At 50.6% G+C, this 57,671-nt stretch carries 52 protein-coding genes, 1 tRNA gene, 1 other RNA gene and 1 pseudogene (1 of these 55 running past the window's edge); 30 read left to right on the forward strand and 25 right to left on the reverse strand.

Annotation, left to right across the window (positions count from 1 at the left end):
• On the reverse strand, positions 1 to 1,940 hold a 1,940-nt coding region (locus P8H26_RS05415; RefSeq protein ID WP_289631867.1), incomplete at its 3' end, for an SIR2 family protein.
• A 186-nt stretch (positions 1,941 to 2,126) separates the two neighbouring features.
• Here P8H26_RS05415 and P8H26_RS05420 point away from each other — a divergent pair.
• On the forward strand, positions 2,127 to 3,071 hold the full coding sequence (locus P8H26_RS05420; protein ID WP_289631868.1) for a metallophosphoesterase: 945 nt from the start codon (positions 2,127 to 2,129) through the stop codon (positions 3,069 to 3,071).
• Positions 3,072 to 3,297: 226 nt separating this feature from the next.
• Here P8H26_RS05420 and P8H26_RS05425 read toward each other — a convergent pair whose 3' ends face one another.
• Positions 3,298 to 3,930 (reverse strand): hypothetical protein, encoded by a 633-nt coding sequence (locus tag P8H26_RS05425; RefSeq protein ID WP_289631869.1) that lies wholly within the window; start codon positions 3,928 to 3,930, stop codon positions 3,298 to 3,300.
• A gap of 119 nt (positions 3,931 to 4,049) precedes the next feature.
• Between P8H26_RS05425 and P8H26_RS05430 the strand changes: the two genes are divergently transcribed.
• Genes P8H26_RS05430 through P8H26_RS05440 form a run of 3 tightly spaced genes read left to right on the forward strand, consistent with a single transcriptional unit; the run spans position 4,050 to position 7,448 of the window.
• Positions 4,050 to 5,624, forward strand: a complete 1,575-nt coding sequence (locus P8H26_RS05430) for a recombinase family protein (RefSeq protein ID WP_374708234.1) — start codon at positions 4,050 to 4,052, stop codon at positions 5,622 to 5,624.
• Positions 5,621 to 6,520 carry a plasmid partitioning protein RepB C-terminal domain-containing protein gene (locus P8H26_RS05435; protein ID WP_289631870.1) on the forward strand — a complete coding sequence of 300 codons (900 nt, stop codon included), beginning with the start codon at positions 5,621 to 5,623 and terminating at the stop codon, positions 6,518 to 6,520. The genes P8H26_RS05430 and P8H26_RS05435 overlap by 4 nt, the downstream gene beginning before the upstream one ends.
• The gene (locus P8H26_RS05440) at positions 6,513 to 7,448 is read left to right on the forward strand and encodes a plasmid partitioning protein RepB C-terminal domain-containing protein (RefSeq protein ID WP_289631872.1); all 936 of its coding nucleotides are present in this window, start codon (positions 6,513 to 6,515) and stop codon (positions 7,446 to 7,448) included. The genes P8H26_RS05435 and P8H26_RS05440 overlap by 8 nt, the downstream gene beginning before the upstream one ends.
• A 200-nt stretch (positions 7,449 to 7,648) precedes the next feature.
• Here P8H26_RS05440 and P8H26_RS05445 read toward each other — a convergent pair.
• Both P8H26_RS05445 and P8H26_RS05450 read right to left on the reverse strand, forming a co-directional pair.
• Positions 7,649 to 7,724, reverse strand: a tRNA-Ala gene (locus P8H26_RS05445).
• A gap of 263 nt (positions 7,725 to 7,987) precedes the next feature.
• Positions 7,988 to 8,383: a TIGR02300 family protein gene (locus P8H26_RS05450; RefSeq protein ID WP_289631874.1), complete on the reverse strand. Its 396-nt coding sequence runs from the start codon at positions 8,381 to 8,383 to the stop codon at positions 7,988 to 7,990.
• Between the two features lie 403 nt (positions 8,384 to 8,786).
• Here P8H26_RS05450 and aroA point away from each other — a divergent pair, with 403 nt between their 5' ends.
• The 4 genes from aroA to P8H26_RS05470 all read left to right on the forward strand — a co-directional run bounded on the left by aroA (position 8,787) and on the right by P8H26_RS05470 (position 13,723).
• On the forward strand, positions 8,787 to 10,139 hold the full coding sequence (gene aroA, locus P8H26_RS05455; RefSeq protein WP_289631875.1) for a 3-phosphoshikimate 1-carboxyvinyltransferase: 1,353 nt from the start codon (positions 8,787 to 8,789) through the stop codon (positions 10,137 to 10,139).
• Positions 10,140 to 10,144: 5 nt separating this feature from the next.
• Positions 10,145 to 10,786 carry a (d)CMP kinase gene (cmk, locus tag P8H26_RS05460; protein ID WP_289632180.1) on the forward strand — a complete coding sequence of 214 codons (642 nt, stop codon included), beginning with the start codon at positions 10,145 to 10,147 and terminating at the stop codon, positions 10,784 to 10,786.
• A gap of 197 nt (positions 10,787 to 10,983) precedes the next feature.
• Positions 10,984 to 12,684: a 30S ribosomal protein S1 gene (rpsA, locus tag P8H26_RS05465; RefSeq protein WP_289631876.1), complete on the forward strand. Its 1,701-nt coding sequence runs from the start codon at positions 10,984 to 10,986 to the stop codon at positions 12,682 to 12,684.
• Between the two features lie 271 nt (positions 12,685 to 12,955).
• Positions 12,956 to 13,723 (forward strand): glycoside hydrolase family 108 protein, encoded by a 768-nt coding sequence (locus P8H26_RS05470; protein ID WP_289631877.1) that lies wholly within the window; start codon positions 12,956 to 12,958, stop codon positions 13,721 to 13,723.
• Between the two features lie 7 nt (positions 13,724 to 13,730).
• On the opposite strand, the gene P8H26_RS05475 is transcribed toward P8H26_RS05470, so the two are convergent.
• Positions 13,731 to 14,747 carry a YeiH family protein gene (locus P8H26_RS05475; protein ID WP_289631878.1) on the reverse strand — a complete coding sequence of 339 codons (1,017 nt, stop codon included), beginning with the start codon at positions 14,745 to 14,747 and terminating at the stop codon, positions 13,731 to 13,733.
• A gap of 105 nt (positions 14,748 to 14,852) precedes the next feature.
• On the opposite strand from P8H26_RS05475, the gene P8H26_RS05480 reads away from it, so the two are divergent.
• Positions 14,853 to 15,737 carry a LysR substrate-binding domain-containing protein gene (locus P8H26_RS05480; RefSeq protein ID WP_289631879.1) on the forward strand — a complete coding sequence of 295 codons (885 nt, stop codon included), beginning with the start codon at positions 14,853 to 14,855 and terminating at the stop codon, positions 15,735 to 15,737.
• A 3-nt stretch (positions 15,738 to 15,740) separates the two neighbouring features.
• On the opposite strand, the gene P8H26_RS05485 is transcribed toward P8H26_RS05480, so the two are convergent.
• The 5 genes from P8H26_RS05485 to ffs form a co-directional block, all read right to left on the reverse strand.
• Positions 15,741 to 17,018 carry a lytic murein transglycosylase gene (locus P8H26_RS05485; RefSeq protein WP_289631880.1) on the reverse strand — a complete coding sequence of 426 codons (1,278 nt, stop codon included), beginning with the start codon at positions 17,016 to 17,018 and terminating at the stop codon, positions 15,741 to 15,743.
• Positions 17,019 to 17,079: 61 nt separating this feature from the next.
• Positions 17,080 to 17,685 (reverse strand): recombination mediator RecR, encoded by a 606-nt coding sequence (recR, locus tag P8H26_RS05490; RefSeq protein ID WP_289631881.1) that lies wholly within the window; start codon positions 17,683 to 17,685, stop codon positions 17,080 to 17,082.
• An 80-nt stretch (positions 17,686 to 17,765) separates the two neighbouring features.
• Complete coding sequence (locus P8H26_RS05495) at positions 17,766 to 18,089, reverse strand: YbaB/EbfC family nucleoid-associated protein (RefSeq protein WP_289631882.1); 324 nt, start codon at positions 18,087 to 18,089, stop codon at positions 17,766 to 17,768.
• A 73-nt stretch (positions 18,090 to 18,162) separates the two neighbouring features.
• A complete protein-coding gene (locus tag P8H26_RS05500; RefSeq protein ID WP_289631883.1) occupies positions 18,163 to 20,028 on the reverse strand; it encodes a DNA polymerase III subunit gamma/tau in 1,866 nt (621 codons plus the stop codon).
• Positions 20,029 to 20,133: 105 nt separating this feature from the next.
• An RNA gene (ffs, locus tag P8H26_RS05505) (signal recognition particle sRNA small type) lies at positions 20,134 to 20,230 on the reverse strand.
• 169 nt (positions 20,231 to 20,399) lie between these two features.
• Here ffs and P8H26_RS05510 point away from each other — a divergent pair.
• Both P8H26_RS05510 and nudC read left to right on the forward strand, forming a co-directional pair.
• Positions 20,400 to 20,810, forward strand: coding sequence for an HIT domain-containing protein (locus P8H26_RS05510; protein ID WP_289631884.1), 411 nt, complete (start codon positions 20,400 to 20,402; stop codon positions 20,808 to 20,810).
• A 13-nt stretch (positions 20,811 to 20,823) separates the two neighbouring features.
• On the forward strand, positions 20,824 to 21,798 hold the full coding sequence (nudC, locus tag P8H26_RS05515; RefSeq protein WP_289631885.1) for an NAD(+) diphosphatase: 975 nt from the start codon (positions 20,824 to 20,826) through the stop codon (positions 21,796 to 21,798).
• A gap of 47 nt (positions 21,799 to 21,845) precedes the next feature.
• On the opposite strand, the gene P8H26_RS05520 is transcribed toward nudC, so the two are convergent.
• Entirely contained in the window at positions 21,846 to 22,712 is an 867-nt protein-coding gene (locus P8H26_RS05520) for a prephenate dehydratase (RefSeq protein ID WP_289631886.1), read from the reverse strand.
• Positions 22,713 to 22,763: 51 nt separating this feature from the next.
• Positions 22,764 to 23,507, reverse strand: coding sequence for a 3-deoxy-manno-octulosonate cytidylyltransferase (locus P8H26_RS05525; RefSeq protein WP_289631887.1), 744 nt, complete (start codon positions 23,505 to 23,507; stop codon positions 22,764 to 22,766).
• Between the two features lie 181 nt (positions 23,508 to 23,688).
• Here P8H26_RS05525 and P8H26_RS05530 point away from each other — a divergent pair, with 181 nt between their 5' ends.
• The 8 genes from P8H26_RS05530 (at position 23,689) to P8H26_RS05565 (ending at position 33,551) form a co-directional block, all read left to right on the forward strand.
• Positions 23,689 to 24,369, forward strand: a complete 681-nt coding sequence (locus P8H26_RS05530) for a cytochrome c family protein (protein WP_289631888.1) — start codon at positions 23,689 to 23,691, stop codon at positions 24,367 to 24,369.
• Between the two features lie 69 nt (positions 24,370 to 24,438).
• Complete coding sequence (locus tag P8H26_RS05535; protein ID WP_289631889.1) at positions 24,439 to 24,663, forward strand: alkylphosphonate utilization protein; 225 nt, start codon at positions 24,439 to 24,441, stop codon at positions 24,661 to 24,663.
• Positions 24,664 to 24,808: 145 nt separating this feature from the next.
• Complete coding sequence (locus tag P8H26_RS05540; protein WP_289632181.1) at positions 24,809 to 26,638, forward strand: extracellular solute-binding protein; 1,830 nt, start codon at positions 24,809 to 24,811, stop codon at positions 26,636 to 26,638.
• 91 nt (positions 26,639 to 26,729) lie between these two features.
• Entirely contained in the window at positions 26,730 to 28,643 is a 1,914-nt protein-coding gene (locus P8H26_RS05545; protein WP_289631890.1) for an extracellular solute-binding protein, read from the forward strand.
• Between the two features lie 60 nt (positions 28,644 to 28,703).
• Positions 28,704 to 29,798 carry a microcin C ABC transporter permease YejB gene (locus P8H26_RS05550; protein ID WP_289631891.1) on the forward strand — a complete coding sequence of 365 codons (1,095 nt, stop codon included), beginning with the start codon at positions 28,704 to 28,706 and terminating at the stop codon, positions 29,796 to 29,798.
• Positions 29,798 to 30,934, forward strand: a complete 1,137-nt coding sequence (locus tag P8H26_RS05555) for an ABC transporter permease (RefSeq protein ID WP_289631892.1) — start codon at positions 29,798 to 29,800, stop codon at positions 30,932 to 30,934. The genes P8H26_RS05550 and P8H26_RS05555 overlap by 1 nt, the downstream gene beginning before the upstream one ends.
• A complete protein-coding gene (locus P8H26_RS05560; RefSeq protein WP_289631893.1) occupies positions 30,931 to 32,574 on the forward strand; it encodes an ABC transporter ATP-binding protein in 1,644 nt (547 codons plus the stop codon). Before P8H26_RS05555 ends, P8H26_RS05560 begins: the two co-directional genes overlap by 4 nt.
• Positions 32,571 to 33,551 (forward strand): 2-hydroxyacid dehydrogenase, encoded by a 981-nt coding sequence (locus P8H26_RS05565; RefSeq protein ID WP_374708235.1) that lies wholly within the window; start codon positions 32,571 to 32,573, stop codon positions 33,549 to 33,551. Before P8H26_RS05560 ends, P8H26_RS05565 begins: the two co-directional genes overlap by 4 nt.
• 160 nt (positions 33,552 to 33,711) lie before the next feature.
• Here the strand turns inward: P8H26_RS05565 and P8H26_RS05570 are convergent, their stop codons facing one another.
• The 12 genes and pseudogenes from P8H26_RS05570 to P8H26_RS05625 all read right to left on the reverse strand — a co-directional run bounded on the left by P8H26_RS05570 (position 33,712) and on the right by P8H26_RS05625 (position 45,406).
• Positions 33,712 to 34,203 carry an N-acetyltransferase gene (locus tag P8H26_RS05570; protein ID WP_289631894.1) on the reverse strand — a complete coding sequence of 164 codons (492 nt, stop codon included), beginning with the start codon at positions 34,201 to 34,203 and terminating at the stop codon, positions 33,712 to 33,714.
• A complete protein-coding gene (locus P8H26_RS05575; protein WP_289631895.1) occupies positions 34,200 to 34,994 on the reverse strand; it encodes a molybdopterin-synthase adenylyltransferase MoeB in 795 nt (264 codons plus the stop codon). Before P8H26_RS05575 ends, P8H26_RS05570 begins: the two co-directional genes overlap by 4 nt.
• Before the next feature lie 31 nt (positions 34,995 to 35,025).
• On the reverse strand, positions 35,026 to 36,183 hold the full coding sequence (gene recF / locus P8H26_RS05580; RefSeq protein ID WP_289632184.1) for a DNA replication/repair protein RecF: 1,158 nt from the start codon (positions 36,181 to 36,183) through the stop codon (positions 35,026 to 35,028).
• Positions 36,184 to 36,209: 26 nt separating this feature from the next.
• A complete protein-coding gene (gene dnaN, locus P8H26_RS05585) occupies positions 36,210 to 37,328 on the reverse strand; it encodes a DNA polymerase III subunit beta (RefSeq protein ID WP_289631896.1) in 1,119 nt (372 codons plus the stop codon).
• Between the two features lie 249 nt (positions 37,329 to 37,577).
• Positions 37,578 to 39,038, reverse strand: a pseudogene (dnaA, locus tag P8H26_RS05590) (chromosomal replication initiator protein DnaA); the annotation flags it as partial.
• Between the two features lie 1,148 nt (positions 39,039 to 40,186).
• The gene (gene rpsT, locus P8H26_RS05595) at positions 40,187 to 40,453 is read right to left on the reverse strand and encodes a 30S ribosomal protein S20 (RefSeq protein WP_289631897.1); all 267 of its coding nucleotides are present in this window, start codon (positions 40,451 to 40,453) and stop codon (positions 40,187 to 40,189) included.
• Between the two features lie 262 nt (positions 40,454 to 40,715).
• Complete coding sequence (locus tag P8H26_RS05600; RefSeq protein WP_289631899.1) at positions 40,716 to 41,489, reverse strand: enoyl-CoA hydratase; 774 nt, start codon at positions 41,487 to 41,489, stop codon at positions 40,716 to 40,718.
• Between the two features lie 47 nt (positions 41,490 to 41,536).
• Positions 41,537 to 42,424 (reverse strand): bifunctional DNA-formamidopyrimidine glycosylase/DNA-(apurinic or apyrimidinic site) lyase, encoded by an 888-nt coding sequence (mutM, locus tag P8H26_RS05605; protein WP_289631900.1) that lies wholly within the window; start codon positions 42,422 to 42,424, stop codon positions 41,537 to 41,539.
• Positions 42,417 to 43,658 (reverse strand): phosphopentomutase, encoded by a 1,242-nt coding sequence (locus tag P8H26_RS05610; protein ID WP_289631901.1) that lies wholly within the window; start codon positions 43,656 to 43,658, stop codon positions 42,417 to 42,419. Before P8H26_RS05610 ends, mutM begins: the two co-directional genes overlap by 8 nt.
• A 99-nt stretch (positions 43,659 to 43,757) precedes the next feature.
• Positions 43,758 to 44,381 carry a TadE/TadG family type IV pilus assembly protein gene (locus P8H26_RS05615; RefSeq protein ID WP_289631902.1) on the reverse strand — a complete coding sequence of 208 codons (624 nt, stop codon included), beginning with the start codon at positions 44,379 to 44,381 and terminating at the stop codon, positions 43,758 to 43,760.
• Positions 44,381 to 44,953, reverse strand: coding sequence for a TadE/TadG family type IV pilus assembly protein (locus P8H26_RS05620; RefSeq protein WP_289631903.1), 573 nt, complete (start codon positions 44,951 to 44,953; stop codon positions 44,381 to 44,383). Before P8H26_RS05620 ends, P8H26_RS05615 begins: the two co-directional genes overlap by 1 nt.
• Positions 44,954 to 45,013: 60 nt before the next feature.
• Positions 45,014 to 45,406, reverse strand: a complete 393-nt coding sequence (locus P8H26_RS05625; RefSeq protein WP_289631904.1) for a pilus assembly protein N-terminal domain-containing protein — start codon at positions 45,404 to 45,406, stop codon at positions 45,014 to 45,016.
• Positions 45,407 to 45,551: 145 nt separating this feature from the next.
• Here P8H26_RS05625 and P8H26_RS05630 point away from each other — a divergent pair, with 145 nt between their 5' ends.
• The 8 genes from P8H26_RS05630 (at position 45,552) to P8H26_RS05665 (ending at position 54,185) form a co-directional block, all read left to right on the forward strand.
• Positions 45,552 to 46,046 carry a prepilin peptidase gene (locus tag P8H26_RS05630; RefSeq protein ID WP_289631905.1) on the forward strand — a complete coding sequence of 165 codons (495 nt, stop codon included), beginning with the start codon at positions 45,552 to 45,554 and terminating at the stop codon, positions 46,044 to 46,046.
• A 149-nt stretch (positions 46,047 to 46,195) separates the two neighbouring features.
• Positions 46,196 to 47,005, forward strand: a complete 810-nt coding sequence (cpaB, locus tag P8H26_RS05635; protein WP_289631906.1) for a Flp pilus assembly protein CpaB — start codon at positions 46,196 to 46,198, stop codon at positions 47,003 to 47,005.
• A complete protein-coding gene (locus tag P8H26_RS05640; protein WP_289631908.1) occupies positions 47,005 to 48,519 on the forward strand; it encodes a type II and III secretion system protein family protein in 1,515 nt (504 codons plus the stop codon). The genes cpaB and P8H26_RS05640 overlap by 1 nt, the downstream gene beginning before the upstream one ends.
• Positions 48,520 to 48,535: 16 nt before the next feature.
• Entirely contained in the window at positions 48,536 to 49,252 is a 717-nt protein-coding gene (locus tag P8H26_RS05645) for a CpaD family pilus assembly protein (protein ID WP_289631909.1), read from the forward strand.
• 100 nt (positions 49,253 to 49,352) lie between these two features.
• Positions 49,353 to 50,630, forward strand: coding sequence for an AAA family ATPase (locus tag P8H26_RS05650; protein ID WP_289631910.1), 1,278 nt, complete (start codon positions 49,353 to 49,355; stop codon positions 50,628 to 50,630).
• A gap of 23 nt (positions 50,631 to 50,653) precedes the next feature.
• Positions 50,654 to 52,114, forward strand: a complete 1,461-nt coding sequence (locus tag P8H26_RS05655; RefSeq protein ID WP_289631911.1) for a CpaF family protein — start codon at positions 50,654 to 50,656, stop codon at positions 52,112 to 52,114.
• 55 nt (positions 52,115 to 52,169) lie between these two features.
• Positions 52,170 to 53,174, forward strand: a complete 1,005-nt coding sequence (locus tag P8H26_RS05660; protein WP_289631912.1) for a type II secretion system F family protein — start codon at positions 52,170 to 52,172, stop codon at positions 53,172 to 53,174.
• A gap of 72 nt (positions 53,175 to 53,246) precedes the next feature.
• Positions 53,247 to 54,185: a type II secretion system F family protein gene (locus P8H26_RS05665; protein WP_289631913.1), complete on the forward strand. Its 939-nt coding sequence runs from the start codon at positions 53,247 to 53,249 to the stop codon at positions 54,183 to 54,185.
• A gap of 62 nt (positions 54,186 to 54,247) precedes the next feature.
• On the opposite strand, the gene P8H26_RS05670 is transcribed toward P8H26_RS05665, so the two are convergent.
• Positions 54,248 to 54,988 (reverse strand): tetratricopeptide repeat protein, encoded by a 741-nt coding sequence (locus P8H26_RS05670; RefSeq protein ID WP_289632187.1) that lies wholly within the window; start codon positions 54,986 to 54,988, stop codon positions 54,248 to 54,250.
• 275 nt (positions 54,989 to 55,263) lie between these two features.
• Between P8H26_RS05670 and P8H26_RS05675 the strand changes: the two genes are divergently transcribed.
• The 3 genes from P8H26_RS05675 to P8H26_RS05685 form a co-directional block, all read left to right on the forward strand.
• Entirely contained in the window at positions 55,264 to 56,682 is a 1,419-nt protein-coding gene (locus P8H26_RS05675; RefSeq protein WP_289631914.1) for a M17 family metallopeptidase, read from the forward strand.
• A gap of 93 nt (positions 56,683 to 56,775) precedes the next feature.
• Positions 56,776 to 57,126 carry a MarR family transcriptional regulator gene (locus tag P8H26_RS05680; protein ID WP_075653991.1) on the forward strand — a complete coding sequence of 117 codons (351 nt, stop codon included), beginning with the start codon at positions 56,776 to 56,778 and terminating at the stop codon, positions 57,124 to 57,126.
• A protein-coding gene (locus P8H26_RS05685; protein ID WP_289631915.1) for an NlpC/P60 family protein crosses the window boundary here: on the forward strand, positions 57,123 to 57,671 show its 5' portion. It continues 312 nt past the right edge of the window; 549 of the gene's 861 nt are visible here — the first part of the coding sequence; the start codon lies at positions 57,123 to 57,125; its stop codon lies off the right edge, out of view. The genes P8H26_RS05680 and P8H26_RS05685 overlap by 4 nt, the downstream gene beginning before the upstream one ends.

The raw sequence follows: 57,671 nt of genomic DNA on the forward strand, positions 1-57,671 counted from the left end.
ACTAATTGAGAAAAAAGTTCAGAAAATTGAATAACCATAGCGGAAAGGCCATGCGTTCGAAGATATTCCGCTCCCTCAATTTGATCCTGAACTATAGGGCTAATATTATAAAGACCATATCCACCAATTTCACGCTCTAGTGCAACCGCATGCTCAAGATTCCATCGCAAAATATTTACTACAGCTGCACACCACTCATCAGGAACGATAATTACCTCATGACTTTCAGGATATTTGACATCCATACGTAGCAATCGGTTGACATCCACTTTGTCAGCCTCCGGGTCAGGCGGCTTGGGTCCAGCCCATAAATTCGGCTCTGCAGAAAAGCGAGGGCGCAGCACTTCCCCAAGCCGTCGAACGACAGCGCTACTCCACCCATCCGCTTCAATGACAGCCTGCAAAGCATACCAATCCATATGAAAATCTTCAGCATAATTCCATGACTCAAAAAGCAATCTCCAAGCATTACGAATATTCTGATCGATTGGTCGATTACTATGCCCCAACTCTCGTGCAATATGTGCTTGAATACTCTGATGAAGTGAAAACTGATGAGCAGCCCACCAGACAGCGGCAGGTTGATCGCAGACCTTTGCCAACCACATTCCCAACTGACCTATACGCGGAACAAGACGTGGCGAATGGTTAGCCCAATACCCACGAAGTGCCGGAAGATTATCATCGCGAATTGGTGATCGATCAAGGCGATTAAGTTCGAAGGCATCCCACGCATTGGGTGGTACCTCGCGCTTAGCATAATGATCTTCCGGATCAGCTTTATTAGGCAAGGTATCGGAATCGAGACCATATAGATCGAACGGGTCAATATAGGGTCCTTTATGGCCAATTAAACCTGAGCGGCCCGGCTTCGCAAATCGGCGGTTCTTATCGAACACGCAAAGCCATTCAGCAGATGGAAGAACCTCACCGACGCAAAATTTCTTCACGCCTTCATAAGTTGAAACAACATGTGCAACCTGCCCCCTCTCATGGGGCTGAATAACTGCCGGTCCATTCTTGGATAAATTAATAACTTTTGCATACCAGGCATCAGGATCGCATGCACGCTCTGCCCAAGCTCCAAGAGATTGCCATAATGCGGCGTGTTCATTGTCGGGACTATATGGGATAGCCTCAACACCCTTGTACCGCCATCGTGCAGCAGCGTCGTCATGGTTCCCAGATTGAAATGCGTAAGCGTTTTCGAGCTTCCCCGATGCCCTGCGCAGAGCTTCAAGAAGATACTGAACAGGTGGATCATCGGCAGTATAACCAACAAATACGACAACATACTTGCCAAGTATTTCTCGAATGAATGCTGTTGCCCAACCGCCAGATAAATACGCCCGTCCAAATTCAGAGCTTGAAAGAACAAATCCGTCTCCTTCAGCGCCACTATAAGTCGACGTTGATCGGCCATGTAGATACACGACACCATTAATTTCGTTTGGCCGCATAGGGTCGGGCAACCTCGGTGGTTGCCATGCTTTTAGATTACGCCCACAATCCTCGAACAATCTGTCAAAATTTGTCGTGACTAGTTGAACAGCCCCTTGAGGAGTGGTTGATAAATCGAGCAGAATTTTATGTGCACTGAGATCGCACTGCGAGGGTGGCTTCAACGCCGTGGCCACAGCCTCTTCAATGTCACGCGAGGTAAACTCCCTCTCCAAAAGTCCAAATACTCGGTCCGCCGATATAACTCCTGGAATGCCAACTCGTCGGTCAATTTCTTGCGCTTCTTGGATAAGCTTATATGCTGGGCTGTTCTTATCAACCCCAAGTCTAGAAACAACCTGACGAGCCAGCCCAAAGAAATCCGGGAGCTTCGCGCGCGCTCTTGATACCCCTGCCCCGCAGAAGAAAATTACGCGCCCCTGATCTCTGGCCCAGAGAAGTTCATCAGGAATTGATGGGCCATCCGCTAAGAATCGCAATACTCACCTCCACTCCATTTTAATAATATTTTCAAAATATACATCCGAATATACTAAAATGAGGACAATTTAAATCAACCACCACAGAATAAATTATTTAAAAAACTACAAAACCATATATTACCTATGCACATTATGATTAATTACATGATATCGATATGCATTACTAAAATAAGAAAGAAATAAATGCCAATCATAGGGTTCGATATAATTGGAGACATCCATGGAAACAGCGAAAAGCTTCATAAGCTATTAAATAAATTAGGGTATACAAAAAACAACAATTCCAATGGATACACCCATTCCGAAAGAAAGGTGATTTTCCTTGGTGATTTCATTGATCGTGGACCTCAGCAACTTGATACTGTCCTGACAGCCAAAGCTATGATTGAGAGCGGCTCTGCATTAGCTGTAATGGGTAATCACGAATACAACGCCATTTGCTATGCCACTCCAAATCCACATCAACCCAACGACTATTTACGCACCCATTTGGGGGACACTGGTAAAAAGAACTTTCAGCAACATGCTGCATTTCTAAATGGGGTCCAGCACGATGCTGTGCTGTATGATGAACTTATCTCGTTCTTCAAAACACTCCCTCTCTGGCTTGAAATTGAAGATATCCGTATCGTTCACGCCTGCTGGAACGTGCAGAAACAAAAGCAACTGAGGCCATATTTAACCAACGACAACTGTTTGACAGAGACAGGGATCGTTGAGAGCGCCAAAAAAGGTAGTACAGCTTTTGAAGCGACTGAACTGCTGTTAAAAGGACTGGAACTCACTCTTCCAAAGGGCGTTAAATTTCAAGATGCAGATGGTCATGAACGCCAATCCGTACGCGTGAAATGGTGGGACAGCACAGCCAATGATTATGCATCCCTTGCGTTGTTGCCAGAAGCTATAACCCAAACCCTGCCAAAGGATACAATCCCAAACCTTGATGCGTATCGCTACAATGAAGACACCCTACTTTTCATTGGTCATTACTGGTTAACGGGTAAGCCGAGACCATTATCATCCAATGTCATTTGCGTCGATTACAGTGCAGGCAAAGGCGGTGATCTTGTTGCTTATCGTCATGATATTGGACAACCATTCTATAACCACATGTACGTATCAACTTAATCATGATGCACAACAATATTTTGGTACAAAATTTGGCACAAAAACACAATTCATCATTTCATTTAGTACGTAAATATCAAATACTTATAAAGTTTTATCCAATCAAAAGAATCCCGCTCTCTCCGTCATTATTTGAAGGTCTGCATCCACATACATAAAGTCCAGCTGAAATACGGATCGAAATGCCAGAATTGTGGTTTAATCACAAATTTAGAAATAGTTTAGTTTACTTACGAGTAATTCTATATCGCCCATTTCGACACGACCCGACATATTCCAACAGTCTGGCCTCCCGCAAACTGCCTATATCTCTACGAGCGGTTTTTAAACTAACCTGCCAAATCATCATGATTTCTTTAGCACCGCATCTTTTCCCACTTGCAACTCGTGCCATGAACCAATGCTGTCTTTCATTCAATTCTTTAATATCAGGGACATTTTTAGGGGCATGAATAAGGCCATTTATAGGGTCACTTTCATCATAGCTAAACTTAGATTCTGCTGAATTTCCCTCCCCAATCGAATATGCTTCTCTGGCAGCAGCTATAGAATAACGGTCTATCGTCGCGGCCCATGATTTAGATAAAGGGCTATCAATTAAACCCAAAACAAATGCTCTAATGATAGATGACGATACGATCAAACGAAGCAAGAAAACAGCATTAGGTCCATTTTGTGCTGACAACCAGTGCTTGACCGTTCTTTCAGTTGCATGAGTTTGAAGCATCAACTGTTTAATTGCACGGCCACTACCACCGTATTCCTTATGCAATAAATCCGAAATCGTCTGAGCATAGATTTTGTGCCCAATGAGTACACCTTTCCAGATCGGTATTTTCTTACCCTTCTGCGGCAACATTTTTCATGTCCTCCTCTGTTATATTCGCCTCTGTCTAATCTGTTAGAATATCTTCGCTGTGTAACAAGTTCTGATTATCCAAAATGAGTGCATCATACAGACAGGAAAGTGTTTGAACCTTGATTAGCTCAAATGACTATGCAGGCAATGAACCCAAGCGACCAGCAGTTCAAATCAGAGCTGCAGAATATGTCCGCATGTCTACAGATCATCAAAAATATTCGACAGAAAATCAGTCGGAAGCAATTCGTGTTTATGCAAACGCGCATGGAATAGAATTAGTACGCACTTACAAAGATGCGGGGAAAAGTGGTCTTAAAATTGATAATCGAGACGCGCTGCAGCAACTCATAGAAGATGTGCAGTCTGAAAACACTGATTTTACAATCATTCTCGTATACGATGTCAGCCGTTGGGGAAGGTTTCAGGATGCCGATGAAAGCGCATACTATGAGTATATATGTAAACGCGCAGGCATCTCAGTCCACTATTGCGCGGAACAGTTTTCAAATGATGACAGTCCTATTTCAACCATCATAAAAAATCTTAAACGCGCTATGGCTGGCGAGTACAGTCGTGATCTATCAGTTAAAGTCACTGCGGGTATGAAAAACCTTGCCCGAAAAGGTCTTCGACAAGGAGGTGCCGCTGGCTTTGGTCTTCGCCGAACGTTAATTGATGAGAATGGCACATTAAAAGGCACGTTAGAACGCGGAATGCAAAAAAGCATTCAAACAGATCGTGTAATCTTAACTCTCGGCCCACCAGATGAGGTGAATTTAGTACGAGAAATATACAAGGCTTTCGTTATTCAAGGGAAAAATGAGCATCAGATTGCCCTTAACCTCAATGAAAGAGGGATTCTTACTGATTTAAAGCGGCCTTGGACTAGAGGCACGGTTCATGAACTTCTCATCAATGAAAAATATATTGGCAACAATGTATGGTATCGTCGATCATTCAAGCTGAAGAAGAGACATGTTCGCAATCCCCCAGACATGTGGATCAGGGTACAAAATGTATTTGAAGCGATCATAGAGCGCGACCTTTTTGAAGCGGCTAAAACCATCATTAATGCACGTTCTTACCACATGAGTGATGAGAACATGCTTTACCTGTTAAAACAGCTCTACTATCAAAAAGGCATGCTATCAGGCATCATCATTAATGAATGCAATGATTTACCTTCTAGCAGTGCTTATAGTTCACGGTTTGGCAGTCTAATACAAGCCTACAGCCTCGTTGGTTACACACCCACTCGTGACTACTGTTATATCGAAGTCAATCGCACCCTCCGAAAGCTTCACCCCGAAATACTCGATCAAATTCTTAATAACTTGCACGCGATTAGCTGTGATGTTCATCGAGATCAAAAAACTGATCAATTAATTATAAACGATGAATTTAGCCTGTCGTTAGTGATTGCCCGCTGTATCCCAACGTTTACTGGCCACTTACGTTGGAAAATTCATTTTGATACCTCACTCATCCCCGACATTACAGTTGTAGTGCGCATGGATAAGACTAACCAAATACCTTTTGATTACTATCTATTCCCCAGTATCGATGTGCTCTCTCAAAGATTGAAATTATCAGAAGATAATGACTTCAATCTAGACGCTTACAGGTTTGATGATCTGAATTATTTGTACACACTGGCTGTTCGGGTTCCAATATCGGAGATCGCATCATGACTGGTATTCGCTCCAACCGAATAGAAATGATCCCTATTTCTCGGATTAGAATTTTAAATCCCCGTGCGCGCAACAAGCGACAACATAGAGAAATCGTAAATAATATTGAAATGATCGGTTTAAAGCGCCCTATTACCGTGAGCCGTGAAGATGGACCCAATGGTCCCAGATACGATTTAGTATGTGGTGAAGGGCGAATAGAGGCCTTTCAAATTCTTGGTCAAACTGAAATTCCAGCTGTTGTATTTGAAGCCAACGAAAATAAATGCCTCATGATGAGTCTGGCAGAAAATATAGCGCGGCGAATGCATCGGCCTATCGATCTGATACAAGAAATAGGTGCATTGCATATGCGTGGCTATAGCGAAACCATCATAGCGAAAAAAATTGGAGTAACTTCATCATGGGTGAACATGATCGTTATGTTACTAAAGCGTGGAGAAGAGCGCCTTGTAGCTGCCGTAGAAACCGGTCTTATTCCAATCACACTTGCGATGGAAATATCCCATGCAGAAACTGAAGAGACTCAAAATCTATTACTTGACGCCTATGAGAGCGGTCAGTTGCGAGGTAAAAAACTTGCAGCTGTCCGGCGTATGCTGGATATTCGTATGCGAAATCGTAGTAAAACACCTTTTTCTCAACCGCATGTTAAAAAAGTAACTAGCCGCAAAATAACAGCTAATGATCTCATGCAGACCTACCAGCGTGAAGTAGAAAAACAGCGTATTTTAGTTAAAAAATCAAATTTCACTCAAACTCGCCTTCTCTTCATTATCGAAGCAATTAAAGATTTACTCACAAATGATGGTTTCATCAAGCTATTACAAGCCGAAGGCCTTGAAACCATGCCTCGTTTCCTTGCAGCACGGATATCAGGAGATCGTGATGAATAATATACGCACCTCCGAGGGTACCAACGCTTCTCGCATTGAATTAGCCTTTGATCGTGATTTGTTAACGATACCTGTCTCTTCGATTGTTTCACTGAAAACGCTATCTAAAGAAACCAAAGAAAGTAAAAAATTTGACCAAATTCTTAGCTCAATTAAAGTGATTGGGCTGGTAGAGGCACCTGTTGTGGTTCCTGACACTCAAGACAACCAAAAGTATTTTTTACTTGATGGTCACCTACGATTGGAAGCCCTGAAAGAGCTTGGTATTACGGAAGTCGAATGCCTAATCGCAACTGAAGATGATACCTACACCTATAATAAACGTATTAGCAGGCTACCTCCCATTCAGGAACATCGAATGATTGTGCGGGCTATTGATCGCGGTGTATCCCCATCAGATATAGCCATTATGCTAGGCTTCCGTGTAGAAACCGTATTACGACGCTTTCGTCTATTAGATGGTATCAGTCCCGAAGCAGCAGAAATGCTTAAAAATACTCCATGCTCAATGAGAGTGTTTGACATCCTCCGTCAAATGTGTGCGGTTCGTCAAATTGAAGCTGCTGATCTCATGATTGGTCAGAATAATTTTACGGTCATGTTTGCACAAGCCATCCGCGCAGCCACACCGGAAAGCCAACTCTCTCCTAATCAAAAAAAGAAAAATGCATCCTCTTCCAATCCATCAAGCCAACATATAGCGCGCATGGAACGAGAACTTGCAGCTCTACAAACTCAAGTAAAATCAGTAGAAGACACCTACGGCGTTGATAATCTTCACCTGACGCTAGCGCAGGGTTATGTCACCAAACTACTTTCTAATAACCGTGTCGTACGCTGGCTTTTAGATAATCATCAAGATTATCTTAATGAGTTCCAAAAAGTGGCCAACATCCAAAACCTCAATTCGTTACCGGATCGGCGATAACAAACGGCCAAACGTCCAATAAACTTTAACGGACTCCAATAGAATCACTCCCTGCCGTTCAGCGTCACATAAAGGAAACTAGCGACTTCAAACAGAATCTGTCATAACTTGGTCGGAACGATTGGTCGGAATATGGAAAATCAGTCAGAGTTACTTTTTCAAGTCATTGAAAAATAACAAAAATACTGGCAATGATTTTTTGGTGGAGCCAAGCGGGATCGAACCGCTGACCTCTTGCATGCCATGCAAGCGCTCTCCCAGCTGAGCTATGGCCCCATTACCCGATCATGTTTTGAAAACATGTCCGACCTGAGCGTCGGTTCCGGTGGTACGAAGCAGATGTATAATCTCTTCGTGACGGCTACATAAATTGCCTTTTGCGGAAGATCAAGAGCAAAAATCAAACTCTTTCAAAGATATCCGTATTATTTATGAAACCCACAGGAAAACGCCTTTCCCTGAACCGCATATGCATAAAAAATGCCCTGCACCGGAATCAGTGCAGGGCATTTCATTTCAGTTACCTGAAAGATCGCTGATCAGCTTTCGTCGTCGTCGCCAACGCCGCCGCCGCCGCCGAGAAGACCGGACATATCATCGTCATCTTCGTCTTCATCGTCAGTGGTGAGGAACGGATCATCGTCATCGCCGAGATCCACATCGTCATCATCATCCAGATCAGGAATGTCATCACCCTTTGCCTCATCATCCGCATCTTCCAGAGATACGAATTCAGGTGCATCCAGTGCTACATCCACTTCTTCAGTTTCTGTCTCTTCTTCTTCCACTGCGCGGGTATCAACGCTCGTTTGGAAATAAGACAGCGGATAGGATTTACCTGTATAAGGAGAAACAATCGGATCCTTATTCAGATCATAGAATTTTTTGCCCGTTTCCGGATCAATACGTTTAGTGCCAAGTTCAGAATTTGCCACGTCAAGCCTCATGAGTTGTGCCGGCTGCGGCATCCGCGCATCTCCTGAAACAGAAGATATAGCCGGAACGCCTTTTCGGTGTTTTTTGGTGCATAAACGGAATTTGATGACTTTGTCAAAGCCAAAGACACATGTTTTGCTAAATCGTCGCTCTTTGCCAGCCCCCGTGACCCAAAAACGCCAGTTTATTTTTGTCATCAGCCCTGCTGCTTGCGCCAGTCAAAACTCCTGACCGGACTGACAGCAACCGGCTTTCGCCCCGATCAAAGGATAAATTATACCGGTCACATTGCGGGATGACCTGCGGTTAAACCTATGCTAGACCTTGGCCACCTCGATTGACCGCGCTGTCTGAAACGCGCTTAAAGCTTAAAAAACGGCAGCATAAACTGACTGTAACTCTATGTCTCACTCTCAAGTTTCCAAACCTGCAACCTCCCGTCGCTCACGCGACCTGAAGGGCGACATCCGTATTCCGGGCGATAAATCGATTTCTCACCGTTCCTTCATGTTCGGCGGCCTTGCATCGGGTGAAACCCGTATTTCCGGCCTGCTGGAAGGCGAAGATATTCTGGCCACCGGCAAAGCCATGCAGGCTATGGGTGCGCAAATCCGCAAAGACGGTGACATCTGGATTATCAACGGCACCGGCAATGGTTGCCTCCTGGAATCAGAAACGCCGCTGGATTTCGGCAATGCCGGTACTGGTGTGCGCCTGACCATGGGGCTCGTTGGCACCTATGACATGAAAACCTCATTCTTAGGCGATGCATCCCTTACCTCGCGCCCGATGGCGCGCGTGCTCAATCCGCTGCGCGAAATGGGCGTACAGGTTGAAGCCGCGGAAGGCGATCGCCTGCCCCTAACATTGCACGGGCCCCGCACAGCCAATCCGATACGCTACCGTGTACCAATGGCTTCAGCGCAGGTTAAGTCCGCTGTGCTGCTCGCCGGTCTCAACACGCCGGGCGTAACCACCGTGATCGAACCGGTGATGACCCGTGATCACACGGAAAAGATGCTACAGGGCTTTGGCGCGGATTTGAGCGTTGAAACCGACAAAGACGGTGTACGTCATATTCACATTGTTGGTCAGGGCAAACTCACCGGCCAGACCATTGATGTGCCGGGTGATCCGTCCTCAACCGCTTTCCCGCTGGTTGCTGCACTGATTACTGAGGGTTCAGACCTTATCATACGCAATGTGCTGATGAACCCGACCCGCACAGGCCTGATTACCACCTTGCAGGAAATGGGTGCAGAGATCGACATTCTCGATCCGCGTCTTGCCGGTGGTGAAGATGTTGCCGACCTGCGTGTGCGCTCGTCGAAACTCACCGGCATTACAGTGCCTGTTGATCGTGCCCCTTCGATGATTGATGAATATCCGGTTCTGGCCATTGCCGCCGCTTTTGCGGAAGGTGAAACCATTATGGACGGGCTGGATGAGTTGCGCGTCAAAGAATCAGACCGTCTTGCAGCGGTTGCCCGTGGCCTTGAAGCCAATGGTGTGGATTGCACGGAAGGTGAAATGAGCCTGAGCGTGCGCGGCAATCCGTCCGGCAAGGGTTTTGGCGGCGGCACTGTTGCTACTCATCTCGATCACCGCATTGCCATGAGTTTCCTTGTGTTGGGTCTTGCTTCTGAAAAGCCTGTGACCGTTGATGACGCGACCATGATTGCAACCAGCTTCCCTGAATTCATGGATCTGATGCGCGGCTTGGGTGCGGACATCAAAATGGCTAAGGCCAAATGATCGCGATGCGAACACAAGCTTTCATCATCGCCATTGATGGGCCTGCGGCATCCGGAAAAGGAACGCTGGCCCGCAATCTTGCCGCTCATTATGGTTTTCACCATCTAGATACCGGCCTCACCTATCGTGCGGTGGCTAAAACCCTGATTGATCAGGGTTTACCGCTCGATGATGAGGTCATTGCAGCCCGGATTGCGCAGACACTTGATCTGAAAGGGCTGGATCGCACTGTGCTTTCCGCTCACGAGATTGGTGAAGCGGCCTCCAAAGTTGCAGTCATGCCAGAGGTGCGCAGCGCTTTGGTGGAAGCCCAGCGTAAGTTTGCCGTCAACCTGCCCGGCACAGTGCTGGACGGTCGTGATATCGGCACAGTTGTCTGTCCCGACGCGCCGGTGAAACTCTACATCACTGCCTCGGTGGAAGTGCGTGCAGAGCGCCGCTATAATGAAATGCGTGCAAAAAATGCAAATGCAGATTATAATGCCGTTCTGGACGATCTGAAGCGCCGTGATGAGCGCGACATGAACCGCACCACTTCGCCATTAAAGCCTGCGAGCGATGCGCACTTGATCGATACCAGTAAAATGGATATAGAAGCGGCATTTCTTGAGGCTAAAAAGCTGATAGATGCTGCATTGCGCGACTGACATTGGTCTGAAGTTCAGAAAAAATGATCTGAATTTCAGAAAAATTGTCAGATTGTGCGTCTTTTATATAAAAATCGTCTGTTTTCAGGCCACGCGCCGGATTGTTCTTTTTAAGAACGGCTTGTCTTCAGACTTTCTCGTAACACCAACCCCCGGCGCCGTATCTTGTGAATTTCACGGATACATCAGGAGTCTACATGTCAGATTTTAACCCGACACGCGAAGATTTTGAAGCTCTGCTGGCTGAGTCCTTCGCCAATAATGACCTTGCAGAAGGTTATGTTGTTAAGGGCCGTATTGTTGCCATCGAAAAAGACATGGCAATCATCGATGCAGGTCTCAAAGTTGAAGGCCGCGTGCCGCTGAAGGAATTCGGCGCTAAGGGCAAAGACGGCTCGATGAAGCCGGGCGACGAAGTAGAAGTTTACGTTGAGCGTATCGAAAACGCGCTTGGCGAAGCTGTTCTGTCGCGCGAAAAAGCTCGCCGCGAAGAAAGCTGGGTTCGCCTCGAAGAGAAATTCGGCAAAGGTGAACGCGTTGACGGCGTTATCTTCAATCAGGTTAAGGGTGGTTTCACCGTTGATCTCGATGGTGCCGTTGCGTTCCTGCCACGTTCACAGGTTGACATTCGTCCAATCCGCGACGTGACCCCTCTGATGCACAACCCGCAGCCGTTTGAAATCCTGAAAATGGACAAGCGTCGCGGCAACATCGTTGTGTCCCGCCGTACCGTTCTGGAAGAATCCCGTGCGGAACAGCGTTCTGAAATCGTTCAGAACCTTGAAGAAGGTCAGGTTGTTGACGGCGTTGTTAAGAACATCACCGATTACGGTGCGTTCGTTGACCTCGGCGGCATCGACGGCCTGCTGCACGTTACCGACATGGCATGGCGCCGTGTAAACCATCCTTCCGAAATCCTGACTATCGGTCAGCAGGTTAAGGTTCAGATCATCCGCATCAACCAGGATACACATCGTATTTCCCTGGGCATGAAGCAGCTGGAAAATGATCCTTGGGATGGCATCGGTGCGAAATATCCGGTTGGCAAGAAGATCACTGGTAACGTAACCAACATCACCGATTACGGTGCATTTGTTGAAATCGAACCAGGTATCGAAGGTCTGATCCACGTTTCCGAAATGTCATGGACAAAGAAGAACGTACACCCAGGCAAAATCCTGTCGACCTCTCAGGAAGTCGAAGTTGTTGTGCTCGAAGTGGATCCGGTCAAGCGCCGTATTTCGCTCGGTCTCAAGCAGACCCTCGACAATCCTTGGACAACCTTTGCTCAGAAATACCCAGCCAACAGCGTTGTTGAAGGCGAAGTCAAGAACAAGACCGAATTCGGCCTGTTCATTGGTCTCGACGGCGATGTAGACGGCATGGTTCACCTGTCGGATCTCGACTGGAACCGTCCGGGCGAACAGGTTATCGAAGAGTTCAACAAAGGCGACGTTGTTAAGGCAGTCGTTCTCGATGTAGACATCGAAAAAGAACGTATCTCCCTTGGCATCAAGCAGCTGACCGGCGACAGCGTTGGTGAAGCAGCTTCTTCCGGCGACCTGCGCAAGAACGCAGTTGTAGCTTGTGAAGTTACTGCTGTTACCGATGGTGGTCTGGAAGTGAAGCTGGTTGACCACGATATCGAAACCTTCATCAAGCGTTCAGATCTGTCCCGTGACCGTGACGAACAGCGCCCAGAGCGTTTCTCTGTCGGCCAGAAGTTTGACGCACGCGTCATCTCCTTCGACAAGAAAACCCGCAAGCTGCAGGTTTCCATCAAGGCTCTCGAAATTGCTGAAGAAAAAGAAGCAGTTGCTCAGTACGGTTCCGCAGACAGCGGCGCATCGCTCGGCGACATTCTTGCAGCAGCAATGAAGAAGTCCGAAAACAACTAAGTATTGCGGATAAGGCTTTATCCCTGCGATCTGAGCCTCATTCAATACAAAGTATGAAAACTCCCGCCGGAGCAATCCGGCGGGAGTTTTTTATTGATTTAAACACAACACAACAATAGCAATATTAATAATATTAAATAATACAAACAAATAAATACAAATAAATAATTTCACATATACATTAATTTGAGATAATATACTTAGCGCAATGCAGTATTTTTACATTACATACATTGATTTTAATTAATTTATTTCAACGAAAGGAAACACCATGGCAAAAGGGACATTTTTAAACGTCTTGCCATATGTCTTCGAAGAAGAGGGAGGATATGTTAATCATCCGGCAGATCCGGGTGGCCACACCAATATGGGGATTACTCAGGCCACCTTATCCACATGGATGGGAACAAAGGCATCAGCCGCCGATATCCGCAATCTCAGCCAGAAGACCGCAGCCGATATTTATAAGAAAAATTATTGGGACAAAATCGCCGGTGATGCGCTGCCTGCCGGCTTAGACTATGCAGTGTTTGACTTCGCTATTAATTCCGGCCCTGCCCGTGCTGCAAAAGCGCTGCAAAAAATTGCAGGCACAGCACAGGATGGTATTATCGGCGATCAGACACTGAGTGCCATTCATCTCCGCGATACAGCAAATGTCATAAACAGTCTTTGCGATATGCGGCAGGCATGGTTGCAGACCCTGACAGTCTATAAAACATTCGGCAAGGGATGGGCTGCCCGTGTCAAACGTGTACGCAACCGCTCGTTGTCTCTTGTTAAATCCTCTGCCTCATCCGGTGAGTTCTCCGGACAGACAAAGAAGCCGAAACAGACCCAGACACGCGAAACAAAACTCTCGATACCGGCGATCCTCAAGAAGCCCGAAACACTTGCGCCACTCAGCGGTGTTATCACCGGCATCACAGCTATGGCATCCGGCAACGGCCCTGTTCAGATTGCCGTTGCCATCATCATGGTGATTATGGCGGTTGCCGGTCTGTGGTATTTCATTCGCCGTTACCGCAAACAGCTTTGATAAAATATCAGGCGATACCCAATACAGCGATCAGAGACAGGCTGATCGCACCCAACGCCAGCAATGAGAAGACGGCGGTCAGCGTAACGCGGCCGCCGGCTTTGACCACCGTACGTACATCCACACCCAGCCCCAGACCAGCCATAGCAATCACTGTCAGCGCCGTGCTCGCTTCATGCAAAGGCATCAGAGCCGCTTGCGGAACCAGAGACAGGCTGCGAAGCGCCATCATCCCTAAGAAGCCAATGATAAACCACGGCACCATCTGTGATAATTTAGGCCGTGTTCCGCCAGACTGCGCACCAATAATGCCGATTGTCACAATCACAGGCCCCAGCATCAACACACGCACCAGCTTGACCAGCGTACCGATCTGCACGCTCAGCGCTGCAACCGGCGCAGTTGCAGCCAATACCTGCGGCACCGCATAAACGGTGAGACCTGCCAGAACGCCATATTGCGTGGCAGACATATTCAAAAGCGGTACCAGCAAAGGCAGGCACAGTACTACAACAACGCCCAGAACGGCTGTAAAAGCAATGGACGAGGCCACGTCATCGCCATTGGCGCCGATCACCGGCGCTGTGGCAGCAATTGCCGAATTACCGCAGATCGAGTTGCCACAGGCAACCAGTACCGACATGCGATGGGATAGACGCATCATCCGTCCGATTGAATAGCTGATACCGATTGATAGCAGTACAACACCGGCAATACCGCCGATCAAAGCAGGCCCTGCCTGCATTACCGCTTCTGCGCTGATGGACGCGCCGAGCAGCACAATGGCGATCTCCAGAATCATCTTGGATGAAAACTGAATACCGCTGGTGTAACGGCCGGACAGGCTGAACAGCGAGCGCACTGCCGCGCCGAGCAAAATGGCCAGCACGATCGATTCCAGCCATGCCCGCCCGAATAACTGTGCCTCGATATGTTCCAGCGCGTAAGCTGCGGCACTGACTAAAAGGCAGAGCATAAACCCTGGCAAAATACGGGAAAAGTTAGAACGAATATTGTGCGACATGACTGCTATTCCGATAATTTTTCTAATTCTATCGCGTATTTCAATCATTCATTCCATTTGAAAATATGGTATATTTCGTTCAACAAAAACGAACGGTTACGCACCATGACCCTTGAACAATTGCGAATATTCGCGGAAGTCGCCCGTCAGCAGCATCTGACCCGTGCAGCCGAGAGCCTGCATCTGACGCCATCAGCGGTCAGTGCGGCGATTAAAACGCTGGAAGAGCGCTATGATACGCAACTGTTCAACCGCATCGGCAGACGCATTGAACTCAATAAAACGGGGCGTATTTTTTTGCATGAAGCAGAGGCTGTGCTGGCTCGTGCACAAGCGGCCGAACTGACACTGACAGAAATCACCGGCCTGCAGCGCGGCAGCCTGCATATCTATGCCAGCCAGACCACGGCGAGTTACTGGCTGCCGCCGGTACTGGCACGGTTTCACACCGCCTATCCGCAGATTGAACTGAAGCTCTCCATCGGCAATAGCGAGCAGGTGGTCGATGCTTTGCGTGAAGGACTGGCCGATGCGGGCTTTATTGAAGGCGAGACTGACGAAGCGCTGCTGCATAAAGAGCCGGTTGCCAGCGATGAGTTGATCACAGTCGTCAATCCGGCGCATCCGTGGGCACGACTCAGGCATTTACCATTAGAGCAACTGAGTGAGAGTTTCTGGATTTTGCGCGAGCAAGGGTCAGGCACCCGCGCCGTGTTTGAAACCTATCTGCGCGATAAAGGTTATGATCCCGCCAATTTACCGCTGGCGCTGGAACTGCCTTCCAATGAGGCGATCTGCTCCGCCCTGACAGCAGGCAATTACGCTACGGTACTGTCGGCACTGGCGGCTCGCCCGCATTTGGCTGCCGGCACATTAAGTCAGGCACCATTCACGCTGCCGCCGCGGCAGTTCTGGCTGCTAAACCATAAAGAACGCTATCGCAGCCATGCCCTCAATGCACTCTATGCCATGCTAAAAGCAACCAAGTGACAATCAGCGAATTGCTTTGACCAGCGCCTTATCAGGAAAGCACGTTGCTGGCTGGCCGTTTTTCTCCTGCCAGACGCCGATCGAGCGGCGGGTTTTAAATCCGGCAAGACCATCGGGTTTGCCGACATCATAGCCCTGTTTCTGCAAGCGCTTCTGCATGGCAGCGACATCGGAACGGTACAGCCCGCCGACATCGCCCCAGCCTTGCTGAAAGCCACCGGCGCCATAGCTCATCCGGTCGGACATATGGCCGATAAACAGCGCGTAGAGATCGCTCATATTATAGTTTTTCAGCACATAGAAATTCGGCGTCACGATAAATGCAGGCCCGTGACGACCGGCAGGCATTAGCAGAAAACCTTCTTGTGCCATTTCCTGTGCAGGGAATGCCTTGCCATTCACGCGGCTGATCCCCAATGCCGCCCAGTCCTTGAATGCCTTACCCTGATCCGGCCCTTCCAGCGAGCAGGACACGCTTTGTGGTACATTGACCTCATAACCCCAGTCGCGGCCTTTCTGCCAGCCAAAATGCTGCAAATAGGCCGCAATAGAAGCCAGCGTGTCCGGTACAGAGTTCCAGATATCGCGCCGTCCGTCCCCGTCATAATCAACGGCGTGTTTTAAGTAGGAGGTCGGCATGAATTGCGGTTGACCGAGCGCGCCCGCCCATGAGCTTTTCAGATGCGCGCTGTCCATATAACCTTTTTGCACGATTTCGAGTGCGGACAACAATTCCGCATGGAACATATCCTTGCGTGTGGCCATAAATGCTTTGGTCGCCAGCACTTCAAAACCGTTATAGGGAATTTTCACTGAACCGAAGGCTGATTCACGCCCCCAGACGGCAACGACGATACCGGCAGGCACGCCAAAATCACGTTCGATTTTCGCCAGCAGGCTCTTATGGGCATTGAGCTTCACCTTGCCATTGCTGACAACAGAATCAACTGTGCCCTTACGGAAATAACCGGCCGGTGAGCCGAATTCAGACTGTGTCTGCTGTTTCGGTGTCTGCGGCTTGGTGCCGGGCGGCACCAGATCCGGCAGTTTCCAGTTTAGCTGCACGCCGGAGAGAGACTGATTAAACACGCTGCGGCTGATACCGCGCTGCTGCGCCTGCGGCCACAGATCATTTTCCAGCCATTGCTGAAAGGCTACATTGGTTTTGGATTGAATTGCAGCAGAATAAGTCTGTGCCTGCGCTGCTGCTATGCTGAGCGGCGCTGCTGCACCAAACAGGCTGAACGCCACCAGAGCCTGACGGAGGAAAGTCTTCTGCATGGCTGCTCCTGTTATACAAAAATCCACCTGAAACTTGGATAAAAAATCAGTTGGTCAGGTTTTATAATGTTGTTCTGGCGCGCAAAGCCGCTGCCAAAGTCCCCTCATCGAGATAATCGAGCTCACCGCCCACCGGCACGCCATGAGCCAATCGGGTGATCTTCACATCCATCCCATCGAGCTGATCAGTGATGTAGTGTGCCGTGGTCTGCCCTTCGACCGTGGCATTGACCGCAAGAATAATCTCTTTGATCTCGCCACCAGTCACTCGTTCGATCAGGCCTTTGATGTTGAGATCATCCGGCCCCACACCATCCAGCGGCGACAAACGGCCACCCAGCACATGATAGCGCACATTCATGGTGCCAGCACGCTCCAGCGCCCAGAGATCGGACACATCTTCGACAACGATGAGCATGGAAGGGTCGCGACGCGGATCTTCACAAACCGTGCAGGGATCGCTGGTATCCACATTTCCGCAGCAGGAACAAATACGCACTTTTTCTGCGGCTTCCTGCATGGCAGAGCCAAGCGGCACCAGCAGCGCATCTTTTTTCTTGATCAGATGCAGCGCGGCGCGGCGTGCCGAACGGGGCCCCAGCCCCGGCACGCGGGCAAGAAGCTGGATCAGGCGTTCAATTTCAGGACCGGCGATTCGTTTTGACATAATGAATATCTAAAACATTTAACGCCCGAATAGAATCGGGCGTTATTGTATAAGTACGTGTTATTCAACCTGCGCTTTGATTAGAACGGCAGTTTCATGCCCGCAGGCAATGGCAGACCGGCGGTCAGCGCCTGTGTCTTTTCAGCCATCATTGCTTCCAGCTTGGCTTTTGCATCATTATGTGCGGCGATAATCAGGTCTTCCAGAATTTCGCCTTCGCCTTCTTTGAGCAGCGACGGATCAATTTTCAGGCTGGTCAATGTGCCTTTGCCGAGCAGGGTCAGGCTCACCAGACCACCGCCGGAAGTAGCGCTGACTTCCATCTGCGCGATTTCTTCCTGCATGGCCTGCATTTTGGCCTGCATTTCTTTTGCTTTGCTCAGCATCCCCATCATGTCACGCATGTGGCAGAACTCCTCGAATTACTCATCTTCAATAAATGGTTCATAGCTACAGCAGTTTCAACCGCAGCTAAAATTAATCGTCATCGTCAGAATCGCCGCTATCCACACCCGGATCCGGCATTTGCATTTCCAGCTCAGTGTCGTCATCCGGCGTGGTGATACGCACGTCGATGATTTTCGCACCCGGAAATTTGGCAAGAATCGCAGCCACATCTGGATCAGCGCGGGCATCTGTCACCAGTTCCTCGCGCCGTGCAGTTTCAACTTCAGCTACGGTCTGGCCGCCACCGTCACGGGCGACTGAGACCATCCAGCGTTCGCCCGTCCAGTCCAGCAAGCGCTGCGACATATCCGTGGCCAGCGTTTTCGGCGCATGTTCGGTCAGTGCAATTTCCATACGGTTCTGCCCGATGGAAACCAGACGCACAAAGTTTTTAACCAGCACTTTAAACTGCAGATCGCGCTTATTGCCCGCCAGATTGACAATATCATTCAGGTCACGAATGCGTACTGATGCCTGCTCAACGGAAGGCTTTGGTTCTGCAACGGCTTGCGGTTGAATGACTGTCTGTGCAGCAGGCTCTGCAAGCCGAAGAGCGGCACCGCCATTAGTCTGGCGCTGCATCATCTGACCGGAAACCGCATCAGCAGACGCATAGGCTGTTGCGCCGCCACCGGAACCATTCCCGCCACCACCTTGCGGAGCAGATGGGGCAGAGCTGCCACCAGTCTGGCCATTGGCAATGGCTTTCAGCGCTTCATCCAGTGTCGGCAGATCAGCAGAATGCGCTAAACGGATCAGCAACATTTCTGCCGCCTGAACCGGACGCGATGAGGTCTCCACCTCATGAATACCCTTGAGCAACATCTGCCAGCAACGCGACAGCGCACGGATAGGCAATGTTTTGGCAAATTCCGCCCCACGCATACGCTCGTCTTCCGAGAGCGACATATCCTGTGCCACTTCCGGTGTGAAACGCAGACGCGTAACCAGATGGTTGAAATCCGCCAGATCGCTCAGCACGACCGAAGGATCGGCACCCACGTCATATTGCGCGCGGAATTCTTTCAAAACGCCTGCCACATCACCGCGCATCAGCATTTCAAACAGATCGATAATACGCGCACGGTCGGCAAGACCGAGCATTTCACGCACAGTCTGGCTGTCGACTGTGCCGTTACCATGCGCAATCGCCTGATCGAGAATCGAAAGGCTGTCGCGCGCAGAACCTTCACCGGCACGTGCAATCATCGCCAGCGCTGTGTCATCAGCCTGCACATTTTCAAGGCCGGTGATCTTGCGCAGCAGGCTGGTCAGCGTGCCGGATTCAATACGGCGCAGATCAAAACGCTGACAGCGCGACAGCACCGTAATCGGCACTTTACGGATTTCTGTTGTCGCGAAAATGAATTTCACATGCGGCGGCGGCTCTTCCAAAGTCTTCAGCAGGCCGTTGAAGGCCTGATTGGAGAGCATGTGCACTTCGTCGATGATATAGACTTTGTAACGGGCAGAAACCGGACGGTAGCGCACCTGTTCAATAATCTCACGGATATCATCAATACCGGTATGCGAGGCAGCATCCATCTCGATCACATCGACATGACGGCCTTCCATAATCGCCTGACAATGCTCGCCCAGTTCTGTGAGATGCACACTCGGCTGATCAATTGTATCTGTTTTATAGTTCAGGCCGCGCGCCAGAATACGCGCCGTTGTGGTCTTACCCACCCCGCGCACACCGGTCAGCATCCATGCCTGCGCAATGCGTCCTGCTTCAAAAGCATTGGTCAAGGTGCGCACCATCGGCTCCTGACCATAAAGATCATCGAAATTCTGCGGGCGGTATTTACGGGCGAGAACGCGATAGGCGTTGTCTGCCGGTTTATTGTCCATGGATTTCGCTCGCTCCTTCAGATCCGACTTTTTAAAAGCCATTCTGCTGTAGCACAGATCATCAGCCTATTGAAAACAGAAAGCGGCCTGACGGAAAAACCTTGCGGCTTTCAGTGAACAACTATCTTGATTTTAAAAAGGAAAAAAGTGGGAGGCTGGCACGATGACCCGTGCCGAGCTCGTTAGGGCTGCTTCCTTCCGGACCTGACCCGGTTGGCGAGTGGTACGTCCACCACCAACCTCCCGCGCTTCATATCGGAAATTTATGCGCAAAATGCAAGGCTCAAAAGAACCGGGATAAAAAAATATAAATTATTTTCACGCATTTTATGTTTGAATAGTTCCAGACTACCAGAAATTTGCTTCTGAACCCTGTCCGGTAAAGATAAAATCCTCACAAAAGGCACCGCATCATGCCAGATTTCGCCCTTGATCAACGTCTGCAAAATGACTGCTTTCCTATTGGCCCGCTCGGCTTGTGCCAATTGCTGCTGATGAATGACAAACGCTGGCCGTGGCTGATCCTCGTGCCGCAGCGCGACAGTAAATCGGAAATTCATGAGCTGACACCATTGGATCAGACCATGCTCAGCTTTGAAACCTCTATGGTTGCAGAAGCGATGAAAGAGGCAACGGGTTGTGAAAAGATCAACAGCGGAGCGCTCGGCAATATTGTCCGCCAGCTGCATATTCACATCATTGCCCGCAATAGCGGTGATGCGGCATGGCCGGGCCCGGTCTGGGGACATGGCACACGCGAACCTTATACCGAGGAAGAAGCGCATCAGCTGATCAGTGATCTGCGCGCGCGCCTTTCAGCCTGAGTTTCAGCGCATCATGCTCAAATTTTCTGATACTTCAGACGCGGTGGATTCCAGCAACAAGCTTGGTTTTGCCGGTAGAACACTTGATCCGCAGGCCGAGAAACGCGATGAATCCAGCTTGGCCAAAGCGCTGGCCAATCCCGATGCGCAATTTTTGCTGTTTGCTCGTAATAAAATCATTCTGAAACAGGGCACACCGGAACAACGCGCTTTGTTCAGTCATGCGGAAATGCGTACTCTGCAAGGGGATGCGGATTTGACCGGCAAGGAAAATCTGATCCTGCTGGGGGAAGCGGAGGGCATTGCCTATCTTGCACTGGACACTGATCTCGCCCCAGAAGCACTCACCCTCCCGTTTGAAGCTTCAGAATATCGCACACTATATACGCATAATTTGTTGAGTCCTGCACTCAGCGGCATGATTGCTCAAGGTGCGGCTCTTCTTGCATGGCATAAAACGCACCGCTTTTGCGGGCGTTGCGGCCAGCAAACGGAAATGCGGATCGGCGGTTTCAAGCGGGTTTGCACGAGCTGCAATGCAGAGCATTTTCCGCGCACTGATCCGGTGGTGATCATGCTGGTTACGCATAAATCGGCGGCCGGAGATCATTGCCTGTTGGCACGCGGTGCGCATTTTGCCCCGCTGACCTATTCCTGCCTTGCGGGTTTTGTGGAACCGGGTGAGACGATTGAAAATGCCGTGCGCAGAGAAGTGCGTGAAGAATCCGGCCTGCCTGTCGGACAGGTCACCTATCATGCCAGCCAGCCTTGGCCGTTTCCCTATTCTCTAATGATCGGCTGTTTTGCGCAGAGTTTTTCCGATGAACTGAACCTCGACCAAGATGAGTTGGAAGATGGTCGCTGGTTTACCCGTGAAGAAGCGAGAGCCATGCTGGACAACAACCATGATCAGGGTCTGCGTACCCCGCCTGCCGGTGCCATCGCAAGCGCGCTGATCCGACATTGGGTAGAAAATCCTGACAAATAAAAAACGCCGGATTGCTCCGGCGCTTTTTCAATCTGTTAAAATTGGTTTTACTCAGCTGCAAGCAATTGCTTGCGGTTCTCACTACCCGGATAAACGCCGACAATACGCACTTCCTTGGTGAAGAATGCCAGTTCTTCCAGCGCGAGCTGCACGGAGCGATCATCCGGATGACCTTCAATATCCGCATAGAACTGCGTGGCTATGAAAGTGCCGCCAATCTGATAGCTTTCCAGCTTGGTCATGTTGATGCCGTTGGTGGCAAAACCGCCCATAGCCTTATAGAGCGCTGCAGGCACGTTGCGCACGCGGAACACAAACGTCGTCACCATCAGTTCATCCGGTGACTGGCGCGGTGCCCATTGCTCCTGTTTGGACAGAACGACAAAGCGTGTAATATTATTTTCCGCGTCTTCGACATTCTTCTGCAAAATCTCCAGACCGTAGAGTTCTGCTGCCAGAAACGGTGCCAGAGCAGCCTTGCTCTTGTCGCCCATTTCGGCCACCTGACGGGCAGCACCGGCAGTATCACCGGCAATGACCGGCTTCCAACCATTGCCGCGAATGACTTTACGGCATTGCCCCAGCGCATGAATATGACTGTGAACGCTCTTAATCTCTTCCATTTTTGTGCCCGGCAGCACCATTAGCTGGAAATGGATCGGCAGAAAATATTCGCCGATAATATGCAACCGCGACTCAGGCAAAAGGTGATGAATATCCGCGACGCGACCGGCCAGTGTGTTTTCGATCGGAATCATCGCCAGATCGGCTTCACCATTTTCAACGGCATTAAATGCGTCTTCAAAGGTTGCACATGGCAGCGGCTCCATTGTCGGAAACATATTGCGGCAGGCCGTGTCGGAATTTGCTCCCGGTTCACCCTGAAACGCTATTTTATTGGTCTTCGCTGCCATTTTTGGTGCCTTTGACTATTTTATTAAATGCTTATCTGTTTTTCCCGAAACTCAGCGTGACAGAAACTGCCGCGCCTTTTCCAGATCTTCCGGTGTATCCACACCGAGCGGAAAGGATTGAACCACTTCCACATCGATTCGCATACCCGCCTCCAGAGCACGCAGTTGTTCGAGTTTTTCACGCAGTTCCAGTGTGGACGGCCCTAATGCGACAAATTTCTCCAGTGCGGAGCGGCGATAGGCGTAAAGACCGATATGGTGATAAAGCGGGCCATCACCATAAGGTGCAGTGGCGCGGGTGAAATAGAGCGCCCGCAGTTTATTGGCACCATTCAACGGCGAACCAACGATCTTCACAACATTCGGATTGGTCTTTTCCTTCTCGTCAGTAATCTCAACGCCAAGGGTCGCAATATCCGCAGGACCATCAATCAGTGGCTGCAAAGCTGTTTTGATCAGCGCCGGATCAATGGTCGGCAGGTCCCCCTGCACATTGATCACCGCATCAAATTCTTCATTTTGATCAATAGCTTGAAGCGCTTCATAAATTCTGTCTGAACCTGATTCATGGTCACCGCGGGTCATGACAGCTTCAAGTCCGTGGGCTTCCACAGCTGCTTTAATCTCGGTACTGTCAGTTGCAACAACAACGCGTCCCAGCCCCGATGCCTGTGCACGTTCTGCCACATGAACGATCATCGGCTTTCCGGCAATATCGGCCAGAGGCTTGCCGGGAAGACGCGTGGAGGCCATACGGGCGGGGATCAGGATCAGCGATTTAAATGGCTTAGACATGGCTACTCATCCGAAAGTGTCAAAAAGTCACGGGTACTGCTGTTCTTATAGGTGTTGCCAGCGCCAAGCAAAAGACCTAGTTTCCGGCGAAAGTCAGTAATGGAGGGCGACCCTCCCCTAAGACGTATCAACTAATACCGCCAAGTAAAAGGCGTTGGGGAAGAGGAGCGCTAGCGGCCACATGGAATCGTCTCAATCCAACAAGTTTATCATGGCTTTTCTGGCCACAGTTTTTGTCGTTATGACCATCGGTATTTCTTCCGATGCGATTTTCTCGACAGCACATCCTGAAAAAGCCGGTTATGAAATCGCAGCTGCTGAAAGCGGCGCACCGGCAGCCGGTGGCAAAGAAGCCGCTGTTGCTGTTCCGATTGCAACATTGCTGGCAACAGCTGATCCTGCACGCGGTGCAACAGTGTTCAAACGCTGTGCGGCCTGCCATACCAGTGAAAAAGGCGGCGCTAACAAAGTCGGCCCGCATCTCTGGGATGTTGTGAACCGTCCTGCTGCAACAGTTGAAGGCTTCAGCTATTCCGCTGCGATGAAAGAATTTTCGCAGGGCGGCAAAGAAGTCTGGAATTATGATCACCTCAACAAATTCCTGACCTCTCCAAAAGGCTATATCAAAGGCACTGCTATGGGCTTTGCCGGCGACAAAAAAGACAATGAACGTGCAGATCTGATTGCTTATCTGCGCTCCCTGTCTGACAATCCGGCTCCACTGCCTTCACCGGAAGCTGCTGCTCCTGCAGAAGAAGCAAAACCGGCCGGAGACAAGCCTGCTGAAGCGCCTGCTGCACCAGCGACAGAAACACCGGCTCCTGCCGCACCGGAAGCACCGGCACCGCAGCCTGCCAACTGATCCTGAAGATCAGCACCTGATCATCAAGCCGGGCTCAATGCCCGGCTTTTATTTTGAAGGAAATATTTCATGTCTGATGAACCAATTGTACGCGACAGCAACGGCACCCAGCTGCAGGACGGCGACTCCGTTACGCTCATCAAAGATCTCAAAGTCAAAGGCACATCCGAGACGATCAAGCGTGGCACGCTGGTGAAAAACATTCACCTGAACGGCCGCGACGGTGAGGTTGAGTGCAACACCAAACAGGTAAAAGGTCTGGTTCTGAAAACGGAATTCGTCAAAAAAGCCTGATCATTACAAAGATTTAATTCGCCACTCCTGAATTTTGCTCTGCTTTTGCCCGCTTTCCCTTTTAATTAATGCGGGGATCATTAAAGTGTTAGCATTATATGCGAGCAGAATATGGGGTGGCGAATTGAAAACAGCATTGCGGATTATGCTTATTGCGGGATTGAGCCTGAGCAGTCATCTGGCATCAGCTCAGGATAAAGCTCCCGACAATGCTCTGCCGTGGCGTCACGCTAACAGCCTTACAGGCGAGCCTAAATATCCTGAAGGCTTCAAGCACTATGACTATGTCAATCCGCAGGCACCCAAAGGCGGCACGCTCAATCAGGTTGCTGTCGGCACGTTTGACAGTCTGAACCCTTATGTGGTTCAGGGTGTTCCGGCGGCCGGTCTGGCCAATTTCGGCGGTGGCATGCTCTATGACACGCTGATGGACCAGTCGATGGATCAAAGCTCGACCAACTACGGTCTGGTTGCCGAGGCGATGCAATATCCGGACGATTTTTCCTGGGTAAAATTCCGCCTCAACCCGAAAGCCGCATGGCACGACAAAACCCCGATCACTGTTGACGATGTGATCTGGTCATTTGATACGCTGAAAAAACAATCTCCGCTCTATAACCGCTATTATGCCGATGTCGTAAAAGCGGAGAAGACCGGTGATAATGAAGTCACCTTCACCTTTGACAAAAGCGGCAATCGCGAACTGCCAAGCATTATGGGCGATCTTGTCGTGCTGCCGAAACATTGGTGGGAAGGCAAAGACAAAAACGGCAAACAGCGTGATATCAGCCGCTCTACGCTGGAAATTCCGCTCGGCTCCAGTGCTTATAAAATTGCGTCCATGAATCCGGGAAAATCCATTACATGGCAGCGTGTTGACGACTATTGGGCAAAAGACCTGCCGACCCATGTCGGACGCTATAATTTCGATCAGGTGAAGTACGAGTACTTTCTGAATAATGACGCCACATGGGAAGCCTTCAAAAAAGGCGGTGTCTATGATTACCGTCTGGAAAACATGGCGCAGCGCTGGCAAGAGCAATATAATTTTCCGGCGGTTGAGCGCGGCGATGTCATCAAAACCAGTTTTCCGTTCCATGCAGCCGGACGCATGCAGGGCACGTTCCTGAATACGCGAAAAGCTAAATTTCAGGATGTGCGCGTGCGGGAAGCACTCAACTGGGTGTTCGACTTTGAAAGCATGAACCGCCTGTTGTTTTTCAACCAGTATAAGCGGATTGAAAGCTATTTCGCCGGCATCGATCTCGCATCTTCTGGCCTGCCGTCGCCGGAAGAACTGAAAATCCTTGAAACAGTGCGCGGAGAAATTCCGGAAGCTGTTTTCACCAAACCTTATAAATTACCGGTTTTTGACACACCGCAGGCCATGCGCACCAATCTGCGCCATGCCATTGACCTGTTTTCTCAAGCCGGATGGGTTGTGAAAGACGGTAAGCTCACCAATGACAAAGGCGAGGTCTTCACACTCGAAATTCTGACCGAAAACCCGAATGACGAGCGCGTGGTCAATCCGTTTATCAATAATCTGCGCCGCGTCGGTATCAATGCATCCTTACGCGTGGTTGATGATGCGCAATATCAGGCACGGGTCAATGATTTTGATTATGATGCCATCATGACCGTGGTTGCGCAAAGCCAGTCTCCCGGCAATGAACAGCGGGAAATGTGGAGCAGCAAATCTGCCGATATGAAAGGCAGTAAAAACTACGCAGGCATCAAAAATCCGGCAATCGACAAGCTGGTTGACCGTGTTGTCTATGCCAAAGATCATGATGATCTGGTTACCGCAACACGCGCGCTCGACCGTGTTCTGCTCTGGAATTATTACACCGTGCCGCAGTGGTACTCAGACAAAATCAATATTGCTTACTGGAACAAGTTTGGCCTGCCGGACAAACAACCGGATTATGCCGGTATTGATCCGTTCTCCTGGTGGGTGAAGCCCAAGCCATAAACTGGCTCACTCTGATATGGTCTTGTATTATAGCTCGCAATTTTGTGGCTTTAAGCAAGACTAGACACCCCTGAAAAACAGGAGAGACACAATGGCAGAGCATATCGCGCCTCAGAACCACAGCCTCATGAACCGGCGCCGAGTTCTCGTTCTGAGCGGAGCGGCGGTACTGAGTTCAGCTCTGCCTTTTCGCCTTCAGGCGCAGGAAAACAGCAAAGCCGCCGCTCACGGTTTGGCGGTTTATGATGATCTGAAATATCCGGCAGGCTTCAGCCATTTTGATTACATTAACCCGCAGGCTCCGAAAGGCGGCACCTTTCGCTACTCTGTAAACGAATGGGTTCTTAATCAGGCTCAGAACACCTTCAATACGCTCAATACATTTTCAGCCAATGGTGATGCCCCGCCGCGGATGGAAAATTGCTTTGATTCATTGATGGTTCGCGCATTGGATGAGCCCGATGCCGTCTACGGGCTGGTCGCAGAGAGCGTAACCGTCAGCGACGATGGTAAGAGCTATATTTTCAAACTGCGTGAACAGGCGCGCTTTCATGATGATACGCCACTAACGGCGCATGATGCGGCTTTCAGCTATGATCTGCTGAAAGAAAAAGGACATCCCGGATTAAGACTGCTGCTTGCGGCACTGGAATCAGCAAATGCAGAAAATGATTATCACCTTCGCCTGACCCTCAAGGGGGACAATGCCGGAAAAAATCGCCGCATCATCACCAGTATGGTTTTGCTGCCGATCCTCTCCAAAGCCTATTACACGCAGAACAGTTTTGACGGGAACAACCTGAATATCCCTCTCAGCTCGGGTGCCTATAAAGTCGGGGCATTATCAGCTGGTCAGTTTATTGAATATCAGCGCAATGAAAATTATTGGGCCAAAGATCTGAATGTGAATATCGGACGTAATAATTTCGACCGGCTTCGCATCGAGTTTTTCCGCGACAGACAACCCGCCTTTGAGGCCTTTAAAAAAGGTATTCTGGACTGGCGCGCTGAAAGCGTTTCCAAATCATGGGCGAATGATTATGATTTCAGCGCAGTACAATCCGGAAAAATCATCAAAAAACGCTTCCCCGCATGGAAATTTCCATCCATGCAAAGCTGGGCACTGAACCAGCGCCGCGAGCGTTTTCGGGATCCGCGTGTGCGTGAAGCCATTGCACTCTGCTTTGACTTTGAGTGGAGCAACCGCAACCTGTTCAGCAATCTCTACACGCGGCTACAATCCAATTTCAGCAATTCGCAATTTGAAGCGAAAGGCAAAGCATCAGCCGCAGAACAGGCCGTTATTGCGCGTCATGCAGCCTTGATAGATGAAGCCACACGCAACGCGCTGATGGATGATCCGGTCACGATGGCGACAACGGACGGCAGCGGACGCAACCGCGAACAATTGCGCCGCGCAGCCAGCCTGATGAAAGAAGCCGGTTTTGAGCGTAAGGGCGAATGGCTGACCGGTAAAGACGGTCAGATTTTTACGCTGGAAATCCTCAATGATTCTGACGGATTTAACCGTGTCTACAATCCGATGATCAAAAACCTGCACGCGATCGGTATCAATGCGAGCGTGCGCATGGCAGAAGCGGCAACCTATCAGAAACGACTGTTGGATTTTGACTATGACATGATGGGTCTTGCCTCGAGCTCATCTCCCACACCAGACAGATCAGGACTGGCACTGATCTATGGTTCGGAAAGTGTTGATCTGCCCAGCTCTCAAAACTATACCGGCACAAGCAGCCCTTTGATTGACGCCTTGCTGGACGATGTTGACAAGGCCGACAACCGCGATGAGCTGACAGCAATCCTTCGTGTTCTTGACCGGCTTTTGCGCTATCGCCGCGATTGGATACCCTGCTGGTCGGCGGGTGGAAAACTCATCGCCTATTGGGACAAATTCGGCATGACGGGTTCTCCCCCTTATGGCGGATATCCCGAATATTACTGGTGGCTTGATAAAGAGAAAGCAGAGCGGCTTGGTAAAACATAATTCAGGTCTTTGTATTAAAACTTTTAACGATAAGAATAAAATAATAGGAAATTCACGCTAATGGGCGCTTATATTCTCCGACGCCTGCTGCTTATGATCCCGACCATTCTGGGGATTATGGCCATTTCTTTCGCTGTCATTCAGTTTGCCCCCGGTGGTCCTGTCGAGCGTGTTATTGCGCAGTTGCAGGGACAGGGCGGCGATGCGATGGACAGGCTTTCAGGCGGCGGCGCTGATGCCGGTGCCATTTCAATGGACAGCGGCGGCTCCTCGAAATATCGCGGCGCACAGGGGCTTGATCCTGAATTTATCGCCAGTCTGGAAAAGCAGTTCGGTTTTGATAAACCACCGCTGGAGCGCTTCGGCCAGATGCTGTGGAATTATGCGCGCTTTGATTTTGGCCGCTCTTATTTCCGCGACATTGAAGTTCTTGATCTCATTAAAGAAAAACTTCCGGTTTCAATCTCACTCGGCCTGTGGCTCACGCTGATTTCCTATATGATTTCCATTCCGCTTGGTATTGCCAAGGCCGTGCGTGACGGTTCGCGCTTCGATGTCTGGACCAGCGCGGTGATTATTGTCGGCTATGCTATCCCGAGCTTCCTGTTTGCGATTATGCTGATCGTGCTGTTTGCAGGCGGCTCGTTCCTTGACTGGTTTCCGCTGCGCGGACTGACCTCGCCCGACTTTGACCAGATGAGCCTGTGGGGCAAGATCACCGACTATATCTGGCATATGGCACTGCCGGTACTGGCGCTCGTGCTGTCGGCCTTTGCAACAACAACGCTGCTCACCAAAAACTCGTTTCTGGAAGAGATTCGCAAGCAATATGTCACCACTGCGCGCGCAAAAGGCCTGACAGAACGGCAAGTGCTCTACGGCCATGTTTTCCGTAATGCGATGCTGATTGTGATTGCCGGTTTTCCCGGCGCGTTCATCACTGCATTTTTCACCGGCTCGCTGCTGATTGAAACCATCTTCTCACTCGACGGTCTGGGGCTGCTTGGCTATCAGTCTGTTCTCAACCGCGATTATCCGGTGGTCTTTGCCAACTTGTTTATCTTCTCGCTGATCGGCCTGCTCGTCAGCCTGCTCTCCGATCTCACTTATACGTGGATTGATCCGCGCATTGATTTTGAACGGAGGGATGTGTGATGAGCGATATCACTGCCGCCTCTCCTGCGCGCGTCAAACGCCCGTTTCTTTCACCGCTCAATCAGCGGCGCTGGCGTAATTTCAAGGCAAACCGCCGTGGCTGGTGGTCGCTGTGGATCTTTCTGTTCCTGTTTATCACCTCGCTGTTTGCTGAATTTATCGCCAATGACAAGCCGATACTGGTTTCCTACAAAGGCGAAATTCTCATGCCGGTGCTGGTCGATTATCCGGAGGAAAAATTCGGCGGTTTCTATGCCGTGACCGACTATCGCGACCCCGTGATACAGGACGAGATCAACCAGAACGGCTGGGCAATCTGGCCGCCGGTGCGTTACTCCTACCGCACGGTAAATAGCGAAATTCCGGAAGCCGCACCGTCCAAACCTTTCTGGATGATGTCGAAGGAACAGCGCTGCGCACGCTACGTGCAAGGTGTTGACGATCCGAACTGCACCATCGGCAATATGAACTGGCTCGGCACAGATGATCAGGCACGCGACGTCTTTGCCCGCGCGCTTTACGGCTTCCGCATTTCTGTGCTGTTCGGTCTCATCCTCACCGCTTTTTCCGGTGTCATCGGTGTCACTGCCGGTGCGGTACAGGGTTATTTCGGCGGCTGGGTTGATCTTATCTTTCAGCGCTTCATCGAAATCTGGTCGTCGATACCGGTGCTCTATCTGTTGCTGATTATCGCGGCCATTTTGCCGCCCGGCTTCTGGATATTGCTGTTCATCATGCTGCTTTTCTCATGGGTCGCCTTTGTCGGCGTCGTCCGTGCAGAGTTCCTGCGCGCGCGCAATTTTGAATATGTGAATGCAGCGCGTGCGCTGGGTGTCAACAACCGCACCATCATGTGGCGGCATTTGCTGCCCAATGCGATGGTCGCAACCCTGACCTTCCTGCCCTTTATTCTCAACGGTTCGATCACCACGCTGACATCGCTTGATTTTTTAGGCTTCGGCCTGCCGCCGGGCTCCGCATCGCTGGGTGAAATGCTGGCGCAGGGCAAAAACAATCTTCAGGCTCCCTGGCTTGGCCTGACCGGCTTTGCCGTTATCTCGCTGATGCTGTCATTGCTGATTTTTGTCGGTGAAGCAGTGCGTGATGCCTTTGATCCGCGAAAGGCTTTTAAATGAGTTCCCATGAAAAAGCCGATGTGCTGCTGAGTATCCGTGATCTGTCGATTGCCTTCCATCAGGATGGCAAAGACAGGGTCGCCGTCGATCATATTTCCTTCGACATTCACAAGGGCGAAACTGTTGCTCTGGTGGGGGAGTCCGGTTCGGGCAAATCCATCTCTGCTTTATCCGTATTGAAGCTGCTGCCCTATCCGTCAGCGAGCCATCCGTCCGGTCAGATTATCTTCAACGGTGAAGATATGCTGGCCATGCCGGAGAGCAAGCTGCGCGGTGTGCGTGGCAATGACATTGCCATGATCTTTCAGGAGCCGATGACCTCGCTCAATCCGCTGCATACGGTTGAGCGCCAGATCAGCGAAATTCTGCGTCTGCATCAGGGCATGGGCGAGAAACAGGCGCGTGAACGCACGCTGGCATTGCTCAATGAAGTGGGCATCCGCGAACCGGAAAAGCGCTTGCAATCCTATCCGCATCAGCTTTCCGGCGGGCAGCGCCAGCGTGTGATGATTGCAATGGCGCTGGCTAATAAGCCAAAGCTGCTGATTGCCGACGAGCCGACAACCGCGCTTGACGTGACCGTGCAGGCGCAAATTTTGCAGCTGCTGGCCGAGTTGAAGCAGTCACAGGATATGTCGATGCTGTTCATCACCCATGATCTGGGTGTAGTGCGCAAAATTGCCGACCGTGTTTGCGTGATGCATCAGGGCAAGATTGTTGAAAGTGGCAAAACGGAAGAGATTTTCACCAATCCGCAGCATGATTACACCAAGCATTTGCTGAGTGCAGAACCAAAGGGCGCACCTTTGCCGGCACAGGACAATGCGCCTCTGGTGATGCGCGGCGAGGATATCAAAGTCTGGTTTCCGATTAAAAAGGGTTTCCTGCGTAAAACCGTTGATCATGTCAAAGCGGTTGACGGTATCAATGTTGAATTACGTGCAGGCCAAACCCTCGGCGTGGTCGGTGAATCCGGTTCCGGCAAAACCACACTAGGCTTAGCACTGTCACGTATGATCTCCTCAAAGGGCTCCATCCGCTTTGACGATAAGAATATTGACCAATATTCCTTTAGCGATATGCGCCCGCTGCGCCGTGAAATGCAAATTGTGTTTCAGGATCCTTTCGGCTCACTGTCTCCGCGTATGTCGGTGGCGGAGATCATTGCTGAAGGTTTGCAGGTGCATGAGCCCAAACTCTCGCAAGATGAACGGGATGCAAAGGTCGTTGCCGCCCTGCACGAGGTTAATCTCGATCCGGAAAGCCGCTTCCGCTATCCGCATGAGTTTTCCGGCGGACAGCGCCAGCGCATCGCTATTGCCCGTGCGATGGTGCTCAATCCGCGTTTTGTGATGCTGGATGAACCAACCTCAGCACTGGATATGAGTGTGCAGGCGCAGGTGGTTGAATTATTGCGCAATTTACAAAAAAAGCACAATTTAAGCTATCTTTTCATCAGTCACGACTTGCGCGTGGTCAAGGCTCTTGCCAATCATGTGCTTGTGATGCGCAATGGCAAAGCGGTGGAATATGGTCCGGCGGAGGAAATCTTTGAGGCGCCGAAAACCGATTACACCCGCGCATTGATGGCAGCAGCCTTCCGCTTGGAGACGGCTGAAAAGGGAGTGGTAAGCCAATGAGTGCAACGACAAAACACACTGGCCAGAATATGGGCAAAATCTATTTTGCAGTCACCGGCTGGGATCCGGATATCTGGATCAAAGCCTTTGCCAAATATGCCCCTGAACGTGAAATTGTTACTGAGGTTAAACCGGGAGATGAGGCCTCAATTGACTATGCGCTGGTGTGGAAACAAAAGCGCGGTTCTCTCACCAATCTGCCTAATCTGAAGGTCATTTTTTCGCTCGGTGCCGGTGTCGATCATGTTTTCCATGATGATCTGGTGCCAAACCTGCCGATTGTACGCACCATTTCGCCTGACCTGACCATGCGGATGACCGAATATGTGGTCTGGCAGGTACTTGACCATCATCGTCTGGGGCCGCAATACCGCGCCCAGCAGCTGAAAAAAATCTGGCGTGAAGACCGCCGTCAGCCTGCGGCCAATGAGGTCAATGTCGGGATCATGGGCTTAGGCGTCCTTGGCCGTGATGCCGCTGAAAAGCTGAAACATCTTGGCTTCAATGTCAGCGGCTGGAGCCGCCGCCCGCAGGATGTGGCAGGCGTTGCTACCTATCACGGCAAAGACGGCCTGTCAGAATTCCTCAAGCAGGTTGATATTCTCGTCTGCCTGCTGCCACTGACACCGGATACCAAAGGTATTTTGTCGATGTCGGTCTTTGGCCGTATGAAAGAAGACGGGCCGCTTGGCGCACCGGTTCTGATTAATGCAGGGCGCGGCGGCTTGCAAAATGAAGCGGATATTCTGGCTGCACTGGAGCGCGGTCAGCTTTCAGCCGCCTCGCTTGATGTGTTTGAAAAAGAACCGCTGCCGGAATCCAGCCCGCTCTGGGACAATCCGAAAGTGACGGTCACCCCGCATGCAGCCGCCAGTTCATCTGCCAATGCGCTGGCGCCTGAAATCGTAAAAATGATCACAGATTATGAGCGTGACGGAACGCTCACCAATCTCGTGGACCGTGAAAAACAATATTAGAGCGCCCGGCGCCCATTGGACGCACAAAGGTCGCTCTAACACTCTAAAACAATAAAAAAGAGCCGGAAATTCCTGCTCTTTTTTATGAGGCATATATCGCCCCTGTTCATTGATGCGCGAAGGCGGCTCTCACTTTTTCAGGGAATACTAAGCCAAAACTTTACGCCAAAACTTTACGCATTGTCAGCGATGTTACGCGGGTAAAGCCCGGATGCATCGTTTCAGCAATGATTTCAAAGCCCAGTTTTTTGAATAATCTCTGATTGTCGGTCAGCTCAATGCGCACTTGCAGGTCAATATGCGTCATGGAGCGTTCACGCGCCAGTTTTTCAGCCTGCTCCACCAGACAGCGCGCAATGCCAAGCCCGCGAAACGGGCCGCCAACCGCAAGCTTGCCCAAATAGAGATGGTCACCTCTGTCGGTCAGAAAAACACATCCGGCCAGTTGCCCGTCACATTCAACCCCATAGGCGGTCTCTTTGCCTGCTTTGTCCCGTAAGATCGCAGCACTCAGCAATCCGGCAGAACTTGGCGGATCAATCACACCATCCATCGTGGCAAAAGCATCCTGAATGAGCAGCAACAAGGCATCGAACCCGTCATAATCAGGTGTAATGGTAAAAACCTGAAAAGACCGGCTCTGTTCGCTCATTGCTCTGTCGCCCTTTGATTGGTCGCTTTCTGGCGCCTTTTATAGCGAATCGTCTCAAAGCGCGCCGACAGCGCATCATAGAGCAGCAAACGTCCCAAAAGCGGCTCACCGATACCGGTGATCAGCTTAATCACTTCCATCGCCTGCAAAGAGCCGAGAATCGCCGGCAAAGCGCCGATCACACCCGCCTCGGCACAGGAAGGAATCAGTCCTTCCGGCGGCATTTCCGGAAACAGATCACGATAATGCGGATAGGCATTGCCTTCCGAATCGCTTTCATAGGGCTTCAGTACCGTCAGTGAACCGTCAAAGCGCCCCATCGCAGCGGTAACCAGCGCTTTTTCCAGCAAAGCTGCGTGATCCGCCACCAGATAGCGGGTGGCAAAATTATCGGAACCATCGACAATAATGTCATAGGTCGAAAACAGTGCTGCTACATTCTCCGGCGTCAGCCGCAATGTATGACACGATATTTCAATATGCGGATTGATGCGGTGCATGGTGGCCGCAGCACTGTCTGTCTTATTCTCACCTATACTATCGGTGTGATGCACCACCTGACGCTGCAGATTGGACAGCGTGACCATATCATCATCGACAATGCCGAGATGGCCGACACCGGCGGCTGCAAGATAGAGCAGTACCGGACTGCCAAGCCCGCCTGCACCGATCACCAGAACGCGCGCGTTTTTAAGCTTCTGCTGTCCTGCCCCGCCGATTTCCGGCAGGATAATATGACGGGCATAACGCTCGATTTCTAATCCGCTGAAAGGTTCTGATTGTGTGCTCATTTATAAAGTTTAGCGCAGAAACCCTGCCGGTTCAAATATCATAAGGTGACAGGTTGGCAGCACTGACATTGAAAAATTGCGCTTCGCCTTTGAGGTCGCGGAACAGCGCACGATCCGTTCCGGTCATAAAAGCTTGAGCACCCAGATCATCAATAATATCGAACAGAGCGGCACGTCTGCCCTCATCGAGATGGGCGGCAATTTCATCGAGCAGCAGCACCGGCGTTATATTGGCGAGATTAGCTGTCAACCTTGCATGGGCAAGCACCAAACCGATCAGTAGTGCCTTCTGCTCGCCTGTAGAGCACAAAGCCGCCTGCATCGCCTTCGGGCGGTGATGTACAATCATATCGGTGCGGTGCGGGCCATCCAGCGTGCGCCCGGCTGCGCGGTCACGACCGCGCATATCGCGTAAGCTACGGCGGAAATTCTCCTCCAGATCAAGCGCTGCCTCAAGACGGATACGTCCTTCCAGCTCGCCCTCCAAAAAGCAATCCGCTTTCGGAAACGGACTGTCATCCGGTGTCTGCTCAATCATTGCGGCAATCAGGCTGATAAGCTCGGCGCGTGCTGCCGCAATGGCCGTGCCAAGCTCGGCCATTTGCGCTTCAATCGCATCCAGCCATTGCGCGTCACTGTTATAATCCGAGATCAGGCGATTGCGGCTGCGCATTGCCTTTTCATAGTCCAGCACCCGCTTGCCGTGGCTGACATCAATGGCCAGTACCATACGATCCAGAAAGCGACGGCGATCACTGCCCGAACCGGTAAACAGCCCGTCCATTGCCGGAATGAGCCAGATGATGCGAGAGTAATCGAGCAGCTGATCAGCGCTTGCAGGTGCACCATTAATACGCACCTTGCGCCCTGTCTCGCCATTGGTACCGGCCAGTCCTGTGCCAAGCTCAGCTTCGCCATAGCTTGCCGATACCAGCAGCGCATGGATTGCAAAACCATCAGGCGCACCGCTCTGCCCCACATCCGCATAGGCAGCACGACGCATCCCCCGCCCCGGCGACAGAAAGGAAACAGCTTCAAGAAGATTGGTTTTGCCTGCACCATTCTCGCCGGTCAGCACGACATGACCGCCACTGAGCGGTAAGGACAGGCTGCTATAATTGCGAAAATGCGCAAGCCGCAGACGACGGAAACTCACCCGTTCGCTGCGACCTGTGTTTGGTGCATCAATAGTCGTATTCGTGCTCACCCGTGCACTTATACACGCATCGGCATCAGAACATAAACCAGATGTTCGTCGCCCTCATCGCATACCAGCATCGGTGAACCGGCATCAGCCAGCATAAACACCGCTTCTTTGCCCGAAAGCTGCGCTGTGATGTCGAGCAGATATTTCGAATTAAAGCCGATTTCCATCGGCTCATTATCATAACCCGCAGGCAGTTCATCGGTTGCGCTGCCGGAATCAGGATTATTGACGGTCAGAGTCAGAAGACCATCGGAAATGCTGAGCTTAACCGCGCGACCTTTTTCGTTGGAAATCGTCGATACGCGGTCAACAGCAGAAGCAAAGCTCTGACGGTCAATCACCAGCTTGCGGTCATTGCCCGCCGGAATCACCCGCTTATATTCAGGGAAAGTCCCGTCGATCAGTTTCGAGGTCAAAACCACAGTGCCGACTGTGAAGCGGATTTTTACATCCGAGACTTCAATCGTTACCTGCATATCCGGTACATCGACCAGCTTCTGTAATTCAGCAACTGTTTTGCGCGGAATAATGATCGCAGGCATGCCTTCGGCACCGCTTGGAGCTTCCATTGCCGCACGCGCCAGACGGTGACCGTCAGTCGCCACAGCACGCAATTCCAAGCGTCCGTCATCTTCACCGGCATAGAGGTGAATACCGTTGAGATAATAGCGGGTTTCTTCTGTCGAGATTGCAAAATTAGTGCGGTCGATCAGACGCTTCAGCGCACTCGCCTCCATACGGAATGTATGGGTGAAGCTGCCGGCGGTCAGTTCAGGAAAATCGGACTGCGGCAGGCACTGCAGACGGAAGGATGAGCGACCGGAGACAACCGACATGGCTGTACCGTCTTCATTATTGGCCAGCATCACTTCCGCACCATCAGGCAACTTGCGCACGATGTCATAAAGCAGATGCGCTGGAACCGTTGTTGCTCCCGCCACATCAATTGCCGCTTCGGTCGATTCGGTCACTTCCAGATCAAGGTCTGTCGCCTTGAGCTTCAGCACGCCGTCTTCTCCCTGCAACAGCACATTGGAGAGAATCGGAATGGTATTGCGGCGTTCAACCACGCGATGCACATGGTTGAGGGATTTCAGGAGATTCGAACGTTCAATAGTTACGCGCATGATGGTCAGAACTCGCTAACATCTGTCTGGTGACAGACAGGTCTGCACCGGAGATCGCGGCGCGACAGGCGCCTTCTTGGACGGGTAAATTGCCAGAGTTTAAGACTATTTTGCAAGTCCGCAGAACAACGCAGCGGCGTTTTCTTCGCGATAAAAGGCTTACAGAGCCACTCTTTGCACCACATTTTCGCAAAAGGGTCTGTATCGCGACCAAAGCCGCGATACAGAATCAGTGATATCTGTTGCAGATTATGCGGATTGCTCATTGATCAGGCGTTTCAGAAGCTCAAGCTCCTGTGCCAGTTTAAGATCAGCACCGACCAGATCTTCAATCTTGCGCACGGCATGCAGCACTGTGGTGTGATCACGGCCACCGAATCGACGTCCGATTTCCGGCAGGGAGCGCGGGGTCAGCATTTTCGCCAGATACATCGCCACCTGACGCGGCTTCACAATGGTGCGTGTGCGGCGGTTGGACAAAAGATCCTGCTTCGACACATTGTAATGACGGGCAACAATGCGCTGAATTTCTTCAATACGGATACGCTTCGGCTCACCCGCACGGGTCAGATGACCGAGCAGTTCATCAACGCGATCGATCGACAGGTTCGGCTCAAAGGACTGACGGAACAGCAGCTGATTGAACGCGCCTTCCAGCTCGCGGCCGCTACCGGTAACGGTGCGGGCCACATGGGCGAGAATATCGTCAGCAATATCAATATTGCGCTCTTCTATCTGCGCGGAGGCCAGACGGCGCTTGAGCATTTCTACACGCATTTCATAATCCGGCGCCGCCATTTCGAGCGCTACACCACCCTGAAGACGGGAGCGGACACGAACATCCAGCGATTCCAGTTCGGAAGGCGCGCGGTCTGCGGCCACAACTACCTGTTTGGCGCTGTCGAGCAGCGTGTTGATCAGATGGCAGAACTCGTGCTGGATCGACTTACCCTGCAGGAACTGCATGTCATCAATGATCAGCAGATCAATATCACGCAGCTGTTCTTTGAAGGACAGCGCATTGTTGTCGCGGATTGCGGTCGCAAAGCGCCACATGAAATATTCAGCGGTCAGATAAACAACGCGCGGCTTGTCGGCGCGCTGCAAGGCATTGGCAGCAATCGCCTGCAGCAGATGGGTTTTACCAAGACCGACGGATGCGTGAATGAAAAGCGGGTTGAAGCGTACGGCGCTGGAACCGGCCTCTGCAATGGTACGGGCTGCAGCAAGCGCCACGCGGTTGGACGCACCATCGACAAAACTGTCAAAAGTATAGCGCGGATCAAGCGGAGAACCGAGCACACCACCGGCAGCAGCGCCTTGAGCGGCGGCTTCAACCTGACTGGTGCGTTTCTCGGCAGAGAAGCTCTGGCCGACCGGGAAAACCGGCTTTTCACGCTGCGGCGCTGCAATCTGCGCAATTTCCTGAATAGCTTCCGCAACAGGGGCAATTGGGCGTGCAGCACGGGTCATACCGCGCACAACAACCTCAACCTTCAGGATCTGCGGATTTTCTTCCTGCCACAGCATGGTCAGCATTTCAGCGTAATGATTGTTGATCCAGGAACGCAGAAATGCAGTCGGCACAGAAAAACGCACAACACTCTTAGAGACTTCATCAAGCTTCAGACGACCAAACCACGAAGAGAATATCTCACTGCCAACGCGCGCTTTCAGCTTGCTCAGCAGTCGTTCAAAGGCCTCATCCGGAGAAGCGGTTGTTAAAGTCATAGTCTCTTTCTCACTCATAAAGTCCGGTGCCGATACCGTCTGAACATGCGGGGTCTGGCTGATCGGCGGGAGCGACTGACCGGTTGCGTTCATCACATCCAGTTTAGCCTCATTCTTTGCAATCATTTTCGCCTCACAATAGGGTTCAGTTTTTTAGGTCGGCTAATCTTCAGGATCATACCGGATGCATCTTTTGATTGATGCTTGTTACTCAGCGGTTTGGCCAGGACAGGTCTCAGCGTCCGCTCTCATTTTTGTTTATCGTCGTATTTGTTTATCGTCTTAAATTCTGTTCGCGTCAGTTTCGCAGATCATAATCCTTGGTCATGGTCGTGGGTCACATTCTTTCAGCTGCGACTCATGTTCTGACTGTTCCATGCTGATTGCCCGTATTGAACCATTCAACAACCTCTGTTTCCATCTGCAGCTTCGCAAAGCTTTTTTTAGGTTAATGACCGGTAAACGATGCTGTCTTGCATCATTACAGAACGGCCCTTCCCATCACCGGCAACCGCAGGTCAGATCCTCATTCAGGATATTTCCCCCCGCAGTGCCAATCATTCGCAGACACACAGATACTCTTTCGCAGAATTGAAAATTCCGCGTCAGATCACTTTGCACGCCATGAAATTATAACCGGACGCCGACAGCTTTTTGGCCAATGGTCCAGAGCACTGATCGGCTAACTTTAGCGAAATCTTTAGCCTTAGGGCAAGACCGCCGTTAAGAGTTTTTTAATCATTTGAACCGTCTTTCAATACGCATAACTATTTTGATACAGGGCCTGAAATTAATAAGACCTTTGGATTCAACATCTTTTTATCGGAGCAATTATTAACCCTTCCGGAATCTCCGGAGTGAAAAAAAATAATAATAATTCACTTGACTCAGAGTGCTACGGCGCAATCCCCAGACTCAGTACAGAACTGTGCATAAAGAGGAGTCGCCGCTGTAAAATTTATTGCAAATATAAAAATATAAAAACAGAGAATCTCTGAGTTACTTTAGAGATTCCTTTTATTAATACTCAAAATTCCGGTTTCAAATGTCTCGCGACCAACCGGAAATACAGGTATAAAAAAACCCGGTATAAATACCGGGTTTTTAAATCAGTCATACTGCTAAAATTAAGCAGTCATGCCTTTAAGACGTGCAGCAAGACGCGATACTTTACGCGAAGCTGTGTTCTTATGTACAACGCCCTTTGTTACAGCGCGCATCAGTTCAGGCTCAGCAATCTTGAATGCGGCCTGAGCTGCAGCCTTGTCACCAAGCGCAACTGCATCTTCAAACTTACGAATAAATGTACGTACGCGTGAACGACGGGATTTGTTGACCTCGGTGCGGGCTTCGATTTTACGAACCGCTTTCTTGGCCGAAGGTGTATTGGCCATAAATGCCTCTCTTTTTCTATCAGCTTTCCAGCGGGCTTTTCAGCATCGATATCATATCGAAGGGGCAGGCCACCGGGCAAAAATCTATCAGGACAGCCCGAAAGCTATCTCACTGTTGCGCGCTTATAGATCAGCTTGTCCGTCTCGTCAATGTGGATTCTCTCACCGCAAGCGCTGGAAACCCGCAAAAATACGGTCTTTGAAGCCTTTCCCTCTGCCCTGCCCCGCTTTAGCGGACAGAGCAGCCTTAAGCGCGCCCGACTCAGCGGTTTGAAAATGAAGGACTGCGCTTATCGACGAAAGCCGCCATCCCCTCTTTCTGGTCCTCTGTTGCAAAAAGCGCATGGAAAGAGCGGCGCTCATATTTCAGCCCTTCCTGCAATGTCGTTTCAAAAGCGCGGTTGACCGATTCTTTCGCCATCATCACGGAAAGCTGTGAGAAAGCAGCAATCCGCTCCGCCGCTTTCAAAGCTTCATCCAGCAGCACATCCGGTGCCACAACGCGCGATACCAGACCACAGCGCTCAGCCTCGGCAGCATCCATCATCCGGCCGGTCAGCACCATATCCATCGCCTTGGCTTTACCGACGAAGCGTGCCAGCCGCTGCGTACCGCCCATGCCCGGAATGATTCCGAGTGTGATCTCCGGCTGACCGAATTTGGCCGTCTCTGAAGCAATGATAAAATCGCACATCATTGCCAGTTCACAACCGCCGCCAAGCGTATAGCCGCTGACTGCTGCAATTACCGGTTTACGGATTGCATTGATTCCCTCCCAGTCGCTGAGGAAATCCTGCCCATAGGCATCGGCAAAAGATAAGTTCTGCATTTCCTTGATATCGGCACCGGCCGCAAAAGCCTTATCAGAGCCTGTCAGAACGATCGCACCAATTGCATCGTCTTTATCAAAAGCCTGCAAAGCGTCCGTCAATTCTGTGATCAGCTGTGTGTTCAGCGCATTGAGCGCCTGCGGCCGGTTCAGCCGGATGAGACCGGTTTTGCCACGTGTTTCAGCCAGAATCGTTTCATATGCCATCAATCATACTCCCGGAATGGTTTTATTGCTCATGAACTGGAAAAGGGTCAGGCGCTACAGGCGGCGCAAAAGAATGTTGAACGCCCGTTCTGCACAATACGCTGCACAATTGCGCCACAGCGCCGGCAGGGCTCGCCTTCACGGTCGTAAACCGCAAAGGAATGCTGGAAATAGCCAAGCGTGCCATCGGCCTGCCGGTGATCGCGCAGGCTGGAGCCTCCGGCGACGATAGCCTCAGCAATCACTTCGCGGACAGAGGTTGCGAGCGATTCTGCAAGTTGCGGATTTTCAGCAACCTCTCCGGCGGCACGCAGCGGTGAGAGACCGGCGCGCCACAAAGCTTCACAGACATAAATATTGCCAAGACCGGCAATCAGCCGCTGATCGAGCAGCGCCGCTTTTAAGCTTACTCTTTTATCTCTGAACAGACTGGCAAGCACTGATCCTGACAGGCTATTGCCCGTCGGTTCAATACCCAGATCTTTGAGTGAAGGGTGATCCGCTAGCTCTCCCGCACCGCACAACAACAGAAAGCCGAACCGGCGCGGGTCATTATAGATGACCTGACGCTGGCCGTGGTTTGCAGATTGCAAATGAAAGACGACATGATCATGCGCAGGATTTTTGGAGCGCGGAAAATGAAAATCCTCCCCTGTCCGCTCTTTTGATGCGAATCGTAAATCCGGCTCAATCCTGTAGGAACCGGACATGCCCAGATGACTGATAAGGCTGGCACCATCCTCAAATTCGATCAGCAGATATTTTGCACGTCGTCCCAGAGAGATGATTTTCTGCCCCTGCAAACGCTCATTCAAATCTTTTGGAAAAGGAAAGCGTAAGTCAGGGCGGTTCAGAACCAGCTTTTCAACAGTTGCCCCTTCCATAACCGGCTGCAATCCGCGGCGTACCGTCTCCACCTCAGGCAATTCAGGCATCTGCGCCTCCGGCATTTGCTGACTGCGCAGGATTAATAGGAGCGGTCAGAAAATTCTCACCGGCAAGTGCGTTTTCAAGCCCCAGATAGGTGGCAACGGATTGACCGATATCTGCAAAACTATTGCGCAGGCCAATGGAGCCGCTGCCCGCTCCCGCAATCAGCACCGGTACACATTCGCGAGTGTGATCACTGCCAGGCCAGCCCGGGTCACAACCATGATCGGCGGTGAGAATCAGCAGATCCCCCTCACGCATTTTTGCCAGCAGTTCCGGCAAACGCTTATCGAATGCCTCCAGTGCGGCGGCATAGCCGGCAATATCGCGTCGATGACCGTAGAGCATATCGAAATCAACCAGATTGGTAAAAATCAGATCACCGTCTCCGGCTTCATCCATCACATCAAGCGTGGCATCAACCAGCGCCTCATTACCATGCGCTTTGCGCAAATGTGTAACGCCTGATCCGGCAAAAATATCGCTGATTTTGCCCACAGCATAAACATCACGACCGGATGACTGCACAACATTCAGCAAGGTGGGTTGCGGCGGCGGTACAGCGAAATCACGTCGGTTGCCGGTGCGTTCAAAACTGGCACGGGCTTCTCCGATAAACGGGCGCGCAATCACACGCCCGATATTCAGCGGATCTATCAACACGCGCAAAGCGGCACAAAGATCGTAGAGGCGCTGCAATCCGAAATGCTCTTCATGCGCAGCCACCTGCAGCACAGAATCCGAAGATGTATAAAATATCGGTTTGCCCGTGCGGATATGTTCCTCACCAAACTGCGCAATAATTTCCGTGCCGGAGGCATGGCAATTGCCCAAAATGCCGCTCAGTTTTCCCTGATTGATGATAGTTTCGATCAAATCGTCCGGAAATGTCGGAATGGTTTTCGGAAAATAACCCCAATCAAAAGGAACCGGCAATCCGGCAATCTCCCAATGACCGGACGGCGTGTCCTTGCCCTTGGAGATTTCACATGCCGCTCCCCAGAGACCTTTGATCGGGCGGGTTTCGTCCTGTCCGGCAGGGAAGCTTCCGCAAGCAAGCTGTGCCGCCTGCGCCAATCCCAGCGCCATCATATTCGGTATCGTCAAGGGCGTATGCTTTTCAGCACAAAGGCTTGCGATTGTACCCAGCGTATTTGAGCCCTGATCGGCAAACAACGTGGCATCCGGTGCACCGCCGATGCCGAATGAATCGAGCACAATGAGGAAAACCCGTCGCATAGAATATAGCCTTTAATCCGCTTGATGATGTGCTTTCATAAAAGGCATATCATAAAAACCACCGCAAACATCAAGCAAGAAAATAATGGACACGCACGACTAAGAGCCACATGTGGCGCATAAAACTGCGTCTGTATAGCGCGGACTAACGAAATAGGTTTCAGCCATAGATAATGAAGGAACAATATATGAGGTGAATGGAATATGTTTATACTGCGTATCAATACGGATATAATTTATCACTTCTTTGCGGAGGTTCTCTGGCAAATCGATCGGATCCGCACCTTTGTCGGTATCAAAACCAGGTGTCTTATGCGACCAATCAAGCTTCACAACAAATGGGCTCGTCACCGTTTTTTGCTCCACTTTCACAAAGGAAATTCTGATTTCCGGCGCACGGCCTGACGGAGCCATAACAGTAGCCCCAATATTAAAAATATCATCCAATTGGCTGGGCGTGACATTGATTTGTTTACTTAATAAATCCCCGACCATGCTGGCAACGCGGTTCACTTTCCGATTCACCTCAACACCGCGGGAAACATCCGCAACACCGGCGTAAATAATCACCATCACCGGTAAAAGCAGTGCAAACTCGACCGCAGAAACACCGCGCTCATCTTTGACAAGACGACAGATGCACGAGCGCAAGACTGCGTAAGGGATAAACGCCCTCGCAATAAAATCTCTCAAACAGCTTGGTATTTTGCGTTTACAAACCATCAGTAAAAAGGCTCATTTTGCCAGGTCGTGGTTGAAAAAAGCGGTAATATATTATCTTCAGGTTTCATCTTCGGATCAATGAGATACATAATATTGGTAATGACCGGCCACCGATATAAAACATTGATCTGATTGATCGTTAACGGCCCTCCAAGATTAATACGGGAAGGCACCCCTAAATGACCCGTTGAGGTAACAAGGTTTTTGACCGGAACTTCTGCAAAATTTTCATAATTATCCAGATTAATATACAGCCCTGGACAACCAGCTGTAACCATAAACTGGATTTTATTACAAATTGCGGCCCTTATTTCATCAGGCTTTGCATTTTCTTGTTTTTTACGTCCTGTATAGAACTCTCGGCTCAAGTCCTCTGTTGCATTGGATAAAATTTGTTGCGCGGTAAAACTCACACCAAGTTCAATAACAGAGAAAACAAAAATGAAAAACGGCAATGCAACCAGCGCAAACTCAACCGCCGTCACCCCCTCTTCATTCCGCACAAAGCCGCGAAATGTTTTTCTTTTTTGCAGCGAGGTGGAAGTTTCAGAACTGTCTCTCATCATTGCCATTCGGTTTTACAAAAGACTGATAGAAAATCGGGCACAAAATTGGCTTTACCACAAAGATGATCATAATTTAGGCATTACAACTTTAGGCTCGCAAATCGGTGTACAGGACATGACCAATACATTTGCCCCGCGAAAAATTCGCGTTGTCGCCACATCATTCTGTCCGACCATAACTTTTTCATCGAGCAAAGTTTCGCCGTCCTGATCAATCACGACCAGATTGGTCACGCCATTACTGCGTCCGGTCAGAACAATGGTTTTTCCGTCTTGCATCACGGCATCGACAATCGTGTCATTACCAATGATCACGGATTTTGCCGTTTTATCAAGACGCAGAATATGTGCCTGATCCGTCTGGATTTGTATTGCCTGAACTTCCGTAGCATTGACCTGATAAGGCAACATGCCTGCACTCAGGAAAGCGAAAACTAAGAGTTTTTTCAGGTCCATCATTTTTTGTCAGCCACGAAATAGGTTTTGTACATGGCTGCACTATGCGCAAGAGGGATGAAAGAAAAATTAATAGATAAAAAGCTAAACATTCTGGATCACAACAGAATTACACTCAAACCATGCTTTTGTTGCATCAAGGTCATTCATGCTCGCTCTCCTCATCGCTTTGATTTTTTGCGGCACCATGATCTATGCTGCGATTTCTGACCTGCTGTTTATGAAGATAAGTAATATTGCCTGTTTGTTTCTGGCGGCCAGCTTCATCATTCTGGCTCTGCTTTACGGTTTGTCTTTAAAAGATATTGGTTTGCATATTATCGCAGGTAGCGTCGTACTGATTATCTGTTTTGGTTTGTTTTTAATCAACGCTATGGGCGGCGGTGATGCCAAACTGATCAGCGCTACCGCCCTCTGGACCGGGTTTTCGATGGTTCTGGTACAATATTTACTGATCAGCGCTATTACCGGCGGCATTCTGACATTATGCATTCTCCTGTTACGCAGACTGGTGAACAGAAACAAAATTGAGCATATCGCCTTTCTCTACCGGCTGACAGATCCGGCAAAAGGCATACCCTATGGCATTGCGCTGGCAATTGCAGGTCTGTGGATTTATCCGAACCTCGTCCTTGCAGGCTGAGTATCGAGCCAGAATGGCGTTTCGCATGCTCAATTTTGAAGTAATATGCTTCAATAAACCAATAATAATAGTTCGTTAACCATAATTATACGATTCCTGCTGCATTTAGAGTATGTGCCAAAATACACGCTCAATGCGGGGACTAGAAAATGAACACTTCGCGCCTGATCATTCTGGCTGTTGCCGTGCTTGCTGCCGGTGCGGCAGGCTATATTGCATTGACCATGAATGATGCGCCACCGCCGGCGATCGAAGTCAGCACATCTGTCCCTGCCCTGCCTGTCAAAGATGTTTTGACAGCCACATCCGACATGTCAGTGGGTTCGTCCCTATCCGGCCAGTTACAATGGCAATCCTGGCCGGAAAGCTCCGTCAATGCGGATTATATTACCCGTGATGCACAAGCGGATGCACTGGACACAATGCAAAAATCCAGCTTGCGTCTTCCTGTTCTCGCCGGAGAGCCGATCCGCAAGGTTAAACTGATCGGCGAAGGTGAGCAGTTCCTGTCATCTATACTGCCTAAGGGAATGCGGGCAATCGCAACCAATATCGAAGCCGAAAGCTCCGCAGGCGGTTTTATTCTGCCTGGTGACCGTGTTGATGTCATTCTGATTCGTGCAAACCGTAACAACGGCAATCCCAATGTTCCGTTTTTAACGGAAACTGTTCTGGAAAATGTCCGCGTTCTGGCCATCGATCAGACCATCAAAGAAGACGATGAAGGTAAGAAAGATATAATCGGTCGCACCGCTACGCTGGAAGTCACGCGCGAACAGGCTGAAATCATGACTGTCGCCCAATCTGTGGCAGACCGTATCAGCCTCACGCTACGTTCCGTGCGCGATGCAGAACCTGAGCCAGTCAGCTCATCCGATTATCTCGTTGTTCCTCCGTCGAAAAACGGACCGGTCACCATCATCAAGTCTGGCAATCTTACCGAAGTCGGGATCAACTAATGACACTTGCATCACTTTCCCAAACTTACGGCAGTGTACAATTTAAAGCCCTGTTGCTCTCTGTTGCAATAGTGTTACCAGTTGCGCTTTCAACCACGGCATTAGCGCAGGATGTTCAGATTTCCAGCACCGGCCGGTCACAACCGGTCAATCTGGGTTTGAATCAATCAATCGTCATTGATTTACCGCAAGATGCCTATGACATACTGGTTGCCAATCCGGGTATTGCCGACGCTGTCACCCGCACTGCACGCCGCATTTATCTATTCGGAAAATCTGTCGGGCAAACCAATATTATTGTTTTTGGAAAAGACGGTGAGCAGATTGCCAGTCTTGATTTGAAAATTGAACGTGATGTCAGCAGTCTTTCATCTTCTCTACGGAAATATATTCCGGGCTCCAATATCAAGATCGAACTGATCAACGATAATATTGTTCTCACCGGCACGGTTGACACCCCACAGGATGCCGCACAGGCAGCCAAACTTGCAGAATTGCTGGTTTCAGGTGGTGAGGCAACCACCGGACAATATGATGACAATTCCAGCACATCCTCCGGTACCGGCAATAATATCACGATCTCAAGTGGTTTTGGGCAAGAGCGCCGCCGCTCCAGCAAAATCATCAATCTGATTACCATTTCCGGTGAAGATCAGGTGACACTGAAAGTAACAGTCGCTGAAGTCAGCCGTACTGTAATGAAACAGCTCGGTGTAAATATGATGGGAAGCGCCAGTATGAATGGTGTGACTTTCAGCGGTCTTGCAGGAAATTTACCCGTTGCCGGAGCAGCAAAAAACCTGAGCCTTGAGACTAAAAATTTCCGCGGCTACTTGCAGGCAATGGAAACGGCTGGCGCAATGAAAACACTTGCCGAACCGACACTGACTGCAATCTCGGGTGAAAAAGCCGCTTTTCAGGTTGGTGGCGAATATAATGTGCTCGAAAGTGTCAATTTTGACGATGATGGCAAGCGCCAAAATACCCTCGCCAAAATTGAGTACGGTATTGGATTAGAATTCATGCCAACAGTGCTGGGACCAGGTCGCATTTCGTTGAAAGTCCGTACTTCTGTCTCCGAACCAACCAATGAAGGTTCAGCAACACAAAGCAGCGGTGAATTCGCACCGAACATAATTTCTCTACGCAAGCGCGTTGCAGATACAACAGTGGAGATGCCTTCCGGCGGCTCCATGATGATCGGTGGTCTGATCCGTGATGAAACCCGCCAATCCATTAACGGCACACCCGGCCTGTCAAAAATTCCTGTGCTCGGCACTCTCTTTCGCAGCAGAGAGTTCCAGCGCAACGAATCTGAGCTGGTTGTGATTGTCACCCCGTATCTGGTGCGTCCGACTGCACGAACAGAACTGGCACGCCCCGATGATAATCTGGCACCACCAAGTGATGCGGCAGGCTTTGTGCTTGGCAAAGTCAACCGTGTTTATGGAAGCGCTAAAACCAACCTGCCAAACGGCCGCTACAACGGCGTTGTCGGCTTCATCTACAAATAAGAAGGGCAGGCAAATTATGAGCAAGATTTCATTCCCGCAGACCCGCTCCGTCATAATCGGCAGCAGCCTGTTCATCACACTGGCTTTGGCAGGATGTGCAAATACGCATCATGTAACGGTTGGCGCCGTACCTGATGATTACCGCACCAATCATCCGATCACCATTCAGGAGCGCGAAAGAACCGCTGATATTCCGGTGAGCCGGAATGACAAAAAACTGAGCGGAACACAACGCAGTATTGTTCAGAATGCCGTGGACGGCTACCGCCGCCAAGGTTCCGGCATGGTCTTCATCCTACTGCCGGAAGGCAGTGCCAATCAGACTGCTGCCTACCGTATCAGCATGGATATCGCCACAGTTTTGAGACGCGGTGGCGTTCTGGCCAGCAATATCGCCACCCAGAGCTATCAGGTCAATAATCCGCAAATTTCTGCACCGGTACGCATCAGCTATTATGCCATGACCGCAGGTACAGGACCTTGCGGACGCTGGCCGGAAGACATGCTGAGCACAGCAGAAAACAAACATTATGCCAATTTTGGCTGCGCGACACAGGCTAATCTGGCTGCACAGGTTGCGAACCCTGCAGATTTCCTCGGCCCGCGCGCGACAGCACCACTGAATGGAACACGTAATGACCGTGTTATCAGCGGAAAAGAAGGCTACGAGAATATGTCACCGACACCAACAGAAGTGTGGCAAGAATCGCGCAGCAAGATAGCTAACTATTAATGCCTGATTGTGCTGTGGTTAGTAAAAGTAAAAAAACAATCCGGTTTACATTGAAATTTACTGTAAACCGGATTCATCAGTTTTAACAAAGGTCGCGATTTTGGAAAACAGTGTCACATCAACAGAGATGCATCAGGATTCCAGCACGGATATGCGCAACATCCGCCCGCTTCCGCGCCTGAATATTGATGCTTTCTGTGAAACTGAGGCCGGTTTGTCTGTGCTTCAGGCCTGCTCTCAGGACAGACGCTTAACCCGCACCCGCTGGCAGATTCGCTCCGGTGGTATTGATCGTGCTCTGGAAGCTTATCAGAGCACGTCCACACCACATCTTATCATATTTGAAAGCGCTGCGGGGCAAGAGCAGCTGCTTCAGGATATTATGCGACTTGCCGAGGTCTGTGACAGCGGTACGCGTGTTCTGATTATCGGTCGTAGTAATGAGGTCCGGCTTTATCGTGAGCTGATCCGTAACGGCGTTTCGGATTATCTGGTTTCACCGGCCAGCCTGCCCGAAGTCATCTCCGTTCTAGACACATTATTTACAGACCCGTCAACCGCACCATCCGGTAGAAGCATTGCCGTCATTGGTGCCAAAGGTGGGGTTGGCTCATCAACGCTTGCGCACAATATCAGCTGGAGTCTTGCCAATCAGTTCAAGCATGAAGTTGTTCTGGCTGACATGGATCTGCCTTTCGGCACTGTTAATATTAACTTTGATCAGGATCCGACATTGGGTATTGCCGATGCGGTCTATGCACCGGAGCGCGTTGATGAGGTTTATCTCGACCGTCTTCTGGCCGAAAGCTCTGAGCATCTGTCCTTGCTGGCGGCACCGTCAACGCTTGAAAAAACCTATGATTTTGAATCTGAATCTTTTGTTTCAATCATAGATGCAGCTCTGCGCACTACGCAATTACTGGTGCTCGATATGCCGCATAGCTGGAACAGCTGGGTCCGCACCACCCTGATGCGGGCTGATGAGGTTATTATTGTTGCCACACCGGATCTGGCTAGTTTGCGCAACACTAAAAATCTACTCGACACACTGATCCTGCTGCGCCCGAATGACAGACCTGCCCATCTTATTCTCAATCAGACCGGTGTGGCCAAACGTCCCGAAATATCCGCCACGGATTTTTGCACACCGCTGAATATCAAGCCGCTTGCCGTGATTGAGCATGACCCGCAACTGTTCGGAACTGCAGCCAATAATGCGCATATGCTCGGCGAGGCAGATCAAAACCATAAAATATCGCAAAAAATTACCGATATAGCCCGTGAATTGCTTGGAAAGCATGATGTGCCGGATCAGGCCAAAAAAGCGAAACCTTTGGCGGGTCTTCTCAGCAAACTCAAGCGCAAAAAGTCAGCTTGACGGACAAGGATTAAGAAACAGCCATGTTCGGAAAAAGAGGCGGAACCTCCCAAACCACCGGTATAAAACCAGCTGCACCGATCATCAGTCAGGCAGGCGCATCCAATGCGTCTCCGCAAGCTGCACCTGTGGTATCGGTCTCTGATAATGCGGCAACGAAAACTGCTGCTGCGCCGGTTGTGCGTGAAAAATCTCAGGCCTATTACGACACAAAATCGCAGATATTTGCAGCTCTGATTGATACGATTGATCTGGCGCAATTATCGCGTATGGATGCAGAAGCTGCACGTGACGATATCCGTGAAATCGTCAATGACATTATCTCGATCAAAAACTTTGTCATGTCCATTGCCGAGCAGGAAGAACTGCTTGACGATATCTGTAACGATGTTCTGGGGTACGGCCCGCTGGAACCATTGCTTGCACGCGACGATATTGCCGATATCATGGTCAACAGCGCACGCAAAACCTATATTGAAGTGAATGGCCGCGTACAGGAAACCAATGTTCGCTTTCGTGACAATCAGCAATTGTTGAACATCTGTCAGCGCATTGTTTCTCAGGTCGGACGCCGTGTTGATGAATCCAGCCCCATCTGCGATGCCCGTCTGCCTGATGGCTCCCGTGTCAACGTCATCACCTCACCGCTTGCCATTGACGGCACTGCGTTGACCATCCGTAAATTCAAAAAAGACAAACTGACCCTCGATCAGCTGGTTCGCTTTGGCAGTATCTCGCAAATGGGTGCGGAGCTGCTGCAAATTATCGGCCGTGTTCGCTGCAATATCATCATTTCCGGCGGTACCGGCTCGGGCAAAACCACGCTGCTCAACTGTCTCACACGCTATATTGATTCCACCGAGCGCATTATTACCTGTGAAGATTCTGCGGAATTACAGCTTCAGCAGCCCCATGTTGTACGCCTTGAAACCCGCCCGCCAAACCTTGAAGGTGAAGGCGAGATCACCATGCGTGATCTGGTCAAAAACTGCCTGCGTATGCGCCCTGAACGTATTATCGTCGGTGAAGTACGTGGCCCTGAAGTTTTCGATTTGCTTCAGGCCATGAATACCGGCCATGACGGATCGATGGGAACAATCCACTCGAACAGCCCGCGTGAATGTCTGAACCGCATGGAAGCCATGATTGCTATGGGCGGCTATACACTGCCACAGCGCACCGTGCGCGAAATCATTGTCGGTTCTATTGATGTGATTATTCAGGCAACACGTCTTCGTGACGGTACACGCCGTATCACCCATGTCACCGAAGTGCTGGGCATGGAAGGGGACGTCATCATCACGCAGGATCTGATTAATTTTGAGATGATGGGGGAGGATATTAACGGCAATATTATAGGCCGTCATGTCTCGACCGGGATTGCCCGTCCGGCCTTCTGGGAGCGGGCTCGCTATTACAATGAAGACCAACGGCTATCTACGATTCTCGATACGATGGAAGTCGCAGGCAGTCATCAGGTTTGATGACTACGATTATTGATCGACCTCCGCCTGACGCGACAAAAGAAAGGGCACACGAATGAACGGCGCAACACTCATGTTTGTTGTTCTGGCTGCTATTGCGGCCGGCGCCCTGCTCTATGCGATTTTTTTCGACCGGATCAATTCCGAGAAAACCGGTCAAAAACGGCTTGAGGCGATAAAGAAAACCACAACCAGTCGTGCTGTGATGCGCTCAGAACGTGAGAAACAGAGCGATGCGCAGAAGCGTCGCCGGACATTGCAGGACAATCTGGATGAGCTGGATCGTCGTAATAAAACGCAGAACAAGAACCAAAAAAATCCGCCATTGCGTATCTTGCTGGTGCAGGCAGGTCTGAGCTGGAGTATTCGCCAGTTTTATCTCATCAGTACTTCCAGCGCCTTTATCTGTTTTCTGCTGGGACTGCTTGGCGGCGTTCCCTTACCAATGTCACCAGTCATTGCGTTGATCGGTTTTTTTGGAGTCCCACGCTGGATCATTTTGCGTTTGCGCAAAAAGCGAATGAAGGCATTTCTCAATGATTTTCCCAATGCGTTAGATGTGATCACCCGTTCTTTGCGTTCCGGTCTGCCTTTAAATGACAGTCTGCGCCTGCTGGCAAATGATGCCCCCTCACCTGTTAAAGAAGAATTTAGGCGGATTGTCGAAGCCCAGCAAATGGGACTGACGATTCCGGAAGCCGTTGCCAAAATGCCGGAGAACATGCCCTGCGCAGAAACCAACTTCTTTGCGATTGTTATTCAGATTCAATCACAAGCTGGCGGTAACTTGTCAGAAGCATTGGGCAATTTATCCCGGGTCTTGAGAGACCGCAAAAAAATGGCTGTGAAAGTACAGGCAATGTCTCAGGAGGCTAAAGCCTCGGCTGCCATTATCGGCTCATTACCGTTTTTTGTCGCCACAGTCATTTCAGTCATGAACCCAGGCTATATCAACCTTTTATTCACAACATTCCCTGGTAATGTTCTGCTCGTTATCTCTGTAGTCATGTATTCACTCGGAATTTTCGTGATGAAAACCATGATTAATTTCAAAATGTAGGCGGAGTTGGTGATGCGGGAATTTTTCGAAACCACTCTCTTTCAACGGCAAACACTCATCAGCATATTTGTTATGTTTGCGATGTTTGCGACTGTGCTGACGCTTTTGCTACCGTACTTCCAGCGGGATCCGTTAAAAAGCCGTATGAAGTCCGTAGCTCTTGAACGCGAGGCCATCCGTGCGCGTGAAAGAGCGCGCGTTGCCAATGATAAAGAACGCGGCATTACCCTGCGACACCAGCAAAAAGCCGGTATTCGCGATTTTGTTGAAAAACTTGATTTGCGCCGTGCACTGGCCGATGACAAAACACTTGCATCTCTGCGTCAAGCTGGTTTTCGCGGGCAAAATCCGCTCAATATTTTCCTCTTTATGCGCTTTGTACTACCTTTCGCATTTCTTGGCGGAGCAATTTTCCTGATCTTCGGCTTAGGAATGCTGGCCGGACAATCTACATTTGTCCGCCTTCTTGTCTGCGTGATTGCCGCCTATGCAGGCTTTTACGCGCCCAATCTCTATGTCAGCAATGTTGCAGCCAAACGCCGTGACTCCATCACGCTTGCCTGGCCGGATGCACTCGATCTGATGTTGATTTGTGTGGAATCCGGCATGTCAACTGAAGCTGCCTTCCGGCGCATTGCCGATGAAATCGGAGTTCAGTCGGCAGATCTGGCTGAAGAACTGATGCTGACGAATGCAGAACTGGCCTTCTTGCCAGAGCGCCGTCAGGCCTATGAAAATCTTGCCAACCGTACAGGTCTGGAATCGGTTAAATCTATGACACAGGCACTGATACAGGCTGAGCGGTATGGTACACCGGTCGCAACAGCCATGCGCACACTCTCTCAGGAAAGCCGCGATATGCGATTGCTCGCTGCTGAAAAAAAGGCCGCAGGCCTGCCGCCAAAACTCACTGTTCCGATGATCATATTTTTCCTGCCCGTTTTGTTTATGGTTATTCTCGGTCCTGCCATGATCCAGATTTTTGGCCAGGGCGGTATTGCCGGGAATTAAACAGCCAAAACAAAATTGCCCGCTTGAACGAGGCTTCAGGCGGGCAATCTAATATTCAGGGTTCACGCCTGTTTTTTCATGCCCTGCTTTGCCAGCATGGTGCGCAGATAATCGGTATTCGCTTTGGCTTGTTCCGGTGATAATTCACGCGAAGCAATAGTTTCAGCTTCCTGAAAACGCCCCTGAAGACCAACAACCAGCGCCAGATTTTGACGGACACGGCTGTCACTGCCATTGGCTGTGGAGGCTTGGCGCAAATATTTCTCGGCAGTTGGCAGATCACCGCTCAACACGTAAGACATACCGAGGTTGGACAAGACAGAAGCTTCACCCGGCTTGATCTGTAATGCTTTCTGGTAGATCGCACGAGCATCCGCTGAATTACCCTGCTGATCCAGAATTGCACCTTCTGCCGACAACAAACGCCAATCCGGATATTCCGGCGTTTGTGCACGGCGTACTGCATCCAGCGCAGCATCCAACTCTCCGGCTCCGGCCAGAGCTTTGCCATAGGCCGCCAGCACTTGCTTGTCCTTTGGCAGTTGAATAGCGATTGCCCGCATCACGGCCAGTGACTGATCATTACGTCCTGCCATGCTCAGCACAGTTGCGTAATTCAGTGCGGCCACTTTGCTGGCAGGATTTTTATTATAATAAGCGCCATAGGTCTGCGCGACTTGCGCAAGTTGCTGTGCATTCATCTGCTCAATGGATCGCTCAGCTTTTGTGCCGCCACTCTTAGCCACCGAACCGGTGGTTGTGCGGTCAACGCTGTTGCAGCCGGCAAGCGCCAATCCTGTCATGAACAGGGCAGTTGTGAGTGTCAGAAAGCGGCTTTTGCCGTAACGCAGGCTACGGCGTGATTTATCCGAGTGCTCAGAAGCCAGCGCATTTTTCTGCATCAAACTTTCTCCAAAAAATACGGCGATGAGCGCGTTCAAAATCAGCTGTCTGCATTAACCCGCGCTTCACCGGAATATGATAAAATCAATATTCCATTAACCCTAACAGACGGTTAATTATTAAATCTGTATCAGCGACTCAGGCCGCTCTCCCGAAAATAAAAACGGAATGTACAATGACCTCCCTCCCTTTATCTGCGAACCGCGCCGCCCTTCTGGATCAACAGGCTGCCGACAGCCGGCCGATATGGCTGGTCACACCGGAGATGCTGGCGAATGGTCAGTTCCCGCAAACTGTTCTCAACTGGGCAAAAGCCAATACCTATAAAGGTAAAGCCGGACAGTTACTGACACTGGCCGATGAGCAGGGTCAGATCAGCGGCGCTTTATTCGGCATTGAACCGGCGGACAAAGACAAAAGCGGCGAAGGCCGTCTGATTGGTGGTAAACTTGCCCGCCTGCTGCCTGCCGGTAATTGGCATACTGAAGGCAAAGCAGATCATGCCGAATTATTCGCAGTCAGCTTCCTGCTCGGCGGCTACCAGTTCAACCGCTATAAAAAAGAGGCCGCAATTGACGAACAAGGAAGTGTGCGCCTGTTCATTTCCGGCCTGATAGATATCACCGAGACCCGCCGCTTGGCCGATGCCAGTGCCATGACCCGCGATCTGATTAATACACCAACCAGCGACATGGGACCGGATGCACTGGAACAGGCAGCACGCACGCTTGCCGATACCTATGGTGCCAAATTCAACGCTGTTATCGGCGACGAGTTACTGAAGCAAAATTTCCCGATGATCCATGCAGTCGGCCGCGCCAGCGACAAAGCCCCGCGCCTGATTGATTTCAGCTGGGGTAAAGACAGTGATCCGAAAGTGACCTTGGTCGGCAAAGGCGTATGCTTTGATACCGGTGGTCTCGACATCAAGCCTGCCAGCGGCATGTTGCTGATGAAAAAAGATATGGGCGGCGCGGCCAATGTGCTGGGTCTGGCACGTATGATTATGGACGCCAAACTGCCTGTGCGTCTGCGCGTGCTGATCCCTGCCGTTGAAAACTCCATTGCCGGCAATGCGTTTCGCCCAAGCGACATCCTGACCTCCCGTCAGGGACAGACCGTTGAAATCGGCAATACTGATGCGGAAGGCCGTTTGGTTCTGGCCGATGCGCTGACCTTAGCCGACGAAGAAAATCCGGATCTCATCATTGATATGGCCACACTGACCGGTGCAGCCCGTGTGGCACTGGGGCCTGACTTGCCGCCATTCTACAGCCATGATGAGGCTTTTGCGGCACAAGTGGCAGAACAGGCCACCGCACAGTCCGATCCGCTCTGGCATATGCCGCTCTGGGCACCTTATGAGGCCAAACTCGCATCCAAAGTTGCGGATATCAACAATGTAACCACTGACGGATTTGCCGGTTCTGTCACAGCTGCCCTGTTCCTTTCGCGTTTTGTCAAAAATGCCAAGGTCTGGGGTCACTTCGACATTTACGGCTGGACACCGGTTGAGAAATCCGCAGCCACTGTCGGTGGTGCTGCACAAGGCATTCGTACCCTCTATCAGGTTATCAAACAGCGCTACTCTTAAGCCTCTTGCAGGCTTCGCCTAAAAGCGGTTCTATAAGCCAAACAGCCTGCCTGTGAGTGACAGGCAGGCCTCTCTATTAGGTAAGCGGTATTCATGGCTGTCGAGTTAAAACCATTACAGGCGCTGACGCTGTTACAAACCGTTTCCCTGTCACAGGTACGCGACGAAACCCATGATCTGACATGGCGGCAAATGGCCATACTGCTGACAATCTATCTTGAAACACCGCCCCATACAGTACGCGCGCTGGCCGCACGTCTTGGTGTTACAAAACCTGTTATTACCCGTGCGCTGGATACGATGGGCACGATGGGGCTGGTCAGCCGCCATCGCGATCCGCAGGATCTGCGCAATGTCCTGATTAAACGAACTGTCAGCGGCGCGCTTTATGTTGAAAGACTGGGCGACCGCGTTATTGCAAAATCCAGGGAACTACCTTTATGACCCAGCCTGACCGCCGTCTCCACGCCTATCGCCCCGATCTGGCAGATAGTGCTTTACGCGGAAAAGTCGATGCCGCTGCTTTCACAGATGGCAAACGCAAACGTGTGATCGTTCCCGTAAGTGATCTGCGCAGCAAGCCTGAGCAGGCCAGCGGCCCGCAGAGCCAAATTCTCTATGGCGATGAAGTCACCGTCTTTGAACAGGCCAATGGCTGGAGCTGGGTGCAATCTGTGCGTGACGGCTATGTCGGCTATATGCCCGACAGCGAACTGGGCGAGACCAGCAATAAACCAACCCATCGCATCTGCGTACCGCGCACTTTCATCTATTCCGGTGCTGATCTGCGTTTCCGCCACACCGCCGCTCTGTCCCTCGGCTCTGTGGTAGAGATCACTGAATTTGTTGAAAATCGCGGCAGCCGTTACGGCATGCTACCGGATGGCTCAGCGATTTTCGCCAAGCATTTGCGGGCTATTGATGAGACTGTTGCCGATTATGTCACCACAGCTGAAAGCCTGATCAACACGCCTTATCTCTGGGGCGGT

Origin of the sequence: Pseudochrobactrum sp. sp1633 (assembly GCF_030376605.1) — a bacterium.
Taxonomy (GTDB): Bacteria; Pseudomonadota; Alphaproteobacteria; order Rhizobiales; family Rhizobiaceae; genus Pseudochrobactrum.

What these genes read in the sequence shown, in the direction of transcription:
- P8H26_RS05420 (WP_289631868.1), top strand. Translation starts at nt 2,127, where the DNA reads ATGCCAATCATAGGGTTCGATATAATTGGAGACATCCATGGAAACAGC.
- P8H26_RS05425 (WP_289631869.1), bottom strand. Translation starts at nt 3,930, where the DNA reads ATGTTGCCGCAGAAGGGTAAGAAAATACCGATCTGGAAAGGTGTACTC.
- P8H26_RS05435 (WP_289631870.1), top strand. Translation starts at nt 5,621, where the DNA reads ATGACTGGTATTCGCTCCAACCGAATAGAAATGATCCCTATTTCTCGG.
- P8H26_RS05440 (WP_289631872.1), top strand. Translation starts at nt 6,513, where the DNA reads ATGAATAATATACGCACCTCCGAGGGTACCAACGCTTCTCGCATTGAA.
- aroA (WP_289631875.1), top strand. Translation starts at nt 8,787, where the DNA reads ATGTCTCACTCTCAAGTTTCCAAACCTGCAACCTCCCGTCGCTCACGC.
- cmk (WP_289632180.1), top strand. Translation starts at nt 10,145, where the DNA reads ATGCGAACACAAGCTTTCATCATCGCCATTGATGGGCCTGCGGCATCC.
- rpsA (WP_289631876.1), top strand. Translation starts at nt 10,984, where the DNA reads ATGTCAGATTTTAACCCGACACGCGAAGATTTTGAAGCTCTGCTGGCT.
- P8H26_RS05470 (WP_289631877.1), top strand. Translation starts at nt 12,956, where the DNA reads ATGGCAAAAGGGACATTTTTAAACGTCTTGCCATATGTCTTCGAAGAA.
- P8H26_RS05475 (WP_289631878.1), bottom strand. Translation starts at nt 14,747, where the DNA reads ATGTCGCACAATATTCGTTCTAACTTTTCCCGTATTTTGCCAGGGTTT.
- P8H26_RS05480 (WP_289631879.1), top strand. Translation starts at nt 14,853, where the DNA reads ATGACCCTTGAACAATTGCGAATATTCGCGGAAGTCGCCCGTCAGCAG.
- P8H26_RS05485 (WP_289631880.1), bottom strand. Translation starts at nt 17,018, where the DNA reads ATGCAGAAGACTTTCCTCCGTCAGGCTCTGGTGGCGTTCAGCCTGTTT.
- recR (WP_289631881.1), bottom strand. Translation starts at nt 17,685, where the DNA reads ATGTCAAAACGAATCGCCGGTCCTGAAATTGAACGCCTGATCCAGCTT.
- P8H26_RS05495 (WP_289631882.1), bottom strand. Translation starts at nt 18,089, where the DNA reads ATGCGTGACATGATGGGGATGCTGAGCAAAGCAAAAGAAATGCAGGCC.
- P8H26_RS05500 (WP_289631883.1), bottom strand. Translation starts at nt 20,028, where the DNA reads ATGGCTTTTAAAAAGTCGGATCTGAAGGAGCGAGCGAAATCCATGGAC.
- P8H26_RS05510 (WP_289631884.1), top strand. Translation starts at nt 20,400, where the DNA reads ATGCCAGATTTCGCCCTTGATCAACGTCTGCAAAATGACTGCTTTCCT.
- nudC (WP_289631885.1), top strand. Translation starts at nt 20,824, where the DNA reads ATGCTCAAATTTTCTGATACTTCAGACGCGGTGGATTCCAGCAACAAG.
- P8H26_RS05520 (WP_289631886.1), bottom strand. Translation starts at nt 22,712, where the DNA reads ATGGCAGCGAAGACCAATAAAATAGCGTTTCAGGGTGAACCGGGAGCA.
- P8H26_RS05525 (WP_289631887.1), bottom strand. Translation starts at nt 23,507, where the DNA reads ATGTCTAAGCCATTTAAATCGCTGATCCTGATCCCCGCCCGTATGGCC.
- P8H26_RS05530 (WP_289631888.1), top strand. Translation starts at nt 23,689, where the DNA reads ATGGAATCGTCTCAATCCAACAAGTTTATCATGGCTTTTCTGGCCACA.
- P8H26_RS05535 (WP_289631889.1), top strand. Translation starts at nt 24,439, where the DNA reads ATGTCTGATGAACCAATTGTACGCGACAGCAACGGCACCCAGCTGCAG.
- P8H26_RS05540 (WP_289632181.1), top strand. Translation starts at nt 24,809, where the DNA reads ATGCTTATTGCGGGATTGAGCCTGAGCAGTCATCTGGCATCAGCTCAG.
- P8H26_RS05545 (WP_289631890.1), top strand. Translation starts at nt 26,730, where the DNA reads ATGGCAGAGCATATCGCGCCTCAGAACCACAGCCTCATGAACCGGCGC.
- P8H26_RS05550 (WP_289631891.1), top strand. Translation starts at nt 28,704, where the DNA reads ATGGGCGCTTATATTCTCCGACGCCTGCTGCTTATGATCCCGACCATT.
- P8H26_RS05555 (WP_289631892.1), top strand. Translation starts at nt 29,798, where the DNA reads ATGAGCGATATCACTGCCGCCTCTCCTGCGCGCGTCAAACGCCCGTTT.
- P8H26_RS05560 (WP_289631893.1), top strand. Translation starts at nt 30,931, where the DNA reads ATGAGTTCCCATGAAAAAGCCGATGTGCTGCTGAGTATCCGTGATCTG.
- P8H26_RS05565 (WP_374708235.1), top strand. Translation starts at nt 32,571, where the DNA reads ATGAGTGCAACGACAAAACACACTGGCCAGAATATGGGCAAAATCTAT.
- P8H26_RS05570 (WP_289631894.1), bottom strand. Translation starts at nt 34,203, where the DNA reads ATGAGCGAACAGAGCCGGTCTTTTCAGGTTTTTACCATTACACCTGAT.
- P8H26_RS05575 (WP_289631895.1), bottom strand. Translation starts at nt 34,994, where the DNA reads ATGAGCACACAATCAGAACCTTTCAGCGGATTAGAAATCGAGCGTTAT.
- dnaN (WP_289631896.1), bottom strand. Translation starts at nt 37,328, where the DNA reads ATGCGCGTAACTATTGAACGTTCGAATCTCCTGAAATCCCTCAACCAT.
- rpsT (WP_289631897.1), bottom strand. Translation starts at nt 40,453, where the DNA reads ATGGCCAATACACCTTCGGCCAAGAAAGCGGTTCGTAAAATCGAAGCC.
- P8H26_RS05600 (WP_289631899.1), bottom strand. Translation starts at nt 41,489, where the DNA reads ATGGCATATGAAACGATTCTGGCTGAAACACGTGGCAAAACCGGTCTC.
- mutM (WP_289631900.1), bottom strand. Translation starts at nt 42,424, where the DNA reads ATGCCTGAATTGCCTGAGGTGGAGACGGTACGCCGCGGATTGCAGCCG.
- P8H26_RS05610 (WP_289631901.1), bottom strand. Translation starts at nt 43,658, where the DNA reads ATGCGACGGGTTTTCCTCATTGTGCTCGATTCATTCGGCATCGGCGGT.
- P8H26_RS05615 (WP_289631902.1), bottom strand. Translation starts at nt 44,381, where the DNA reads ATGGTTTGTAAACGCAAAATACCAAGCTGTTTGAGAGATTTTATTGCG.
- P8H26_RS05620 (WP_289631903.1), bottom strand. Translation starts at nt 44,953, where the DNA reads ATGGCAATGATGAGAGACAGTTCTGAAACTTCCACCTCGCTGCAAAAA.
- P8H26_RS05625 (WP_289631904.1), bottom strand. Translation starts at nt 45,406, where the DNA reads ATGATGGACCTGAAAAAACTCTTAGTTTTCGCTTTCCTGAGTGCAGGC.
- P8H26_RS05630 (WP_289631905.1), top strand. Translation starts at nt 45,552, where the DNA reads ATGCTCGCTCTCCTCATCGCTTTGATTTTTTGCGGCACCATGATCTAT.
- cpaB (WP_289631906.1), top strand. Translation starts at nt 46,196, where the DNA reads ATGAACACTTCGCGCCTGATCATTCTGGCTGTTGCCGTGCTTGCTGCC.
- P8H26_RS05640 (WP_289631908.1), top strand. Translation starts at nt 47,005, where the DNA reads ATGACACTTGCATCACTTTCCCAAACTTACGGCAGTGTACAATTTAAA.
- P8H26_RS05645 (WP_289631909.1), top strand. Translation starts at nt 48,536, where the DNA reads ATGAGCAAGATTTCATTCCCGCAGACCCGCTCCGTCATAATCGGCAGC.
- P8H26_RS05655 (WP_289631911.1), top strand. Translation starts at nt 50,654, where the DNA reads ATGTTCGGAAAAAGAGGCGGAACCTCCCAAACCACCGGTATAAAACCA.
- P8H26_RS05660 (WP_289631912.1), top strand. Translation starts at nt 52,170, where the DNA reads ATGAACGGCGCAACACTCATGTTTGTTGTTCTGGCTGCTATTGCGGCC.
- P8H26_RS05665 (WP_289631913.1), top strand. Translation starts at nt 53,247, where the DNA reads ATGTTTGCGATGTTTGCGACTGTGCTGACGCTTTTGCTACCGTACTTC.
- P8H26_RS05670 (WP_289632187.1), bottom strand. Translation starts at nt 54,988, where the DNA reads ATGACAGGATTGGCGCTTGCCGGCTGCAACAGCGTTGACCGCACAACC.
- P8H26_RS05675 (WP_289631914.1), top strand. Translation starts at nt 55,264, where the DNA reads ATGACCTCCCTCCCTTTATCTGCGAACCGCGCCGCCCTTCTGGATCAA.
- P8H26_RS05680 (WP_075653991.1), top strand. Translation starts at nt 56,776, where the DNA reads ATGGCTGTCGAGTTAAAACCATTACAGGCGCTGACGCTGTTACAAACC.